At 68.7% G+C, this 56,539-nt stretch carries 49 protein-coding genes (2 of these 49 cut by a window edge); 21 read left to right on the top strand and 28 right to left on the bottom strand.

Annotation, left to right across the window (positions count from 1 at the left end; all coding sequences use genetic code 11):
* Positions 1-549 carry the 5' portion of an esterase/lipase family protein gene (locus ACXJLH_RS04055; protein ID WP_457389540.1) on the bottom strand. The gene continues 315 nt to the left of window position 1, outside the view, so 549 of the gene's 864 nt are visible here — the first part of the coding sequence; its start codon is at positions 547-549; its stop codon lies beyond the left edge, outside the window.
* A gap of 35 nt (positions 550-584) precedes the next feature.
* On the opposite strand from ACXJLH_RS04055, the gene ACXJLH_RS04050 reads away from it, so the two are divergent.
* Together ACXJLH_RS04050 and ACXJLH_RS04045 are read left to right on the top strand one after the other, a co-directional pair.
* A complete protein-coding gene (locus tag ACXJLH_RS04050) occupies positions 585-1,286 on the top strand; it encodes an FFLEELY motif protein (RefSeq protein ID WP_457352504.1) in 702 nt (233 codons plus the stop codon).
* Positions 1,287-1,348: 62 nt separating this feature from the next.
* The gene (locus ACXJLH_RS04045; protein ID WP_457442583.1) at positions 1,349-3,082 is read left to right on the top strand and encodes a long-chain-fatty-acid--CoA ligase; all 1,734 of its coding nucleotides are present in this window, start codon (positions 1,349-1,351) and stop codon (positions 3,080-3,082) included.
* Between the two features lie 126 nt (positions 3,083-3,208).
* On the opposite strand, the gene ACXJLH_RS04040 is transcribed toward ACXJLH_RS04045, so the two are convergent.
* The 4 genes from ACXJLH_RS04040 to purE are packed head-to-tail and all read right to left on the bottom strand — an operon-like array spanning position 3,209 to position 6,827.
* Positions 3,209-4,168, bottom strand: a complete 960-nt coding sequence (locus ACXJLH_RS04040; RefSeq protein WP_457442582.1) for an SGNH/GDSL hydrolase family protein — start codon at positions 4,166-4,168, stop codon at positions 3,209-3,211.
* A 24-nt stretch (positions 4,169-4,192) separates the two neighbouring features.
* A complete protein-coding gene (locus tag ACXJLH_RS04035) occupies positions 4,193-5,179 on the bottom strand; it encodes an L-threonylcarbamoyladenylate synthase (protein WP_457352508.1) in 987 nt (328 codons plus the stop codon).
* A complete protein-coding gene (locus ACXJLH_RS04030) occupies positions 5,179-6,366 on the bottom strand; it encodes a 5-(carboxyamino)imidazole ribonucleotide synthase (protein ID WP_457442581.1) in 1,188 nt (395 codons plus the stop codon). The genes ACXJLH_RS04035 and ACXJLH_RS04030 overlap by 1 nt, the downstream gene beginning before the upstream one ends.
* Complete coding sequence (purE, locus tag ACXJLH_RS04025; protein ID WP_457443152.1) at positions 6,363-6,827, bottom strand: 5-(carboxyamino)imidazole ribonucleotide mutase; 465 nt, start codon at positions 6,825-6,827, stop codon at positions 6,363-6,365. Before purE ends, ACXJLH_RS04030 begins: the two co-directional genes overlap by 4 nt.
* A gap of 115 nt (positions 6,828-6,942) precedes the next feature.
* Between purE and ACXJLH_RS04020 the strand changes: the two genes are divergently transcribed.
* Entirely contained in the window at positions 6,943-7,893 is a 951-nt protein-coding gene (locus ACXJLH_RS04020; protein ID WP_457322917.1) for a tetratricopeptide repeat protein, read from the top strand.
* 35 nt (positions 7,894-7,928) lie between these two features.
* Here ACXJLH_RS04020 and ACXJLH_RS04015 read toward each other — a convergent pair whose 3' ends face one another.
* The 7 genes from ACXJLH_RS04015 to fba form a co-directional block, all read right to left on the bottom strand.
* Positions 7,929-9,695 carry a serine/threonine protein kinase gene (locus ACXJLH_RS04015; RefSeq protein ID WP_457442580.1) on the bottom strand — a complete coding sequence of 589 codons (1,767 nt, stop codon included), beginning with the start codon at positions 9,693-9,695 and terminating at the stop codon, positions 7,929-7,931.
* Positions 9,696-9,822: 127 nt separating this feature from the next.
* Positions 9,823-10,968: a hypothetical protein gene (locus ACXJLH_RS04010; RefSeq protein ID WP_457442579.1), complete on the bottom strand. Its 1,146-nt coding sequence runs from the start codon at positions 10,966-10,968 to the stop codon at positions 9,823-9,825.
* A gap of 97 nt (positions 10,969-11,065) precedes the next feature.
* Positions 11,066-11,962 carry a phosphoribosylaminoimidazolesuccinocarboxamide synthase gene (locus ACXJLH_RS04005; protein ID WP_457442578.1) on the bottom strand — a complete coding sequence of 299 codons (897 nt, stop codon included), beginning with the start codon at positions 11,960-11,962 and terminating at the stop codon, positions 11,066-11,068.
* A 10-nt stretch (positions 11,963-11,972) separates the two neighbouring features.
* Complete coding sequence (locus ACXJLH_RS04000) at positions 11,973-12,353, bottom strand: response regulator (protein WP_457442577.1); 381 nt, start codon at positions 12,351-12,353, stop codon at positions 11,973-11,975.
* A 1-nt stretch (position 12,354) separates the two neighbouring features.
* Positions 12,355-15,477, bottom strand: a complete 3,123-nt coding sequence (locus ACXJLH_RS03995) for a PAS domain S-box protein (protein ID WP_457442576.1) — start codon at positions 15,475-15,477, stop codon at positions 12,355-12,357.
* A gap of 98 nt (positions 15,478-15,575) precedes the next feature.
* On the bottom strand, positions 15,576-16,001 hold the full coding sequence (locus ACXJLH_RS03990; RefSeq protein ID WP_457442575.1) for a gamma-glutamylcyclotransferase family protein: 426 nt from the start codon (positions 15,999-16,001) through the stop codon (positions 15,576-15,578).
* Positions 16,002-16,008: 7 nt separating this feature from the next.
* Positions 16,009-17,073: a class II fructose-bisphosphate aldolase gene (fba, locus tag ACXJLH_RS03985; protein ID WP_056205053.1), complete on the bottom strand. Its 1,065-nt coding sequence runs from the start codon at positions 17,071-17,073 to the stop codon at positions 16,009-16,011.
* Positions 17,074-17,485: 412 nt separating this feature from the next.
* Between fba and ACXJLH_RS03980 the strand changes: the two genes are divergently transcribed.
* Both ACXJLH_RS03980 and ACXJLH_RS03975 read left to right on the top strand, forming a co-directional pair.
* The gene (locus tag ACXJLH_RS03980; protein WP_056205055.1) at positions 17,486-18,505 is read left to right on the top strand and encodes an ATP-binding protein; all 1,020 of its coding nucleotides are present in this window, start codon (positions 17,486-17,488) and stop codon (positions 18,503-18,505) included.
* A gap of 326 nt (positions 18,506-18,831) precedes the next feature.
* A complete protein-coding gene (locus ACXJLH_RS03975; protein WP_457442574.1) occupies positions 18,832-19,824 on the top strand; it encodes a PEP-CTERM sorting domain-containing protein in 993 nt (330 codons plus the stop codon).
* A 66-nt stretch (positions 19,825-19,890) separates the two neighbouring features.
* On the opposite strand, the gene ACXJLH_RS03970 is transcribed toward ACXJLH_RS03975, so the two are convergent.
* Positions 19,891-20,793, bottom strand: a complete 903-nt coding sequence (locus tag ACXJLH_RS03970) for a pirin family protein (protein ID WP_457442573.1) — start codon at positions 20,791-20,793, stop codon at positions 19,891-19,893.
* Positions 20,790-21,344: an NADPH-dependent FMN reductase gene (locus ACXJLH_RS03965; RefSeq protein WP_056205065.1), complete on the bottom strand. Its 555-nt coding sequence runs from the start codon at positions 21,342-21,344 to the stop codon at positions 20,790-20,792. Before ACXJLH_RS03965 ends, ACXJLH_RS03970 begins: the two co-directional genes overlap by 4 nt.
* Positions 21,345-21,371: 27 nt before the next feature.
* On the opposite strand from ACXJLH_RS03965, the gene ACXJLH_RS03960 reads away from it, so the two are divergent.
* Complete coding sequence (locus ACXJLH_RS03960; protein ID WP_457442572.1) at positions 21,372-21,587, top strand: heavy-metal-associated domain-containing protein; 216 nt, start codon at positions 21,372-21,374, stop codon at positions 21,585-21,587.
* A 1-nt stretch (position 21,588) separates the two neighbouring features.
* On the opposite strand, the gene ACXJLH_RS03955 is transcribed toward ACXJLH_RS03960, so the two are convergent.
* The 5 genes from ACXJLH_RS03955 to ACXJLH_RS03935 all read right to left on the bottom strand — a co-directional run bounded on the left by ACXJLH_RS03955 (position 21,589) and on the right by ACXJLH_RS03935 (position 31,428).
* Entirely contained in the window at positions 21,589-23,817 is a 2,229-nt protein-coding gene (locus ACXJLH_RS03955) for a molybdopterin cofactor-binding domain-containing protein (protein WP_457442571.1), read from the bottom strand.
* Between the two features lie 10 nt (positions 23,818-23,827).
* The gene (locus ACXJLH_RS03950) at positions 23,828-24,283 is read right to left on the bottom strand and encodes a (2Fe-2S)-binding protein (RefSeq protein ID WP_056205070.1); all 456 of its coding nucleotides are present in this window, start codon (positions 24,281-24,283) and stop codon (positions 23,828-23,830) included.
* Positions 24,284-24,443: 160 nt separating this feature from the next.
* Positions 24,444-27,221, bottom strand: a complete 2,778-nt coding sequence (locus ACXJLH_RS03945; RefSeq protein ID WP_457442570.1) for a TonB-dependent receptor — start codon at positions 27,219-27,221, stop codon at positions 24,444-24,446.
* A gap of 200 nt (positions 27,222-27,421) precedes the next feature.
* Positions 27,422-29,803, bottom strand: coding sequence for a CHASE2 domain-containing protein (locus ACXJLH_RS03940; RefSeq protein WP_457442569.1), 2,382 nt, complete (start codon positions 29,801-29,803; stop codon positions 27,422-27,424).
* A complete protein-coding gene (locus ACXJLH_RS03935; protein WP_457442568.1) occupies positions 29,800-31,428 on the bottom strand; it encodes a FecR domain-containing protein in 1,629 nt (542 codons plus the stop codon). The genes ACXJLH_RS03940 and ACXJLH_RS03935 overlap by 4 nt, the downstream gene beginning before the upstream one ends.
* A gap of 339 nt (positions 31,429-31,767) precedes the next feature.
* Between ACXJLH_RS03935 and ACXJLH_RS03930 the strand changes: the two genes are divergently transcribed.
* A complete protein-coding gene (locus ACXJLH_RS03930; protein ID WP_457442567.1) occupies positions 31,768-32,049 on the top strand; it encodes a hypothetical protein in 282 nt (93 codons plus the stop codon).
* Here ACXJLH_RS03930 and ACXJLH_RS03925 read toward each other — a convergent pair.
* The gene (locus ACXJLH_RS03925; protein ID WP_457320116.1) at positions 32,046-32,738 is read right to left on the bottom strand and encodes a TetR/AcrR family transcriptional regulator; all 693 of its coding nucleotides are present in this window, start codon (positions 32,736-32,738) and stop codon (positions 32,046-32,048) included. The genes ACXJLH_RS03930 and ACXJLH_RS03925 overlap by 4 nt on opposite strands.
* 163 nt (positions 32,739-32,901) lie before the next feature.
* Between ACXJLH_RS03925 and ACXJLH_RS03920 the strand changes: the two genes are divergently transcribed.
* The 13 genes from ACXJLH_RS03920 (at position 32,902) to ACXJLH_RS03860 (ending at position 45,686) form a co-directional block, all read left to right on the top strand.
* On the top strand, positions 32,902-34,509 hold the full coding sequence (locus ACXJLH_RS03920; protein WP_457442566.1) for a carboxyl transferase domain-containing protein: 1,608 nt from the start codon (positions 32,902-32,904) through the stop codon (positions 34,507-34,509).
* The gene (locus tag ACXJLH_RS03915; protein WP_457352543.1) at positions 34,509-35,303 is read left to right on the top strand and encodes a M48 family metalloprotease; all 795 of its coding nucleotides are present in this window, start codon (positions 34,509-34,511) and stop codon (positions 35,301-35,303) included. Before ACXJLH_RS03920 ends, ACXJLH_RS03915 begins: the two co-directional genes overlap by 1 nt.
* Before the next feature lie 40 nt (positions 35,304-35,343).
* Positions 35,344-36,153, top strand: coding sequence for a GNAT family N-acetyltransferase (locus ACXJLH_RS03910; RefSeq protein WP_457442565.1), 810 nt, complete (start codon positions 35,344-35,346; stop codon positions 36,151-36,153).
* The gene (gene vapC / locus ACXJLH_RS03905; protein WP_057298180.1) at positions 36,140-36,547 is read left to right on the top strand and encodes a type II toxin-antitoxin system VapC family toxin; all 408 of its coding nucleotides are present in this window, start codon (positions 36,140-36,142) and stop codon (positions 36,545-36,547) included. The genes ACXJLH_RS03910 and vapC overlap by 14 nt, the downstream gene beginning before the upstream one ends.
* Positions 36,548-36,557: 10 nt before the next feature.
* The gene (locus ACXJLH_RS03900) at positions 36,558-37,340 is read left to right on the top strand and encodes an enoyl-CoA hydratase/isomerase family protein (RefSeq protein ID WP_457442564.1); all 783 of its coding nucleotides are present in this window, start codon (positions 36,558-36,560) and stop codon (positions 37,338-37,340) included.
* The gene (locus ACXJLH_RS03895) at positions 37,325-37,846 is read left to right on the top strand and encodes a hypothetical protein (RefSeq protein ID WP_457442563.1); all 522 of its coding nucleotides are present in this window, start codon (positions 37,325-37,327) and stop codon (positions 37,844-37,846) included. Before ACXJLH_RS03900 ends, ACXJLH_RS03895 begins: the two co-directional genes overlap by 16 nt.
* Before the next feature lie 13 nt (positions 37,847-37,859).
* The gene (locus ACXJLH_RS03890; RefSeq protein ID WP_457442562.1) at positions 37,860-38,474 is read left to right on the top strand and encodes a DUF4126 domain-containing protein; all 615 of its coding nucleotides are present in this window, start codon (positions 37,860-37,862) and stop codon (positions 38,472-38,474) included.
* Entirely contained in the window at positions 38,471-39,760 is a 1,290-nt protein-coding gene (gene bioA, locus ACXJLH_RS03885) for an adenosylmethionine--8-amino-7-oxononanoate transaminase (RefSeq protein ID WP_457442561.1), read from the top strand. The genes ACXJLH_RS03890 and bioA overlap by 4 nt, the downstream gene beginning before the upstream one ends.
* Positions 39,747-40,961: an 8-amino-7-oxononanoate synthase gene (locus tag ACXJLH_RS03880; protein WP_457442560.1), complete on the top strand. Its 1,215-nt coding sequence runs from the start codon at positions 39,747-39,749 to the stop codon at positions 40,959-40,961. The genes bioA and ACXJLH_RS03880 overlap by 14 nt, the downstream gene beginning before the upstream one ends.
* Positions 40,958-41,659, top strand: a complete 702-nt coding sequence (bioD, locus tag ACXJLH_RS03875; RefSeq protein WP_457442559.1) for a dethiobiotin synthase — start codon at positions 40,958-40,960, stop codon at positions 41,657-41,659. The genes ACXJLH_RS03880 and bioD overlap by 4 nt, the downstream gene beginning before the upstream one ends.
* Entirely contained in the window at positions 41,656-42,699 is a 1,044-nt protein-coding gene (gene bioB, locus ACXJLH_RS03870; protein ID WP_457442558.1) for a biotin synthase BioB, read from the top strand. Before bioD ends, bioB begins: the two co-directional genes overlap by 4 nt.
* A gap of 92 nt (positions 42,700-42,791) precedes the next feature.
* The gene (locus tag ACXJLH_RS03865) at positions 42,792-44,774 is read left to right on the top strand and encodes an ATP-binding protein (RefSeq protein WP_457442557.1); all 1,983 of its coding nucleotides are present in this window, start codon (positions 42,792-42,794) and stop codon (positions 44,772-44,774) included.
* Positions 44,775-44,777: 3 nt separating this feature from the next.
* Positions 44,778-45,686: a hydroxymethylglutaryl-CoA lyase gene (locus ACXJLH_RS03860; RefSeq protein ID WP_457442556.1), complete on the top strand. Its 909-nt coding sequence runs from the start codon at positions 44,778-44,780 to the stop codon at positions 45,684-45,686.
* Between the two features lie 20 nt (positions 45,687-45,706).
* Here the strand turns inward: ACXJLH_RS03860 and ACXJLH_RS03855 are convergent, their stop codons facing one another.
* The 3 genes from ACXJLH_RS03855 to ACXJLH_RS03845 all read right to left on the bottom strand — a co-directional run bounded on the left by ACXJLH_RS03855 (position 45,707) and on the right by ACXJLH_RS03845 (position 48,915).
* Entirely contained in the window at positions 45,707-47,974 is a 2,268-nt protein-coding gene (locus ACXJLH_RS03855; protein ID WP_457442555.1) for a M56 family metallopeptidase, read from the bottom strand.
* Positions 47,971-48,369: a BlaI/MecI/CopY family transcriptional regulator gene (locus ACXJLH_RS03850; RefSeq protein WP_457442554.1), complete on the bottom strand. Its 399-nt coding sequence runs from the start codon at positions 48,367-48,369 to the stop codon at positions 47,971-47,973. Before ACXJLH_RS03850 ends, ACXJLH_RS03855 begins: the two co-directional genes overlap by 4 nt.
* A 75-nt stretch (positions 48,370-48,444) precedes the next feature.
* Positions 48,445-48,915, bottom strand: coding sequence for a VOC family protein (locus tag ACXJLH_RS03845; protein WP_056205131.1), 471 nt, complete (start codon positions 48,913-48,915; stop codon positions 48,445-48,447).
* 65 nt (positions 48,916-48,980) lie between these two features.
* On the opposite strand from ACXJLH_RS03845, the gene ACXJLH_RS03840 reads away from it, so the two are divergent.
* Positions 48,981-49,442 carry a YciI family protein gene (locus ACXJLH_RS03840; RefSeq protein WP_457442553.1) on the top strand — a complete coding sequence of 154 codons (462 nt, stop codon included), beginning with the start codon at positions 48,981-48,983 and terminating at the stop codon, positions 49,440-49,442.
* Between the two features lie 6 nt (positions 49,443-49,448).
* Here the strand turns inward: ACXJLH_RS03840 and ACXJLH_RS03835 are convergent, their stop codons facing one another.
* The 5 genes from ACXJLH_RS03835 to ACXJLH_RS03815 form a co-directional block, all read right to left on the bottom strand.
* On the bottom strand, positions 49,449-50,243 hold the full coding sequence (locus ACXJLH_RS03835; RefSeq protein ID WP_457442552.1) for a substrate-binding periplasmic protein: 795 nt from the start codon (positions 50,241-50,243) through the stop codon (positions 49,449-49,451).
* Positions 50,240-51,460, bottom strand: a complete 1,221-nt coding sequence (locus ACXJLH_RS03830) for a 6-phosphofructokinase (protein WP_457442551.1) — start codon at positions 51,458-51,460, stop codon at positions 50,240-50,242. The genes ACXJLH_RS03835 and ACXJLH_RS03830 overlap by 4 nt, the downstream gene beginning before the upstream one ends.
* Positions 51,461-51,733: 273 nt before the next feature.
* Positions 51,734-53,947, bottom strand: a complete 2,214-nt coding sequence (locus ACXJLH_RS03825; protein WP_457442550.1) for a putative bifunctional diguanylate cyclase/phosphodiesterase — start codon at positions 53,945-53,947, stop codon at positions 51,734-51,736.
* Between the two features lie 129 nt (positions 53,948-54,076).
* Complete coding sequence (locus ACXJLH_RS03820; protein ID WP_457442549.1) at positions 54,077-56,368, bottom strand: YgiQ family radical SAM protein; 2,292 nt, start codon at positions 56,366-56,368, stop codon at positions 54,077-54,079.
* Positions 56,369-56,454: 86 nt separating this feature from the next.
* Positions 56,455-56,539 carry the 3' portion of a cold-shock protein gene (locus tag ACXJLH_RS03815; RefSeq protein WP_056205145.1) on the bottom strand. The gene runs 131 nt beyond the window's last position, so the window shows 85 of its 216 coding nt (coding positions 132-216); its start codon lies beyond the right edge, outside the window; it ends in the stop codon at positions 56,455-56,457.

Here is a 56,539-nt window from a genome sequence, read left to right as displayed (position 1 = left end):
CTCATGCCCCGCGCCGAAGCGGCGCCACCAGGCCCGCAGCGCCAGGCCGCCCATGCTGTGGGCGCAAAGAATGGGCATACGGCCAGTCAGTGCCTTCAACCGCTGCACGCCGGCCTCGATCTCGTCCGCATAGGCATCGATGCTGCCGAAAGCCGGCTCCAGCGAAGGCGCGACGAAAGCGACACCTTGCTCGCGCAGGCGCTCCATCCAGCCATTCCAGCGGCCACGATTGCAGGAGAAACCGTGCACCAGCAACACGCCCTGCCCGGCGCCCGCCGGCAGATGATCCGCTTCGGCCCATTCGCGCCAGGGCTGGCGCCATGAGAAGGCCAACTCGCTGGCGACGACCTCCCGGGCCCAGGCGCGAAGCAGTTGCCCCCAGGCCGGTGCGGGCCGGTTCACCCAGCGCAATTGCAGGAAGCCCCCCGCCAGAATGAGCGCATGCAGGCCCAGCGTCAGCAGCCCCCAGCCCCAGCCGAAGCGCCAGCCCACGGCCAGCGCCAGGGCCAGCCGCAGCAACACCCAGATCCTTTGCAGTCGTCCGTTCATCGCCCGAGTGTAGGAAGGCAGAATTCCGCCGACCCATGGATGAACTGAGTGCCGAATCCCTGCTGAAGGAACTGCGCGCCGTCGACGCGGAACGCGCCCGCCGTGCTGCCGACCCCGAGCTCGAGGCCCGCGTCCAGAGCGTGAAGGCCTTCCAGCAGCGCCGCTTTGCGGCCACCTATGCCGATCTGCTCGCCAACCCACGCTATGAGGCGGCCACGCGCTTCTTCCTGCACGAGCTTTACGGTCCCGACGATTACCGCCAGCGTGATGCGCAGTTCGCCCGCGTCATCCCGACGCTGACCCGCCTCTTTCCCGCCGAGGTCGTCGACACGGTCGCCAAGCTCGCGCAGCTGCACGCCCTGTCCGAACGCCTGGATACGCGCATGGCCGAGCACCTGCTGTCAGCCGATATCAAGCCCGACGAATACGCCATTGCCTGGCGCGCCTGCGGCGACCCGGTATCGCGGCAGCGGCAGATCGAGCTGACGATGGCGGTGGGCGAGTCGCTGGACAAGCTGACCCGCAAGCCGCTGCTGCGCCAGACGCTGCGGCTGATGCGCGGCCCCGCGCAGATGGCGGGCCTGGGCGCGCTGCAGAGCTTTCTCGAAAGCGGCTTTGACACTTTCCGCGCGATGCGGGGCGCGGGCGAGTTCCTGTCCACTGTGCGACACCGTGAGGACACACTCGCACGCGCATTGTTTCGCGGTGACGCGTCCGCGTTAGGGCAACTCCCCTAGCTTGATGTAACACGGCGTCCCAACATCGAAGGCTTCACGCCAAGCACGTCAGAAGGCCCTCGATGACCGCCGTCCTTGCCGAAGTCACCGAAGTGACATCCCGCGCCAAGCCCTGGCTGGCCAGCTACCCAGCCGGCGTGCCGGCGCAGATCGACACCCGCATCTACGGCTCGCTGGTCGACCTGCTCAACGAGGCCTTCCGCAAGCACGCCTCGCGCGACGCTGCGATCTGCATGGGCCAGCGCATGCGCTTCTCGGAGATCGACCAGCTCTCCATGCAGCTCGGCGCCTGGCTGCAGGCCCAGGGGCTCAAGCAGGGCGACCGCGTCGCGATCATGATGCCCAACCTGCTGCAGTACGGCGTGGCCATCGCGGCCATCCTGCGCGCGGGCTTCGTCGTCGTGAACGTGAACCCGCTGTACACGCCGCGCGAGCTGGAGCATCAGCTCAAGGACTCGGGCGCGCGCGCCATCGTCGTGCTGGAGAACTTCGCGCACACGCTGTCCGAGGTCATCGACGCGACCGACGTGAAGCATGTCGTGCTGGCGTCCATGGGGGACCTGCTGAACTGGTGGAAGGGCCCGCTGATCAACTTTGCCGTGCGCCACCTGAAGAAGATGGTGCCGGAGTTCCGCCTGCCAGCCGGCGACGGCCGCACCGTCGTGCGCTTCAACGAGGCGCTGGCCCATGGCGAGCGCCTGCACCTGAAGAAGCCTGAACTTGGCCCCGACGACGTCGCCTTCCTGCAGTACACCGGTGGCACGACCGGCGTGTCCAAGGGCGCGACGCTGCTGCATCGCAACATCGTCGCCAACATCCTGCAGGTCGAGGCCTGGTTCCAGCCCATGCTGGCCCGGCTGCCCGACCAGAACATGCAGTTCACCAACGTCTGTGCGCTGCCGCTTTATCACATCTTCGCGCTGACGGCCTGCTTCATGCTCGGTGCGCGCATGGGCCACCTCAACATCCTGGTGCCCAATCCGCGCGACATCCCCGGCTTCATCGAGACGCTGCGGGGCCACAAGATCCACATCTTCCCGGCCGTCAACACGCTGTTCAACGCGCTGGCTGCCGAGCCGGGCTTCTCGCGGCTGGACTTCTCCGAGCTCGTCATCTCCAACGGCGGCGGCATGGCCGTGCAGCAGGCCACGGCCGAGAAATGGCTCAAGGTCACCGGCTGCCCGGTCGTCGAGGGCTACGGCCTGTCCGAGACATCCCCCGCCGCGACCATCAATCCGCTGGACCAGCGCGCCTTCAACGGCAGCATCGGCCTGCCGATCTCGTCCACCGAGATCGCCATCCGCGACGACGATGGCCACGACCTGGCGATCGGCGAGCGCGGCGAGATCTGCATCCGCGGCCCGCAGGTCATGGCCGGCTACTGGAAGCGCCCGGACGAGACCGCCAACGTCATGTGCGCTGACGGCTACTTCAAGACGGGCGACATCGGCATCATGGACGAACGTGGCTATGTGCGTATCGTCGACCGCAAGAAGGACATGATCCTGGTCAGTGGCTTCAACGTCTACCCGACCGAGATCGAGCAGGTCGTCAACATGCATCCCGGCGTGCTGGAGTGCGCCGCCGTCGGCGTTCCGGACGCCAAGTCGGGCGAGGCGGTCAAGCTCTTCGTCGTCAAGAGCGACCCGGCGCTGGCCGAGGAAGATCTGGCCAGCTACTGCACGGCACAGATGACGGCCTACAAGCGGCCCCGGTTCATCGAGTTCCGCGACGAACTGCCCAAGAGCAACGTCGGCAAGATCCTGCGCCGCGAACTGCGCACCAATACCGCCTGAGCATTCCCAGTGCCTGCTGCCCTTGAGGGGGAGGCACTGAGGCCGGACACAAACAGTCCTGAGGACTGTTTGTGCCTGCCGAAGGACAAGGCCTCTGGCCTTGGCAGTGAGCGCCTCGGGGGTGGGCTAAAACGGATTGTTCTTGGCGCGAGTGAGCGCCAAAGTGCCGATGCGCTGTTGCGCGCTCGGGCCAAGCAGCGTGTCGCCGGCCCACAGCCATTGCGTGGGGTTGGCGTCGGTCACCAGCGTGTCCGTCGTGCAATCCTGAGGCGCGACCTCGGTGCGGCAGGCCGCGTTCGTCACATCGGAGTAGCCGAAGGCGGCCGGGAAGCGCGCGATCTGCTGAATCGTCTCGTCAACGAGCACGAGGCCGACAAGGCGGCCGTCGTTGAGCAGGTTCAGACGCATGGTCGTATTGAAGGCCGAGCTCAGGTCGTTCAGGAAGATCGCGCGGTCGATGTCGGTCTGCTGCTGCCTTTCCTTTTGGCCGAAGGGCGTCAGGCCGACGTCGAAGATGGTGGCCACGAGCACACGGCCGTTGGCACTGGCGATGCGGTTGGCTTGGTCGGCCAGCAGCTTGCCGCGCGCCTTGGCTTCGTTGATCAACGAGTCACGGCTCTGGGCCGGGAACTGGCGATACAGCTCGAGGATGTCGTTGACGCCGACCATGATGGACACGATGTCCTTGGGGCCGAAGCGGTCGTTCGACAGATGCTGGTCGATCTTGTCGCGCACATCGGCAACCTTGTTGCCCAGTGCCGCGTACATGATGCCCTGGGGCAGCGCGACGAAGTCGGGGTTGCACTGCGGGTAGACAAAGCCAAAGCCGCCGGCCAGGATCTGGCTCCAGACGGGGTTGAGCTTGCACTCCACCAGCTTGGTGTCGGGGTTCAGGCCGTTGATCGTGTACTTCTTGCCGCTTTGCAGGATGGTGCCCATCTCGTCGCCGAAGGCGATGACGCGGGTCGGCGCAAACGGGTCGATCTGCTGGGTGCTGCCACCGCCGCAGCCGGCGATCAGCGCGGCCGCTGCCACCGTGGCCAAAGCCAGGCCGCGCTTCAATTTCTGGGAGACAACACGTTGCATGACGATCAACTCAGGAACAAGAACTCAATCGGAAAAGGCAGCCGCGGCCCGGCTGAGCCGGTCGCGCACGCCATCCCAGGCAGGGTCGTGGGGCGGTGCCTCGACCCAGATTTCACGCGCGCCGGCTGCGTCCAGAAGGCGCAGCACCGCGAACAATTCGTGGGCCGCTGCCGCCGGGTCGGCCGGCATGGCCTGCCAGCGCCAAGCCGGCAGCTGGGCGCGTGAATATACCGCCACCCCCTCCAGGCCCCCGCTGGCGGCCGTTGTGGCCAAACGTAAAGCCAGCGCCTGGGCATCCAGCAGGCGCACGCGGGCGCTCGGCGCGTAGTGCGCAGCCAAGGTGCCCGAGGCCTTGGGCGCCGTGGCATCCGGCTCCACGAGCGGCTGGCCCAGGGCGGCCTCGATGCGGCCACGGCTGATCAGCCCCGGGCGCAGCAGGGCCGGATGCTCGCGGCTGCAGTCGACGATGCTGGACTCGATGCCCACCTCGCAGGCACCGCCGTCCAGCACCATCAGCTCGGGGCCGAATTCCTCGACGACATGGCGAGCCAGCGTCGGGCTGACGCGACCAAACCGGTTGGCACTCGGCGCGGCCAAGCCCTCGACGCCCAGCGCGCGCGCGGCGGCCAGCACGGCGCGGGCGACCGGGTGGGCTGGCGAGCGCAGCGCCACGGTGGCATGCCCGCCAGCCGCAGCCTCGGCCATGCCGGCCTTGCGCGGCACGATGACGGTCAGCGGGCCGGGCCAGAAGGCATCCATCAGCCGGCGTGCGGCGACGGGCAGATGGTCGGCAAAGGGTTCGGCGCCGGCGGCGTCCAGCACATGGACGATCAGCGGGTGGTCGCTGGGCCGGCCCTTGGCGGCAAAGATCCTGGCAACGGCCTCGTCCTGGTCGGCGCGCGCGGCCAGGCCATAGACGGTCTCGGTCGGCAGGCCGAGCAATTCGCCGTCGGCCAGGCGGCGCGCGGCGGCCTGGACGGCTTCGGGATCGTTGCCGGGCAGAAGCAACATCAGAAGTCGGTGGGCAGGCCCAGGATGGCGGCAGCCTCCACGGCGACCGCATGAGCCGCCGCAGGCGTGTCGGCCGTGATGTTCAGATGGCCCATCTTGCGGCCATGGCGGGCGTCGGCCTTGCCGTAGAGGTGCAAATGCGTGCCCGGCAGGGCCAGCACGCGGTCCCAGGCCGGGGGCGTGGGGCCGCCGTCGTCGTTGAACCAGAGGTCGCCGAGCAGGTTCAGCATGACGCTGGCCGAATGCTGGCGCGGCGCCGGCAATGGCAGGCCGGCCAGCGCCCTCACCTGCAGCTCGAACTGCGACACATCGGCGCCGTTCATCGTCCAGTGGCCGGAGTTGTGCGGCCGCGGCGCCATCTCATTGACGACCAGGCGGCCGTCCTGCAACCAGAAGAACTCGATGCACAGCACGCCGACGTAGTTCAGCGCCTCGGCGACTTGGCGCGCGGCGACGATGGCCAGCCTGTCCACCTCGACCGGCACATCCGGCGCCGGCACCTCGGTGACGGCCAGAATGCCGCCGCGGTGCAGGTTCTGCTGCACCGGGAAGTTGACGATCTGCCCGTCCGCGCCGCGTGCGACCAGCACGCTCAGCTCGGCCTTCAACGGCAGCAACTGCTCAAGCACGCAAGGGACGCGCTTGAGCCCTTCCCAGGCCTGGGCCAGCTCGGCGGTGGTGGCCACGCGAACCTGACCCTTGCCGTCATAGCCCATACGGCTGGTCTTCAGGATGCCTGGCAGCAGGGCCGGGTCGACGGCCGCGAGTTCGATCTCATTGGTGATGACGGCATGCGGCGCGCAGGGCACGCCGGCCGCTTCGAAATGCGCCTTCTCGATGGCGCGGTCCTGGCAGACGGCGACCGACGCCGCGGCGGGCGCCACGACACGCATGCCGGCGAGCGTCTCCAGCGCAAGGGCCGGCACGTTCTCGAACTCGGTCGTGATCGCGTCGCAGTCGCGCGCCAGCTGGGCCAGGCCGAAGGAATCCAGGTAGTCGGCCTTGATGTGCTTCTCGGCCACGGCGCCCGCCGGGCTGACGGCATCAGGGTCGAGCACGATGCAACGGTAGCCCAGGGCCTGGGCGGCATGCACGAACATGCGACCGAGCTGGCCGCCGCCCAAGACGCCCAGCGTCGCTTGCCGCGACTCGCCAAGCGTCGCAGCACCAGGGAGAAGGGCTGTCAACGCAGTTCCTCGCTCATCGCGCGGGCGATTTCGGTCTGTTTCGTGCGGAAGTCATTCAGCTTGTCCAGCAGGGCCGCATCACCCGTCGCCAGCATCGCCACCGCAAACAGCGCCGCATTGGCCGCGCCGGCATTGCCGATGGCAAAGGTCGCAACCGGGATGCCCTTGGGCATCTGCACGATGGAATGCAGGGAGTCGACGCCCTGCAGGTGCCGGCTGGCGACAGGCACGCCCAGCACCGGCACCGTCGTCTTGGCGGCCAGCATGCCCGGCAGATGGGCCGCACCGCCAGCACCGGCGATGATCGCCTTGAGCCCGCGGCCTGCCGCCGCTTCGGCATAGGCAAACATCTCATCGGGCATGCGATGGGCCGACACGACCCTCGCCTCGAAGCCGACACCGAACTCGGTCAGAATCTCGGCCGCTTGCTTCATCGTCTCCCAGTCGCTGCTGGAGCCCATGACGATGCCGATGACGGCATCCGGGTTCTGGGGGGCTGGGGTGGACAAGGTCGCGCTCCGGAAGGCTCAGAAAAGCCTTGAATTGTAGGTGGCGCGTCCGCAACTACCCTCAGCCATGATCGACATCAACCTCCAGAACTTCGAAGCCGAACTCATCGTCGCGTCCCAGAACCAGCCCGTGCTGCTGGACATCTGGGCGCCCTGGTGCGGCCCCTGCAAGACCCTGGGTCCCGTCCTGGAGAAGCTGGAAACCGCCTACGCTGGCCGTTTCACGCTGGCCAAGCTGAACAGCGACGAGGTGCCCGAGATCGCCACCCAGCTCAGCCAGATGTTCGGCGTGCGCTCCATCCCCTTCTGCGTGATGTTCTCTGGCGGCCAGCCGGTGGACGGCTTTGTCGGCGCCCTGCCCGAGGCGCAGATCCGCGAGTTCCTGGACAAGCACGTGCCGGCCGGCGAGGAACTCGAAGCCGAGGCCGACCTGGCCGATGCCCAGGATCTGATGGCCGACGGCGACCTGGAAGCCGCGCTGACCAAGCTGGCCCATGCCGTGCAGACCGACCCGGCCAATGACGCTGCCCGCTTCGATTACGTGAAGGCGCTGCTGGAACTCGGCCTGCTCAACGACGCGCGCGCTGCCTTCGCCCCGGTGGCGGCCAAGGCCGCCGACACCCTGGTGCCCTCGCCGCGCCTGGCGGCACTGGCCACCTGGCTCAGCGCCTTCGAAGCCGCCACGGGCGCCGACCCGGCGGCGCTGCAGGGATCAATCGCCGCCAACAAGCGCGATTTCGACGCCCGCTTCACGCTGGCCCAGTTGCACCTGGCCAACCAGCGCTTCACCGAGGCCATGGACGAGCTGCTGGAAATCATCATGCGCGACAAGGCCTGGAACGGCGAGGCCGCGCGCAAAACCTACGTGGCCATCCTCGAGCTGCTGACCAAGCCGGCTCCCAAGCACGCCGCCGAGGCCAAAAGTGGCACGCTGGAACTCTCCGGCAAGGCCGCCGTCGTGCCCAGCGACCCGCTCATCGACAGCTATCGGCGCAAGCTGTCGATGGCGCTGTTCTGATCAGGCCCGCCTGACAGCCGCACGGCCCGGAATACTCAGGGCACGCCGCTGTTGCCGCGATTGCTGCGGATGTCGCGCAGCCTCACGCATTCCGGGTCGTTGTGATAGATCGGCTTTTCGCACTGCCGGTCGATGCACCAGGCGCGCGCGAACAGCACCCGGCCGCCGCAGGCCTCGTTGGCGGTGCGCGGCTCGGTGGACGGCGCAGGGGCCGCCGATGCCGGGGCCGCCTTGCTCGACGGGGCGGCCGGGCTGGAGGCCGCCGGCTCGGGCGCCGCGAAGACGGGGCTGCGCGGCACCGGGCGGAAGTCGCCGGCCTTCTCGGTCACGATGGGCTTGGGCGCCGTGTCGCGACGCGAGGGCGCCGAGCCGGGCAGTGCCACCGGGCGGGTGTTCACGCCAGTCGCAGCCGACGCGGGCGCAGGCTTGACGGGCACAGGCACCGGCGTGAGCGCGGGCGCAGGCTGTGAAGCTGGCGCGCTGGCCACCGGGGCCTGGAGTTCGGGTTGGGCCTGTTGCACGGGCGCCGGAGCCGACGCGGCCACGGATGCGGCGGGTTCGGCCGGTGTCACCTCGGGCTTGGCCTGGTTGCCGCGCAACTGCATGACAAAAAGGCCAAGCAGCAGCAAGGCGCCCACGCCGCCTCCGATCATGGCGGGCATCTGCCAGGAGGGTGGCCGCGCAGCCGCGGCCTGCGGCGATGGTTTCGCGGCACGCGGCGGCGGCGCGGGTGGGGACGGCGGCGGCGGTGCGGACTTGCGCAGCGGCACGACAACGGTCTGCCCGTCGTCCTCGTCCAGCGGCGGGCCTTGCACGGTGTCGGCGAATTCGAGATCCAGCGGCTCGGCGGGCGCCGGCGGCGTGGGTGCAACTGGCACCCGCGGCTGAGCGAGCTGGGGTCTCGGCACGGCTGAACGTCCTTCCAGCACCTCGCGCCAGGCGGCGACCGTCTGGGGGCGCTGATGGGGGGCGACACGCAGCGCCCAGTCCATGCCGGCGAGGAAGGCCGGTGAATAGCCGGGCACCTCCAGCGGCAGGAGTTCGTCGCCCATCGCGCGGGCCGTCGCCGGCGGCGGCGGCCGGCCGGTCAGCAGCTCATGCATGGCAGCGGCCAGTGCATAGAAGTCGGTCCAGGCCCCCTGGCGCAGTGTCGTGGCCTCGGCGTACTGCTCGATGGGCGCGAAGCTGGGCTTGAGGATGGCGGTGAAGACCTGCGTGCGGTCGCTGATCGCCTGGCGGGCGGCGCCGAAATCCAGCAGGATGGGCGGGCTGCCGTCGGAGGGCAGGAAGATGTTGTCGGGCGCGACGTCACGGTGCCAGACGTTCTGGGCGTGCAGGGTTTCCAGCCCACCCAGCACGGCGTCGAAGATGCGCTTGACCCAGGCCTCGGGTGGCGGCGTCGGTCGGGCCTTGCGCGCCTCGCGAAGGTTCTGGCCGACCAGGCGCGGCATGGCCATGTAGGCGGTGCCGTTGGCCTCCCAGAAACGGTAGACCTTGAGCAGGGAGGGGTGGTCGAAGCGCGCCAGCAGCTTGGCCTCGTTGACGAAGCTGCGTCGACCGAGCTCGAAGGTCTCCTTCATGGAGACCGAACGCACCGACACCTGGGACTGCCCGTCGCGCAGTGCGAACTGGCTGGGCATGTACTCCTTGATCGCGATCTCGCGCTCGAGCGAGTGGTCGCGTGCGAGGTAGACGATGCCGAAGCCGCCCACGCCCAGGGTACCGATGATCTCCAGCTCACCAAAGCGGGTGCCAACGGGCAGGGCGTTGATGGCGTCGTCGTCGCGGGAGTCGGCGGTCACTGATGCACCCTTCGCGCTGCGCGCTGTCCCGCCGAGCGGGAATGAGCCCCTTCGGGCGGCCGTGCGTTGCTCATAGGCCGGCGAGGGTAACGCAGCCAGGCCGTGCCGACTCTCCGGAAAAAGCCGGTCAGCGTGGCGGAGTGCCCAGCCCGGCGCTACTCAAGCGCTCGGCCCAGAGGCGGCGCTGGGCGGCGTCCTGGCCCCAGGCGGCCTGGGCGGCGTCGCCGTGGCGGGCTGCCAGCCCATCCTCATGCAAGCGGGCGTAGACCTGGGCCAGGCGGGCGTGCAGGGCCGCGCATTCGTCGAGGTCGCAGTGGGCCGCATCCTCGGCCAGCACCTCGACGGCGGCTTGGTCGGCCAGGGCCCTGGCACGTTGGACCTCGCCGGTATTGGCCCAGCACCAGGCCAGGTCGGCCAGCAGGCTGCCGCCGGTACGGGCCAGGCCAGCCGCCGCCGCCTCGGGCAGGTTGGCCTCCAGCAAGGCAGCGGCAGTGGCGTAGTCACCCTGCACAGTCAGCAGTTGGGCGCGCAGCAGCGGGGTCAGGTTGGCGCGGGCCGAACCGCCCACGGCATCGTCGAAATGGCCGATGGAGTCCACCCCCAGCAGCACGGCCGGCGCCTCGCCAGGCTCGCCGGCCAGGGCAGCGTGGCGGATGCGCAGGGCGCGCATCTGCATCTGGTTGTAGAGCAAGGCCGCCAGGCCGGCGTCGTCACCGTCGGCACTGGCGGCGCGGCGGCCCCAGGCATACCAGGACGACGCGGCGGCTTCGTCCCGAGCCCCCATCGCGAGATCCCAGGCCATGCCCAGCGCTGAAGCGACGCGACACGCGGCGGCGTTGTCCGCCGGGGCGGCAAGGACTGCGGCGGCATGGGCGACGAGACGGTCGATATCGCGGTCGACAAAGGCCATTTGCGCCAGCCAGGCGTCGCACAGGGTCTGCAGCGCCGCAAGGTTGGCCGCCTTGGCCATGACGTGGGCGCGCCGCACGCGTTCACAGGCGCCGCCGCCGAAGGCGCTGAAATAAGCCGTCAGCCCTTCGGCCAGATGCAGCCAGGCGGCCAGCTCGATGCGCGGATGCACGAGGGCGCGCGCCTGCAGGCGGTTCAGCTCCTCGCGGGCCTCGACCTCGCGGCCATGGCGCAGCCACAGGATGGCACGCTGAACCTGCAGCACGGCGGCACGCGCCGGCATGGAGGCGACGGCGGCAATCTCGCCGTCAAGCCGCTGTGCCAGCCGGCTGCGAAGCTTGACCGGGCCGGCTGCAACGCTCATTGGTGCACCCTTCGGCCTGCGGCCTTGCCTGTCCGGCAGCGCGGCCAGGCGTTCGCCAGGCGGGAGCGAGCTTGCTTGGGACGGCCCGGCGCGGCGCTCATGCCGTCAGCCGCTGCAGCGCTTCTTCGTACTTCTGCACCGTCTTGGCGATCACCTCGGCCGGCAGGGCCGGCGCGGGCGCCTTCTTGCCCCAGGGCTGGCCGTCGATGCGCACGGCCTCCAGCCAATCGCGCACGAACTGCTTGTCGTAGCTGGGCGGGTTGCTGCCCGGCGCATAGCTCTCGACCGGCCAATAGCGTGAGGAGTCGGGCGTCAGCACCTCGTCCATCAGCGTCAGTGTGCCCTCGGCATCCAGGCCGAACTCGAACTTGGTGTCGGCAATGATGATGCCCTTGGTCAGCGCGAAATCGGCGGCGCGCTGGTAGAGCTGGATGGAGATGTCGCGCACGCGGGCGGCGAGGTCGGCGCCGATGATTTCAGCCGCCTGCTCGAACGAGATGTTCTCGTCGTGATCGCCCATCTCGGCCTTGGTGGCCGGCGTGAAGATGGGGGCGGGCAGCTTGTCGGCATTGCGCAGGCCCGCCGGCAGCTTGACGCCGCAGACGCTGCCGCTGGTCTGGTATTCGGCCCAGCCGCTGCCGGCCAGGTAGCCGCGCACGACGGCTTCGATGGGCAGGGGCTTGAGCCGCTTGACCAGCATGGTGCGGTCCTTGAGCTGCTCGCGCTCCTCGGCCGACACCACGGACAGCGGGTCTTGGCCGGTCAGATGGTTGGGAACGATGCCCTGCAGCTTGTCGAACCAGAACAGCGCCATGCGGGTCAAGAGCGCCCCTTTGCCCGGAATCGGCTCGCCCATGATGACGTCGAAGGCCGACAGGCGGTCGCTGGCGACCATCAGGATGCGGTCGTCGCCGACGGCGTAGTTCTCGCGCACCTTGCCGCGGCCAAGCAGCGGCAGGGAGGTCAGGCTGGATTCGTAGAGGGCTTGGGGCATGGCGGCGATTTTAGGTGCCGCCTCCGGCCAGATGGCTTCGTACTGCAGCTGCAAAGCTGTGCACGTCGATCGGCTTGGTCAGATAACCGTCGCAGCCGGCTGCGCGAAAGCGCACCTCGTCGCCCGGCATGGCAAAGGCGGTGAAGGCAATGACGGGCAGATCGGCGAGGTCGGGCGTGGCCTTGATGGCGCGCACCAGGCTCAGGCCGTCGGTGCCCGGCAACTGGATGTCAACCAGGGCCAGGGCGGGTCGGTAGGCGCGCAGCCGCGCCCAGGCCTCGTCGACGTGCAGAGCGCGGTCGACGATGAAGCCGTCGGCCTCCAGCACGTACTGTGCGAGATCGATGTTGAGCTCGTTGTCGTCGACGATCAGGACGCGTTCGCCAGCCATGTCAACCTTTCGTGAGTCGGCCACGCCGGTCCTGGCGGGCGGCGCGCAGCAGCGCATCGCGCACCTCGGCCAGGGCTTCGGCCTCGCCAGCGCTGGCGATGGCCGCGGCCGAGCGCGCCAGGCTTTCGATGTCCTGCCCACTGAGGGTCAGCGCCGTCCAGACGATGACGGGCAGCTCGGCCCAGCGCGGGTCCCCGCGAAGTTCATGCAGCACCTGGAATCCGTCGATGCCGGGCATCATCAGGTCGAGCACGATGGCCCCGGGCTGCAGAGCGGGCAGGCGCTGCAGCGCCTCGGCGCCGCTGCCGACGGCCACGGCCTCGACGCCCGTGGCCTGCAATGCCGCACACATCAGCTCGCGCGACACCGCCTCGTCGTCGACCACCAGCACCGGCCGGCCCGGACCCAACCGGTCGCGCAGCGGCACGAGGGCACGCGCCAGGGCCGGGCGGCGCAGCGGTTTGGCCAGCACGTCGGATACCGTGAAAGCCACGCCCGCCCCCGTCGGGGGCGTCAGCGCCAGCGCCTTGACGGCCGCGTGCATGGACGGCCCGCCGCTGCGCAGCGCCGCCAGCAATGACAGGCCGGGCGCATCAGGCAGGCCGAGGTCGATGGCCAGTTCGGTGTAACGGCGCGCGCGGGTCAGGCGCAGCACCTCGCCGGCTGTGGACGCGGTGTCGGCGCTCACGCCGGCCCGCGACAGATCACGGGCCAGGCCGTCGCGCAGCGGATGGTCGCGCAGGGCGATGAGCTGCTGGTGGGCCGGCCGCCCGACCGGCTCGCCGGCATCCAGCGGCTGGCGCGGCAGCACGGCGTAGAAGCGGCTGCCGCGCCCGGGCTCGCTGTAGACGCCGACACGGCCGCCCTGGGCCTCCACCAGCCGGCGCGTCAGCGCCAGCCCGAGGCCCGTGCCCTGGTGGCGCTTGGTCAGGCCGTCGTCGAGCTGCTGGAATTCGACAAACAGATGGCCGAGGCGGTCGGCCGGAATGCCGATGCCGCTGTCCTCGACCTCCAACCGCCACAGCCGCGGGCCCTCGCCCACCACGCGCAGTTCGACGTGGCCGCCGGCGAGCGTGAACTTGATGGCGTTGGACAGGTAATTGAGCAACACCTGCTTGAGCCGAGCGGGGTCCAGCACCAGGTCTCGCAGCCCCGGTTCGATGGAGGACTTGAGGCTCAGGCCACGCTGCTCGGCGAGCACCGCGACGGTGGCCATCACGTCGTCGACCAGGGCCGGCAGTTCGACCGGCTCGGGATGGAAGTCCATCTTGCCGGCCTCGATCTTGGACAGGTCGAGCACGTCGTTGATCATGGCCAGCAGATGCCGGCCGCTGCTGGCAATGTGCTGCAGCCACTCGCGCTGGCGCGGCCCATCCAGCAGATGCGGCGGATGGGCGCTCATGGTCAGCAGGTCGGCGAAGCCGATGACGGCATTCAGCGGCGTGCGCAGTTCATGCGACATATTGGCGAGGAAGAGGCTCTTGAGCCGGCTGCTTTCCTGCACGCGGCGGTTCTCGGCCGCCAGCCAGATGGACTGCTGGCGGGCCTGCTCGGCGGTGCGCATGGCGGTCACGTCGGCCACGATGCCGACCAGCCGCGGCGAACCGGCGTCGTCGTGGGTGACCCGGGCGTCCAGGCGCAGCCAGTGCACGCTGTCATCGGGCCAGACGACGCGGAACTCGGCATGCCAGGGCCGGTGGCCTTCGGGCAGCGCCGCCAGGCCGGCCTCCACCATGGCCCGGTCGTCGGGATGGACGGCAGCAAGCATGCGCTCGCGGTCCCACGGGCCTTCAGAGTCGGGTCGGCCGAAACATTGGTCGTAGCGGCGCGAACGGTGGATCAGGCCGCTGTCCAGCTCCAGCTCCCAGTCGCCGATGGCCGCGGACTCGAGGGCGAAGCGCAGCCGCGCCTCGCTCTGGCGCAGCGCGGTCTCGATCTGGCGCTGGTGGGTCAGGTCGCGGGCGGATTTGATGCCGCCGATGATGCGGCCGGCCGCATCGCGCAGCGGCGAGACCTGGGCGGAGATCTCGACTCGCCGGCCGTCCCTGGCAATGTGAACGGTGCGGAACGGCGGCACATGCTGGCCCTGGGCCAGACTGGCGAGGATGCGCGTCTCCTCGGCTTCACGTTCGGGCGGGATCAGCATCTGCACCGGCTGCCCGACGACCTCCGCGGCCGTGTAGCCGAACATCTTCTCGGCGCCCGCATTCCAGTTGGTGATGCGACCATCTGGCGTCTTGACGATGATGGCGTCGGCCGAGGACTCGACGACGGCCGCCAGGCGGCGCACCTCGGCCTCCGCCTCGGTCAGGCGGCCCACGTCGCGGAAGACGATGGCGACGCCACGCACGCGGCCGTCGGCGTGGTGGGTCAGGTCAGCGTGAACCTCAACGGGCCGCTGGCTGCCGTCTCGTGCGACGCAGACGGCCTGGCGCTGGAAAGCGCCTTCGCGGTTGCGCTCGCGCACGACGTCGATGGGGTTGCGCGCCTTCAGGTCGGCCGGCGTGCCCTCGCGCTGGAAGACTTCCCAGACCGGCAGGCCCAGGGCCTCGCGCGCCGGCCAGCCGGTGATGCGCTCGGCCACGGCATTGATGCGCGTGACCCGGCCGTCGCCGTCGGTCGTGATGAAGCCGGCGTCGATGGCCGACAGCGTGGCGGCCAGGCTCTGCTCGGCTTCCAGCTGATGGTCCTCGGCGCTGTGGCGGCGGTCCATCTCACTGCGAAGCGCCTCGTTGGCCGTGCGCATCTCGTCCAGTGACGGCAGGCCCAGCAGCGTGGGCATCAGGCGCCAGGCCACGGCCGCCGTCAGCACGGACGCGCAGGCGGTGAAGACCTTGCCAGCGGTCTGCAGTCCGTAGTCGGGGCGCCAGATCGTCCAGACGTCCAGCACGTGGGTCACGCCGCAGGCGAAGATGAAGATGGCGAACAGCGTCGCGATGCTGCCAAGGTTGACCTGGGGGCGTTGGCGGGCATAGCTGGCGATGGCCAGCGGGATGGAGAAGTAGGCCAGCGCGATGGAAAGATCGGCGCCGACCATGGTCCAGAGCAGGCCGGGCGACCACTGGAAGCAATAGCCGTGGGGCAGGAAACCCGCTCGCGCGACGATTCCGGTCAGCTCGTCCATCCCAGCTCCCGACCCCAATGACCAAGGGGTTATGCCGATGCATTGTGACCCCGCGAACAGGGGGGCATCAGGCGAAAACGTGTCTTATTCCCGGGGCTTCAGCGTGGCGTGATCAGCTCGAAGCCCACATAGCGGGCGATGAAGCGCTCGCGGCCCTCCCGGGCGAAAGCGTCGGCGTCCCATTCGCCAGGGAGCAGCCGGTCGGCGAACTCGGGGCGGAAGCGGTAGACCTGGGCCGGTAGCGCGTTGCCGTCGGCCAGCGCCACGACGACATCGGCGCGCTCGTACTCGACGCCCTCGAAGGCATCCAGCCGCTCCCAGGCGCCAGTGTCGACGTCGCGATAAACCCGCCCCGGCACAAGGCCGCCCGCCGCGGCCCGCAGGCCGGGGTAGTCCTGGCCGCGCACCGGGTGGCGCTGGTGATCGGCCAGCGAGGCCGGCTCGCTGGCGAATTCACGCCCGCAGACGCGGGCCATGATGTCGGCCCACATCAGTGAGCCGTAGGTGAAGCAGTGACGCGTCACTGAACCCTTATTGGACCTTCTGTGCCAGCTCACCGCGCGCATAGGCGCCAGCGATGTCGACCAGCGTGCGGCCCTTGATCTTGCCGGCCTGGCCTTCGCAGCCGAATTGCATATAGCGCTCCTTGGCGATGACCTTGGCGGCTTCGCGGGCGGGCTTGAGCCATTCGCGGGCGTCGAACTTGTCGGGGTTCTCGGCCAGGAACTTGCGCACCGCGCCTGTCATCGCCAGGCGGATGTCGGTGTCGATGTTGATCTTGCGCACGCCATGCTTGATGGCCTCCTGGATCTCCTCGACCGGCACGCCGAAGGTCTCCTTCATCTTGCCGCCGTACTGGTTGATGATGGCCAGCAGCTCCTGCGGCACGCTGGACGAACCGTGCATGACGAGGTGGGTATTGGGGATGCGCGCGTGGATTTCCTTCACGCGGCCGATGGCCAGGATGTCGCCGGTGGGCTTGCGGCTGAACTTGTAGGCGCCGTGGCTGGTGCCGATGGCGATCGCCAGCGCGTCGAGCTGCGTGGCCTTGACGAACACGGCGGCCTCCTCGGGGTCGGTCAGCATCTGGCTGTGATCCAGCTTGCCTTCGGCGCCGATGCCGTCTTCCTCGCCGGCATCACCGGTTTCGAGATTGCCCAGGCATCCCAACTCGCCCTCGACGGTGACGCCGACCTGGTGCGCCATCTCGACGACCTTGCGGGTCACTTCCATGTTGTATTCGAAGGAGGCCGGCGTCTTGCCGTCTTCCATCAGCGAGCCGTCCATCATCACGGAGCCGAAGCCCAGGTCGATGGCGCCGGCGCAGATCTTGGGGCTGGTGCCGTGGTCCTGGTGCATGACCAAGGGGATGTGCGGGTAGGCCTCGCAGGCGGCCTGGATCAGGTGTTTGATGAAGGGCTCGCCAGCGTATTTGCGGGCGCCGGCGCTGGCCTGCAGGATGACCGGTGCACCGACCTCGTCGGCCGCGGCCATGATGGCCTGCACCTGCTCCAGGTTGTTGACGTTGAAGGCTGGGATGCCGTAGCCGTTTTCGGCGGCGTGGTCCAGCAACTGGCGCATGGAAACGAGAGGCATGGGTTGTCCCCGGTGGAGTTGAGAAATCTGGGCCGACTGCGGTACGCACCCTAGGCCGTAACCGCTTCGTAACTGGTTGGGGATTCTATGGAGGCTGCCGGCCTTTGGGACGGGCGCGCGTTGACACGCATTCGGGGGTCAGGCAAGGCGCAAAGCGGAGCCGGGTGGGTTACCCGGCGAGCATTTGCAACGCCGCATGAGCCTCGAAGGCGGGTCAACCCGTAGGGCCGGGGCGATTTGCCACGCCATCCTGCGTTGCGCCCGCCTCGTGGGGATGACCCCACAGCGGCGGTCGCGCCTTGTCTGGCATGGCAAATCTCCCCGGCGCGCGCCCGCCCCAAAGGCCGGCAGCCTCCTGAGTCGGTAGCGACCCCACCCCCCGTGATTGAAGTAGTCAGCACAATGCGTGCTCATGACAAGACTGGTGTTCGACCACCTCACCAACTGGATCACCGCCGCGGCCAGTGAGCACTCGCTGGCGTTGGCGACCCACATCGAGGAGCGCACCGGGGCCAGCCACCGCGCCGTGCTGTCGGCACTGAAGCGCCTGGTGGACGCCGGCTGGCTGACCCGCTCCGGCACCGGCCGCCGACCGGTGTTCTCGCCCGGCAGCCTGCGCCAGGTGGCGCGCAGTTACACCCTTTACGGCCTGCAGGAAGACCTGCCCTGGCAGCGCGACTTCGCACCCCATTTCGCCTTGCCCAAGCATGTGGAACGCATGGTGCAGCATGGCTTCACCGAGCTCGTGAACAACGCAGCCGACCATTCCGGCGGCAGCAGCGTCACCGTGTCGCTGCGCCAGACGCCCACCCATGTGCAGCTGCTCGTCAGCGATGACGGCATGGGCGTCTTCGACAAGATCTGCAGCGCCTTCCAGCTCGAGGACCCCCAGCACGCGATGCTGGAGCTCAGCAAGGGGCGCCTGACCAGTGCCCCCGATGCCCACACCGGCCGCGGCCTGTTCTTCAGCTCGCAGCTGGCCGATGTGTTCGACATCCACGCCAACAACACCGCCTACCAGCGCCGAGCCTGGGAGAGCGCCGGCTGGAAGAAGGGCCGCGCCCTGCCGCGCCAGGGCAGCTCCATCTACATGGCCATCGCGCTGAACACGACGCGCACGCTTGACGGCGTCATGGAAACCTGGAGCCTGGCAGGCGACGGCATCGAGTTCGACCAGACCCGCGTGCAGCTGCGCCTGCTGACCAGCGAAGGCCAGGCCCTGGACTCCCGCGCCCAGGCCCGCCGCGTCGGCTCCCGGCTGTCGGCCTTCAAGCGCGCCGAGATCGACTTCGACGGCGTGGCCGACGTCGGCCACGGCTTCACGGACGAGCTGTTCCGCGTGTTCGCCAAGGCGAATCCGCAGATTGAGCTGGTGGCGGTGAACGCGACGCCGCGCATCGAGGCGTTGGTGAAGAGCGCCAGGGCCGGTTGAGGCGATCAACTCGTTCGTCAGCCCGGCTGCGCATGCCGGGCCGAGTGGCACAGATTCGCAGGTCGACCAGCGGCCGCGCTCCAGACGCCGACGCGGCGCAGGCATCCCTTTTGGGCGGCAACCGATTTCGAGAGCGCGGTGGACGTGCCCGCTGGCTTCCAGGACGCGTGTCGGAGAAGTTGACACCCTGCCCCCTTTCGCAAACGGCATAAAACCATAAATGCATGTCGCAGCAGCTTTTTCTGGCTCGCGGCACGACTTATGCGTGCCGCAAATATGGGCCGCCTCGCTTCGAGGCGACCTCGAAAATCAGTCGGGAGACCGCGATGACACTGAAGAAACTACTTGGCTTCGTGGCTCTGGCTGTGGCCTTCGCCCCCGCTGCCCACGCCGGCCTCACACTGACGGCAGGTGGCGTCACTGCCGGCTTCACGTTGACCACCTTCGTCAGCGGCTACAACTTCGGCAACTACGGCCCGCTGTCCCAGGCGGTTCTGCCCAACGGCAACATCGTCACTGGTAGCGTGGGCTCGGACCGCGTCTACGTCTTCAAGGATGTCGACAACCAGACATTGGGCGATGCGCTGATCGCCACGCCCTACGCCTTCGAGACCGGCAACCCACATTTCGCAATGGCGACGGTTGGCGGCCAAGCCTACGGCGGCCAATTGTTTGGCGGTCGCTACTACCACTTCGCGAACGATGGCTCCTATGTGCCCATCGGCGGTCCTACCGGCACCGATCTCGTCGACTACCTCGGCATCTGGGGCTCGCCCAACGGCAAGATGATCGCCTCGACGAACCGGGGCCTCGTCGAGATCGACCCCGTCAGCGGCAACTACCGCATCATCAACGCCGGCCTCTTCCCGGATGGCGTATCCGTCTCGCCCGACGGCCAGGTGGCCTACATCGAGAACGGCGGGATCATCCAGTCCTATGACATTGCCACCGGCGCGCTGATCCGCTCCTACTTCAGCACCGGCGGCCATGGTGCCGACGGCACAGGCGTCATCATCGGCGGCCTTTACGACGGCGACGTCATCGTCAACAACAACGATGGGACCCTGGGGCTGCTTGATGTCGACAACGACACCATGCTCATCATTGCCAACGGCGGCAGCCGCGGCGACTTCACGTCGGCCGACACCAGCAATGGCACCCTCTTCATCTCGCAGATCGAACAGGTGCTGCGCCTGAGCTGCGGTGCGGGATGCACCATAGGCGGCCCGGGGGGCAATACCGTGCCGGAGCCGAACGTGCTGGTGCTGATGGTTCTGGCGCTTGCCGCAGCTGCCTGGAGCCGGCGCCGCAAACAGTGACGCTGAACCCGGCAAGCCGGCCGGCCTGACCTTGGGGCCGGCCGGCCTGTTTTGGTTTGCGCCGCTTCAGCCCGGCCGGTGCAGCGGCGGCACCGGCGGCACCGGGATGCGCGGGCCGCCATAGCCCTCGACCGCACCGAAGCGCCCACCGTCCTCGCGCGCCCAGTCCAGGGCCCAGGCCCGCATCTCATCCGGCTCGCGGCCGACGAAGTTCCACCACAGCAGCGGCGGCTGGCTCCAGGGCTCGCCGCCGAGCAGCAGCAGGCGTGACGAGACCGAGCAGCGCAGTTCGACGGATTCGCAGCCGGGGCCGAGGTAGAGCAGCGTGCCCGGCGTGACCGTCTCGACGGCATCGTGGCCGGCCGGCGCCGCCTCGATCTCGCCCTCCAGCAGCATCAACCCATGCTCAAAGCCGGGCCGCAGCGTGAGCATCGCGTCAGCCGGCCCGCCCGCAACCAGGTCCACGCCAAGCAGCGGCGTGAAGCTGGGCACTGGCGAGCGCAGGCCGGCGAACTCGCCAACCAGCAGCGTGCCGTCAAAACCGCCCACCGAGCATCGCGGCAGTTCGGCGAAATGCTGGAAGCTGGGCGCGCGTTCGCGCTCGGCATCGGGCAGCGCGATCCACAGCTGAGCAAGGTGGATGCGGTCGGAGAGCGATTCCTCGCTGTGCGAGATGCCGTGGCCGGCCGTCATCAGGTTGACCTGGCCCGGCCGCAGCACCTGCTCGGAGCCCAGGCTGTCGCGGTGCAGGATCTCGCCTTCGATCATCCAGCTGAAGGTCGACAGCCCCGTGTGCGGATGCGGGCCGACATTCATGCGCCGCTCGGGCGGCAAGGTGGCCGGGCCGGCATGGTCGGCGAAGCACCAGGCGCCGATGATGCGCCGCGCCTTGTTGGGCAGGGCGCGCTGAATGGGAATGCCGCCCACGTCGCCGATGTGGCTGGCGAGGCGCTCGACGTGGACGCTCATGACGTTCTCTTGCGCACGAAGTCGACAAAGCCGTGGACAAAGGTCTGCAACTGCCCCCGCACCCTGTCATCAACGAGACGGCCGTCGGCGTCGAAGACCGAGCCGGCCTTGGAGACCAGCAGCTCGCCGGCCATCCAGTGGTCGCAGCCGAAAGCATGCAGCACCGGCAACAGCGCGCCCTGGGAGCGCACGGTGCCGAAGCCGCCCGGCGACGCGCCGATCACGGCCGTGGGCCTGCCGCCAAACAGCTTGGCGCCTTCGCCGCTGGGGCGCGACAGCCAATCCAACCCGTTCTTCAGCACGCCGGGGATGGAGTGGTTGTACTCGGGCGTGCTGATCAGCAGCGCATCCGCGGCACGGATCTCCTCGCGCAGCTTCGTCACGGCCTCGGGGATGCCCTGGGCCTCGACGTCCCCGTCATAGAGGGGAATGCCGTGCAGGGTGCGCAGCTCGATCGTGACGCCCTCGGGCGCCATCGCGATGGCAGCGCGCAGCAAGGCGGTGTTGTAGGACGCGCGGCGCAGCGCGCCGCTGAGGGCAATGATGTGCATGGCGATACCGCAAAGGTGGATGCGGGCATGATGCCAGCGATGCACAGCTTCATCCTGCCCGACATGAGCTGCGGCCATTGCGTCGCCGCCATCACCGAAGCGCTGAAGGCGGCCGACGCCCAGGCGCGCGTCGAGATTGATCGCAACGCCAAGGCCGCCGACGTCGACAGCGACCTGCCCCGCGAGGCACTGGTGGCCGTGCTGACCGAGGCCGGCTACCCGCCGGCGCCGGCCAGCACCTGACTCAAGCGAAGCTGAACGGCAACTCGCGCTGGCGCTTGCCAGTCAGCCGCGCCACCGCGTTGGCGAGCGCCGGTGCCAGCGGCGGCAGCCCCGGCTCGCCCATGCCCTTGGGTGGGTCGTTGCTGGGCACGATGATGACCGTCATGACCTTGGGCGCGTCGGGCATGCGCGGCATGGCCATGTCATAGAAGTTGTTCTGCTCGACGACGCCGTCCTTGAAGGTCACACGGTGGGTCGGCATCGTCGTGGCCAGGGCCATAATGGCCGCGCCCTGAACCTGGGTCTCGACCGCCTTGGGGTTGATGCAGAGGTTGCAGTGCACGCCCGCATGCACTTCCTGCAGCACCGGCTGGCGATCCTTGCCTTTGCCCTTGATGCTGGCGACGACCACATAGGCGACGACCGACTCGAAACTCTCATGCACCGCCACACCCCAGGCCTGGCCGGGTTTGAGCTTGCGCTTGCCATAGCCGCTCTTGTCGACGGCCGCCTGCAGGGCGGCGCGATGCCGGTCGGCCTTGGCATTGCCCTCCATCAGCTTGAGGCGGTAGGCCACCGGGTCCTGCTTGGTGGCGAAGGCGATCTCGTCGACCAGGGTCTCCATCACATAGGCCGTGTGGGTGGAGCCCACCGAGCGCCACCACAGCACCGGCACATTGACGTCGGGGTGGTGGACGCTGAGATTCATCGGGATCTCGTAGGGATCGCGCATGCCCTCGGTCGTCGTGCCGTCCACGCCCTTCTGGTAGCCAAAGCCTTCCAGCGGCGAGCCCTTCAGGATGCTCTGGCTGACGATGCGGTGCTGCCAGCCGGAGATCTTGCCCGCGGCATCGAAGCCGATCTCGGCGCGGTGCACCGTCATGGGCCGGTAGTAGCCGGCCTTGACGTCATCCTCGCGGCTCCAGATCACCTTGACCGGCATGGGTTTGCCGGCCTGGGCCAGGGCCACCGCCACGGCTGCCGCCTCGCGCGGCCATTCGGTGGCGGGCGTGGCACGCCGGCCAAAGCCGCCGCCCGCCATCTGCACATTGACCTGCACCTGCTCCGGCTTGAGCCCCACCGTCTTGGCCAGGTTCATCGCATCGATGCCGGGCATCTGGGCCGCGTAATAGAAGTCGCAGCGGTCGGCCTTCAGGTCCACCGTGCAGGCCAGCGGCTCCATCTGGGCGTGGTTCAGGTAGGGGAAGACGAAGTCCGCCGTGATCTTCCTGGGCGCCTTCGCCCAGGCGCTGGCATCGGCCTGGAACTCCGGCTTGGGCGCCGGCGTGCCGGGCGTCTTGGCCAGGGCCAGGTACTGCTTGGTCAGCGCCGCGGTGTCGGGCTTGGCCACGCCACCCAGGTCCCAGTCGACCTTGAGCGCATCACGGCCCTTCTTGGCCGCCCAGTAGCCGCTGGCCACCACGGCCACACCCTGGCCGCCGCGGTCCAGCGCCACCGGCAGCACGGCCTTGACGCCCTTGACCTTGAGCGCCTCGGTCGAATCGAGCTTGGCGACCTTGCCGTTGAAGACCGGCGGCCGCTGGATGACGGCCACCGCCATGCCCGGCAGTTGCACGTCCATGCCGTAGGCCTGGGTGCCGGTGCTCTTGGCCTGGCTGACGACCAGGCCGGTGGGCTTGCCGATCAGCTTGAAGGTCTTGGGATCCTTCAACGTGACGGCCTCGGGCACCGTGCCCTTCATGGCGGCGTCGAAGAATTCGCCATAGCCGGCGCTCTTGCCACCACCTGAAATGACGCCGTTCTCGGCTTTCAGCGACGCGGCCGGCACCCCCCAGCTCTCGGCCGCGGCGGCCACCAGCATGGCCTTGGTGCGCGCACCCAGTTCGCGGTACTGCTGATAGCTGTTCTTGACCGAGTTGGAGCCGCCGGTCAGGTGGATGCCGAAAAGCGGGTCCACATAGGCGGCCTTCTGGTCGCCAAAGCCGGTGCGGACCTTGCTCCAGTCGGCTTCCAGCTCCTCGGCGCAGATCATGGCCAGGCCGGTCTCGACGCCCTGGCCCATGTCCATGCGGTTGCACAGGATGGTGGTGGTGCCGTCCTTGGCGATAGTGACGAAGGCCAACGGTTGTTCAGTCGGCTTGGACCCGGGCTTGGGCGCCTGGGCGCTCGCCATGCCAGGCAACAGCGCCAGGCCGACGGCGCCGCCGACGGTGGTGGTGACGAAGCTGCGGCGGGAAACTCCAAGGGAGCCCGCGGTCAGTGCCTGGTCGATACGACGGGGATTCAGCATGTCGGCCTCCTCAGGCGAGCTTGGCCGCAGCCGTGTGGATGGCCGCGCGAATGCGGGTGTAGGTGCCACAGCGGCAGAGATTGCCGGCCATGGCCTCGTCGATCTGCGCGTCGCTGGGCTTTTTGTTGCCCTTGAGCAGCGCAACCGCACTCATGACCTGGCCGCTCTGACAGTAGCCGCACTGGGCCACGTCATGCTCGACCCAGGCCGCCTGCACGGCCTGGCCCACCTTGTCGGTGGCGATGCCCTCGATGGTGGTCACCGGGCCTTGCACCGAGGAAATCGGCGTCAGGCAGGACCGCACCGGCGCGCCGGCCACGTGCATGGTGCAGGCGCCGCACTGGGCCGCCCCGCAGCCGAATTTCGTGCCGGTCAGCTGCAATTCCTCCCGCACGGCCCACAGCAGGGGCATATCGGGCTCGGCGTCCAGCGAGACGGCGCGACCGTTGACGGTCATGTTGATCATGGGATTCCTCAGGGGGGTGGGACGCGGGCGACTCTAGCCAGAAGCAGCGTCCCAGTACATCACTCAGGCATTACGCCGGGTGGGCCGAGGGGCTGAGCCAGTAAAAGGGGCTCCGAGGAGCCCCTTGTGATGACGACGCACCGGTGGGGCGCGATCCATTTCACTTGAACTGGTAGCTCGCCGTGGCGTACCAGAAGCGGCCACGCGGGTCGACGAAGGAACCCGCATAGCCGGTCACGTGCGAGCCATAGCTGGACACGGCGGTGAACGGCGGGTCCTGGTCCAGCAGGTTGCGCGCGCCCAGGCGCAGGGCCAGGGTCGACGTGGGCTTCCAGCCGACGGCCATGTTCCAGCGGCTGCTGTCCTTGACCTTGTGCTCGACGAGCGGGCCGACGTTGGCCTCCACCAGGCCGGCCGATTCCGTCCAGCCCTTGACGAAGATGTTCTCCAGCGTCAGGTTCCAGTTGCCCATGTTCCAGTCCAGGCCCAGGGTGTGCTGCCACTTGGGCACCGGCTGCACGCCGGCGCCGTCGCCGGCCGTGCCCTCATAGGACACATAAGGCGTGCCCTTGCCGTTCTGCTGCTTCCATTGGTTGATGAAGCTGCCGGCGTAGCTGGCGCTCAGGCGACCCATGGAACCCAAGCTCCAGCCCGCCTTCACGTCGAGGTCGATGCCGTTGGTCTTCAGATCGCCGAGGTTCTCGACCGGGGTCTCGATGTAGCTGATGAAACCGCTGGGCTGCAGGCGGTGGATGCGGGCGTTGTAGCGCTGGTAAAGGATCGGGTCGGACATGATGGCGTCGCCGCCGATGGTGCCGATCTGGTCCTTCTTCTGGATATGCCAGTAGTCCAGTGCGATGGACAGGTCGCGCATCGGCTCGAACACCGCGCCAAAGGAATACTGGCGCGACTTCTCGGGCTTGAGCGAGGGGTCGCTGGACAGACGCACGTTGAACTGCGTTTCGCAGCGCGGGTCGCCGGCCTGGCCGGGCGGGCAGTTCGGGTCGACGAGGGAGTTGGCGGTGTTCGTGAAGGCCGTCGGGCTGTTCACGTCCCACAGCGTCGGGGCGCGGAAGCCCGTGCCGGCACTGGCGCGCAGCAGCACTTCGCGGCTGGGCTGGAAGCGCAGCGTCACGCCCGGGTTGAACGTGCCGCCGAAGTCGCTGTATTTGTCGTAGCGCGCCTTGACCGTGGCCTCCCAGCCCTTGGCGAAGGGCATCGACAGCTCACTGAACACGGCATAGATGGTGCGCGAGGCCACGGTCTTGGGCACCGTGCCTTCGCCGCCGATGTGCAGGCCCAACTCATAGTCGGCATTCACGGCATGGTCGTCGGCCTTTTCCTTGCGCAGATCGGTGCCGACGGCCAGCATCATCGGGCCGCCGCTCATGGCCATCAGTTCGGTGCTGGCCTTGGCGTCGAAGGCATAGGTCGTGCTCTTGGAACGGCGCATCGGGCCTTCCATGCGCGCGCGGTTCAGCGCGGCCAGTCCAGCTTCATCCTGCGGGCCGAAGGGGTTGATGACCCCGGTGGCCAGTTCGGTGATGAAGCGGCCTTCGTGCAGGTAGTTGTAGTAGTCCAGCGAGCCCTTGGCCTGCGACATCGTCAGGCCGGCGTCGTAGTCCCAGCCCTGGAAGACGCCGGCGGCGCCGGCCACGAAGCGGGTCTGTTCGTTCAACACATTGTTGGTGCGCGGCCCGACCGGCACGGAGCGCATCGCGATCTCGGTGAAGCCGCCGCCCAGCGTGTCGAACTGGGCCGGCGTGTAGCCCAGGCTGGTCAACAGCGCCGCCGGGAAGAACTTGCTGGAGATCGGGAAGGCGAAGGACGGGTAGGTGCCGTCGGCCTTCACATGACCCGCCGTCGAGTCAATGGGCACGGCGGCCGTGCGGCCGATGGAGTCGTTGCGTGCGTAGCTGGCCTCGAAGAAGACCTGCGAATCGCCGCCCGTGTCCAGCGTCAACCGACCGAAGGCGTCGGCCTTCTTGGAGTCGGGCAGGTTCTCCTGCATGGCCGGGTAGATGAAGCGGCAGCGCTTTTTCTGGGTGCCGTTTGGGGTCAGAACGGGCTGCCCTGCGGCATTCACCACGTCCTGGATGGTGTTGAAGTTGGGATCGCAGGGGCTGAAGTTGGACCCCGCGTTGGCATAGGCGCCCGGCGTGATGTTGAAGTCGACGAGGCGGCCCGGGAAGGAGCGGCCCGAAGTCGGGGGATCGGAGCCGGGGATCTCGTCGATGCCGCGCAGGTACCACTTCTGGTCGAGGGAGCTGACCTTGGTCTGCTTCTTGACGTTGCCGGTCACGAGCAGGTTGTAGCCATCGGTCTTGAGGCCGCCCATGCCGAAGGCGATGGAGGCACTCGTCTCCTTGCCGCCGATGCTCTTCTCGGGTGCGCCGTACTTCAGCGTGACGGCGCCCTTGTCGTAGTCCTTGCGAGTGATGAAGTTGATGACGCCGCCGACGGCGTCGGTGCCATACACGGCCGAGGCGCCGTCACGCAGCACCTCGATGCGGTCGATGGCCGCGAAAGGGATGCTGTTCAGGTCCACCGACGAATTGCCGCCGATGGAGCCGAAGGCGAAGTTGGCCAAGCGCCGGCCGTTGAGCAGCACCAGCGTCGAGTTGGGGCCCAGGCCGCGCAGGTTGGCGAAACTCTGGGAATAGCCGGCGCCCTGCGTGGTGTCCGACTGCACTGCGGTGTTGGCACCGATGCGGCGCAGGATGTCCTCGACGTTGGTGGCGCCGGTCTTCTCGATCTGGTCGCGCGTCATCACCGACACCGGCAGGGCCGTCTCGGATTCCACGCGCTTGATCGACGAGCCGGTGATGGTGATGCGCTCGAGCTGCTGCTGTTGGGCCGGTGCGTTCTGCGCAGCGGCCGAGCCGGCGATACCGGCGGCCAGCAAGGCCAGCGCCAGTCGGGTGTGACGGTGTTGCATGGAAGCTCACTCCTGTCAGTTGGGGCCTTGTGAAGGGTCGCCCCCGACCCCCGCCGCGGCGCGGCTTGTTGCCCTCATGCAAAGAAGTGTTGAGCCGCAGTTCATGGCTCCTCCCCTGCGGGAAGTCAGGCTGTGGCGCGTTCACAGCACTGCGAATTAGGGCCTGACTTCCTTCACGTCCGCGGCCGGCGCCGCAAGGCTCAGACTCGCGCGTACTTGGCCAGCGCCCGCAGCAGCGCCGCCAGGCTGAGAGGCTTGGTCAGATGGGCGTCGCAGCCTGCCGCCAGGGACTGCTGCACATCGGTGTCGAACGCGTTCGCCGTCAGCGCGACGATGGGCGTACGCGGCCTGCCCTCGGCAGCTTCGATGGCCCGCCATTGCCGCGTGGCCGACAGCCCGTCCAGCCCGGGCATCAGCATGTCCATCAGCACGAGGTCGAAATCACCCTCGCCCGTGCCCTCACGCAGAGCGGCCAGGGCCTGCTCGCCATCGCGTGCCCGCTTGATGCGGTGGCCCAGGGGCTGCAGCATGCCCTCGATGACGAGCACGTTGACGTCGTTGTCCTCGGCCAGCAGCAGCTCAAGCGGACGGCTCGGCGCCATGCGTTCAGCGCGCGTCTCTGCCGGGTCGGCATGCGGCGGTTGCGAGTCGGGCAGATCCAGCCGCACCTCGAAGCAGCTGCCTTCGCCCAAATGGCTGTGCACACTGACATCGCCGCCCATCAGCCGCGCCAGCCTGCGCGTGATGGCCAGGCCCAGGCCGGTGCCACCAAATTCCTGCGCGATGGTCGCATCCGCCTGGGCGAAGGGTTGGAAGATGCGCTCCAACCCGTCGGATGCAATGCCGATGCCGGTGTCCTGCACGCTGATCAACACCTGGCCCTGGGTGCTGCGCGACAGCTCGACCGTCACACCGCCCGTCTTGGTGAACTTGATGGCGTTGCCGACCAGGTTGGTGACGATCTGCGCCACCCGCTGCTGGTCGCCCAGCACCCAGCCCGCCGCTTCGGTGCGCGCGAACACGCGCAGCCACAGGCCCCGGCTCTGGGCGCGCTCGCGCAGCAGCTCCAATTGCAACTCGACGAGGTCGATCAGATTGAAGGGATGCGAGGCCAACTCCAGCCGGCCGCTCTCGATGCGGGCGTTGTCGAGCAGGTCGTTGATGAGGGCGAACACCTGGCGGCCGGCATGGCCCAGCACCTCGACGTAATGGGCCTGATCCGGCTTGAGCGGCGAGCGCGCGAGGATGTCGGAGAAGCCCAGCACGGCGTTCATCGGCGTGCGCATCTCGTGGCTGACCTGAGCCAGCAGCTCGGTCTTGGCGCGGCTGCGCGCGTCGGCCAGCTCGCGCTCGCGGGTCAGCTCGCGCTCCCGCTCACGGGCGTGGCGCTCGTGCTCGACGGCTGTCAGCAGCAGGGCCAGCGCGAGCAGGTAGAAGCCAGGCGCGAGCGTCGGCAGCGTACCGGCCCACGCGGCACTCCATGACGCGAACAGCAGCGCCGCCATCGCGATGCCTGCCGCCAGCGCCTGGCGACGCAACAGCAGGGGCAACGCACCCAGGGCGAACAACAGCGCATCCACGGCCCACACGCCCGCACCGCGCTCGCGCAGCAGCGCCAGCGGCTCGGCGCCCAGGGCTTCGAAGACGGCAGCGTTCAGCGCCGTCCCCGACAACCGGCCCTGGGGCGTCATGACCTCGTCGGCAAAGAAGGCACTGCTGCCGACGAAGACGCTGCGGCCGGCGAGCAATCGGGCCAGCTCGGCGTCCTCGCTCTCGCCCAGGGCCGCGCGCATCAGGCGCTGCCAGGACACGCGTGGTGGCTCGCCGCCGCCCAACGGCAGGCGCAGGCGCAGCTGGCCGGCCTCGTCCACAGGCCAGCGGCGCGCGCCCGCGACAAGCTCGTCGCCCTCGCGCCGCCAGCCAAGCGCACCGTCGGCGCGCAGGCGCGCAGCGAAGGCCAGGCTGGGCAGGCTGCGCCCCTGCACGCGATGCAACAACGGCAGACGGCGCAGCAGCCCGTCGTCGTCCAGGGCCACCGAAATGACTCCCAGGCTGGCGGGCTCGGCGAGCGCGTCCAGCAGTGCATCGGCCGGCGCCGTCAGCGCGTCCCAGTCCAGGCCTGGCGCATGGGCAGCGCCCAGGCGGGTCAGCGCGCGCTGCTCGGCCGCACTGGCTGGCGCGAGTTCGACGCCGGCGCGCTGGCGTGTCGCCAGGCCGGCAGCTGCGAGCACCGTCGGCGGGCCGGCGGCCAAGGTCTGCGCCAGCCGTGTATCGCCTTCGCGCGGGCCGGCGAAGACGATGTCGACGACGACGAGGCGGGCACCGGCCTGGCCGAGGTAGTCCAGCATCAGCGCATAGACCTCGCGCGAGTAGGGCCACTCGCCCAGGGGCTGGCGCAGCACAAGCAGCGAGGCGTCGTCGATGTCGACGATGACGCTGGTGGGTGGCGGTGCCGCGGGCGCGGCGGCACGCAGCAACAGGTCGCCGATGGCGCGGTCGATACGCGGCTGCGCGCCGGTCAGGCTCAGCAGCGCCCAGAGCAGCAGTGCTCCGGGCAGGGCGAGCCAGGGCCAGCGTTTCAAAGGACGGGGATCAGCAGCAAGGGCAGCAGCCACAGCCAGCGCGGATAAGGCTGCTCGATCATCTGCGTCTGGCCCCAGGGGCTTGCCGCGCCGGCGGCGTTGAAGGCCTTGGCGCGCAAGAAGTACTTGCCCGGCGATGGCTTCGGGATCGCGAGCTCGGGCTTGTCCGTTGCAAAGCGCTGCACGTCCGCGCCGTCAAAGGTCTCGGTCTTGGACCATTCCAGTTCGTAGCGCGCGACATCCGCGTCGGCCCGCCAGCGCAGCTTCAACTGGTCGCCGCTGACCTCCGGCTCGGCCGGCGGTGGCGCGGGCGGCGGCGGCCTGATCTCGAAGATCTGCGGGTCGCCGAATGGCCCGGCACGGCCGCTCGCTTCGACGGAGGCGATGCGCCAGTGATAGAGGCCTTCAGGCAATCGGGCGTCGTAGTTCGCGCCGTCAATGGGTGAGGGTTGCAGGACCAGGTCCTTGAAGCCGGCATCCCGCGCGATCTGCAGGCGCACATTTGGCGCCACCGTGTTGCGCGTCCAGGCGAAGGCCATGCCACCGGTGTAGCTGACTGCACCCGACGCAGGCGCCTGGATGAAGGGTGGCTCGGGCCGGGCCTGCAGGCGGATGCTTGCATCGGCCGCGGCGCCCTCCTGGCCGCGCGCGTCGATGGCGCGCACGCGCAGCGTGTAGTCGCCGTCGGCCAGCTCGCGCGCCTCGGGCCAGGTGACGGCCGGCTCGCCCACGACGTCATCCAGCAGCAGGCGGTCGAAGTCACCGCCAACGTAGAGCTGTACGCGCCAGGTGGCAGCGCCGGCCGGACCACCCACCCAGGCCATGTGCAGCGGCAGCCGCTCCGTCACGGGCACCAGGCCGCTCAGGTCGGCCGCCGGCAGCAGAGGCGCGACGCTGCGTGCCGCCCCGTCGGCGAGCAGGCCCTGGCCGCTCGCCACATCGGGGCCCAGGCCACCGGCATGCACGGCACCGGACAGCACCTGCATGCGGCTCTGCGAACCCGCCGTCTGCACGCGAAACTCGGTGCCGCGCACGCCCAGGTTCACATGCGGCGTGCGCACTTCGTACAGCGGCACGCGCTGCGCGTTGGGCGTCACGCGGCTGTCCGCACCGCCTTGCTGCACGCCGATGCGCACCGCGGGGATGGCGCCGCGGCCCAGCACCAGCAATTGGTCCAGCGTGATGTCGCTGTCGGGCGGGATCAGCAGCCGCGAGCCATCGGCGAAACGCAGGCTGGCGCTGGACTGAGCGCCGGTCTTGATGCGGTCCCCGCCTTGCAGCGTCGTGCCGGCGGTGAGGGCTTCGCTCGCCGCACCACGCTGGCGCGTGACCTGGCCGCGCGCGAACACGGCCTCGGCGACGCTGGCCTCGCGACGCAGCCAGGCAACGGGCATGCGCAGGGTCGAGCCGGGCATCAGCCGCAGCGGGTCAGGCACGCGGTTGAGCTTTTGCAGGTCGCGCCAGGTCTTGGGCGGCGCCAGCCAGGCGTCGGTCAGTGTGATCAGCGTGTCACCGGGCTGGATGCGGTAGCGCCAGTCGGCGTCGGCCGCCTCCGTCTGCGCAGGCGCCTCGGCGCAGGCCAGCAGCAACAGGCCCATGGTGAGCCAGATTCTCATTGCACTCATCGGCGCCTCCCTTCCCTCGCAGGAGCCTGGATCCTAGGGCCTGTTAACGCTATGGCAACGGGTCGCGTTGTGGCCAGAAAGGCCGCAGGCACGACAGCAGACCGCAAGCTGGGTTCCTACCCAGCGAGGATCTGCAACACAGCATGCGGCCTTTCTGGCCACAACCCTTCGGGCAGGCCCGCCGCAAGGGGCCACTCGTTGTTGCAGCCCTGGCCCGCACACGCGTGCGGGCGGCGCGCCGCGTCTAGATTGACCCCTTGCGGCGGGCCCGCGCGGCCCATTGCCATAGCGTTAACAGGCCCATGCCTGAGAATGCCGAACACAGGAGGAGTGTGCGCAATGCTCACGATTTCGGGCTTCATCGGCTGGCTGCGCCGCCATCGCATCGCCTGCTTCGGCGTCATGGTGTTGAGCTTCGTCGCTTTCGGGCTGCTGACGCTGGATCTCGTGCGGCTGGTGAGTGCCAACGCGACCCTGCTGTCGGACTACGGCTGGCAAGGGCTGCAGGACGGCGGGCTGCGGCAACTGGCCGAGCTGATCGCCTCGACGCTGGCGGCGATGGCGGCCTGGCTGCTGTTCAAGGTCTGCGAGACGGTGCTCGTGCAGGCCTGGACGCGTTAGGCCTGAGCCAACGCATCCTGCAGCTGCCCACGCAGCCGGCGCAGCCGCTGCAGCTCCTGGTCGGGTGCCTGCAGGGCCGGCCACAGCAGCGCGACGAGATCGCGGGCGCTGGCCTCCACGTCGATCTGGCGGCCGGTGATGACCACCTCCCACAACATGTGCTCCATCGGCCCGAACACCAGCGAGCGCAGCAGGCGCAGCGGGATGTCGCGCCGCACCTCGCCGGCCTCCTGGCCGCGCGCCAGCAGCTCCATCAGCGGCGCGGTGTAGCGCCGCTGCAGCTCGACGAAGCCTTCGCCCAGGTCCTGGCCCTTGGTTCTGCCTTCCGACAGCACCAGCGCGCACAGCCCCGTGCCCTGGATCAGGAACAGGCGCAGATGCGTCAGCACGACGAACTCCAGCTGCTCGCGCACCGAAGCCTGGCGCGGCAGGCCGGCCTCGATGGCGGCGATGATCTCGTCGTACCAGTCCTGAATGACGCGCATGCACAGCTCGCGCTTGCCGCGGAAATAGGTGAAGACGGTGGCCTCCGAGATGGCCAGGCGCTGGGCGATCTCGGTCGTCGTCGCGCGCTCGTAGCCGCGCTCGGCGAACACCTCGCGGCCCACGCGCAGGATGTCGCGCACGCGCTGCTCGGCCTTGGGGCCTGCGGGGGATCTGCGCTGGGGCGTGACGGCGACGGTGGTCATCGAGGTCGCATTCTGCGCAATTCTTGAGTAACACTCAAGTCGGCATTGCATCCGTGTTCACCCTGGATTATTCTGGCGCCCCTCACGCGGCTCACGAGGCCGTCAATCAATAAGTTGAGCCCTGCTTAGTCATTGACTCGAGCATGGGCTTCGCGGAGACACCATGCCGGTCCTCAATACCCAGCTCAACCCCCGCTCGGCCGACTTCAAGGCCAATGCGGACGCGATGCGCGGCCTCATTGACGACCTGAACGCCAAGCTCGCCAAGATCGCCCAGGGCGGCGGCGACGCCGCGCGCGCCAAGCACACGGCCCGCGGCAAGCTGCTGCCGCGCGACCGCGTCGAGATGCTGCTCGACCCGGGCACGCCCTTCCTGGAACTGGCGCCGCTGGCGGGCCTGAACCTGTATGACAACGCGGCGCCCGGCGGCGGCGTGGTGGCTGGCATCGGCCGCGTGTCGGGCGTGGAATGCGTTGTCGTCTGCAATGACGCCACGGTGAAGGGCGGCACCTACTACCCCATCACCGTCAAGAAGCATCTGCGCGCCCAGGAGATCGCCCAGCAGAACCGCCTGCCCTGCATCTACCTGGTGGACAGCGGCGGCGCCAACCTGCCGAATCAAGACGAAGTGTTCCCCGACCGCGACCATTTCGGCCGGATCTTCTTCAACCAGGCCAACCTGAGCGCCGAAGGCATTCCGCAGATCGCCGTCGTCATGGGCTCGTGCACGGCCGGTGGCGCCTATGTGCCGGCGATGAGCGACGAGACCATCATCGTCAAGAACCAGGGCACCATCTTCCTGGGCGGCCCGCCGCTGGTGAAGGCGGCCACCGGCGAAGTGGTCACAGCTGAGGACCTGGGCGGTGGCGACGTGCACACGCGCCTTTCGGGCGTGGCCGACCACCTGGCCAACAACGACACGCATGCGCTGGCCATCGCACGGCAGTCCGTCGCACGGCTGAACTGGACCAAGGCGAGCCCACTGGCGATGCAGGAACCGAAGGCGCCGGCGCACGACCCCGCCGAGCTGCACGGCGTGATTCCCACCGACACGCGCAAGCCCTTCGACATCCGCGAGATCATTGCCCGCATCGTCGACGGCTCGGAGTTCGATGAGTTCAAGGCCCGCTACGGCGCGACGCTCGTCTGCGGCTTCGCCCACATCGAGGGCATGCCGGTCGGCATCGTCGCCAACAACGGCATCCTGTTCGCCGAGAGCGCCAACAAGGGCGCTCACTTCATCGAGCTGTGCTGCCAGCGCAAGATCCCGCTGATCTTCCTGCAGAACATCACCGGCTTCATGGTGGGCCGCAAGTACGAGAACGACGGCATCGCCCGCGCCGGCGCCAAGATGGTGACGGCCGTGGCCTGCGCCCAGGTGCCCAAGTTCACCGTCATCATTGGCGGCAGCTTCGGCGCCGGCAACTACGGCATGTGCGGCCGCGCCTACAGCCCGCGCTTCCTGTGGATGTGGCCCAACGCGCGCATCTCGGTGATGGGCGGCGAGCAGGCCGCCAGCGTGCTGTCCACCATCCGCCGCGACGCCATCGAAGCCAAGGGCGGCACCTGGAGCGCCGACGAGGAAGAAGCCTTCAAGGCGCCGCTGCGCCAGCAATACGAAGACCAGGGCCACCCGTACTACGCCTCCGCGCGGCTGTGGGACGACGGCGTCATCGACCCGGCCGACACGCGCCGCGCGCTGGCGCTGGGGCTGTCGGCGTCGCTGAATGCGCCCATCCCTGAGACGAAGTTCGGCGTGTTCCGGATGTGATGACCCCACGCCTGCGCTCCACGCTGACCTCGCTGCTGGTCAGCCTTACCGTTGCTGCCAACGCCGCCACGCAGGAAGACCTGCGGCGCGTGGACGCCGCGCTGCGCCATGCCGCGTCGCCGTGGTGCGGCCGTCTGGCTGAAATCGACGCGCAGGGCCAGCGCCGCTGCACCGTGTCCTTCGAGAGCGTGGGGCCGATCGGCGCAGGCAACGCGTTCGCGGTGTTCGACATGACCCGCATCTCCGATGAGTTGCTGGCCGTGCTGTCTGAGGACGAACTCGCCGCAGCGATGGGCCATGAGCTGGCGCACGTGGTGTTGGGTCACGGCATCTTCAGGATGCGCCGGCAGATCGCCAAAGCCCCAGACGAGGGGCACGCGATGATGCTGTCGCTCAGTGAACAGTTTGGTATCGAGCCCCACGCAGACACTCCTCAAGACCTGCGCGCCCAGGAGCTGGACGCCGACACGCTCGGCCTGGTCTTTGCCGGCTTGGCGGGGTACGACGTGCATCGCGGCGCGGCACTCTGGCGCACGGCCAGTCAACGCATTCCCGGCATGAAGTCGCATGGCGGGCCCACCCACCCCGACAACGCACGCCGACATGCCAACGCGGCCCAGGTGGCACGCAGCTTCTGCCGCGCGGCCGCCGCATCGCAGCCGCCCTGGCCCGCCACTGAACGGCTGCTGCCTCGCTACGAGCTGTCGCGCGATGAAGCCGCGCGTCAGCTCGATCCGGCCCTGCTCAGCCGCGCCTGCGGCAAGCCCAACCCAGCCCGAATGCTGAAGGGATGACGAGATGGTCACCATCCGCCCGCTGAGCAGCAATGACTGCATGCAAACGCTCACCACGCTGCTGCACCTGTCCTACGCCAGCCTCGCGGCCCAAGGCTGGAACTTCACCGCCGTTGACCAGAGCGTCGACGTGACGCGTGAACGCCTGGCCGGCGCCCAGGGCTTCGTCGCCGAACGGGACGGCCGCTTCGTCGGCACGGTCGCCGTGCGCGGCCCCAAGCCTGCCGGCGAGGCCTACATCGCCGACCCACCGCCGCCGCTGTACACGACGGCTGGCACGGCCATCCTGTCCCAGCTGGCCGTCCACCCGGACTGCCGTGGCCAGGGCATCGCCGAGCGATTGATGGATGCCGCCGAGGCCTGGGCCTGCGAACAAGGTTTCGCCCGGCTCGCGCTGGACACCGCCGAGCCCGCCGTCGCGCTACGCCGCCGCTACGAGCGCCGCGGCTATGCCACCGTCGGCGGCGTGCAGTGGCAGGGCAAGACGTATGGATCCGTGTTGATGTGCAAGCCGCTCCTGCGCCGCCTAAAATACACACATCACACAAACCTTATACACATCATGCGCACCAACATCGAAATCGATGACGAGTTGATGGCCGACGCCATGGCGGCCGGGCGCTTCAAGACCAAGCGTGAGGCTGTGGAAGCTGGGCTGGCTCTTGTGAAGCGGCAGGCTGCGTACCAAGAGATCCTCAAGCACGCGGGCAAGCTACCGTGGGGCTGGCCAGGCGACGAGCGCTTGCGCGGCCGGCCGAACTGGTCCCGCGTCGATGCCGAGGGCCGTGAACTGCCCGACGCGGAGCCGGCTGCGAGCGATACGTTGGAGCCGGCCCATGGTCGTCGTTGATACCGGCGTCTGGATCGACCTGTTCAACGGCAATCCCAGTCCGGCGAACGCACAACTCAGGACCTTGCTGGAGGAAGGCCGCACGCCGGTCGTCGCGCCAGACCTGGTGGTATTCGAGGTGCTGCGCGGCTTTCGCCACGAACGCCAGCATCGGATGGCCATGAAGCTGTTCGAGCAGATCCGCGTGCCCTCCGTCGTCGACGCCGCCGGCGCCGAACGCGCCGCCAGCCGCTACCGGCGCCTGCGCGAGATGGGCATCACCGTCCACAGCCCGATCGACGTGCTGCTGGCCTCGCACTGCATCGACGAAGACCTGCTGCTCCTCCAGCGCGACCGAGACTTCCTGCCCTTCGAACAACACTTCGGCCTGCGCCTGTTGCACCCTACCCACTGACGCGAGCCACATGCCCAGCCTGCACATCACCACCCACGGCCACGTCGCCCGCGTCACGCTGAACCGGCCCGAAGTCCGCAATGCGTTCAACGAAGGCCTGATCGCCGAGTTGACCGCTGCGTTCTCCGAGCTGGGCCAGCGCGCCGACCTGCGCACCATCGTCCTGGCCGCCGAGGGCAAGGCCTTCTGCGCCGGCGCCGACCTGAACTGGATGAAGGCCATGGCGGGCTACAGCTGGGACGAGAACCACGCCGACGCGACCAAGCTGGCCGACATGCTGTGGGCGATCTACTCGTGCCCGGTGCCGGTCATCGCGCGCGTGCAGGGCGACGTCTACGCCGGCGGCGTGGGCCTGGTCGCCTGTGCCGACATCGTCGTCGCGGTAGACGCGGCTGGCTTCTGCTTGTCGGAAGCCAAGCTGGGCCTGCTGCCGGCCACCATCGGCCCCTACGTCGTCAAGGCACTCGGTGAGCAGGCCTCGCGGCGCTACTTTGTGACGGCGGAGCGCTTCACCGCCGCCGAGGCAAAAGCGCTGGGCCTCGTGCACGAGGTCGTCGCAGCCGATGCGCTGGACGCCAAAGTGGACGAACTGGTCGCCGCCGTCACCGCCAACGGCCCCGCCGCCGCGCGCGCCTGCAAGCAGCTTGTCAAGGACGTGGCCAGCCGGGAGATCACGCCGGAACTGCGCGACAACACCGCGCGGCGCATCGCGGACATCCGCGCCAGCGATGAGGGGCGCGAGGGCGTGCAGAGCTTTCTGACCAAGAGCAAGCCGTCGTGGCTGACAAGCTGACCGTGACCATCCTCAACTACACCTTCAAGTTGGCGCCGCCTCCGGTGCCGACCCCTCCAGTCAAGCACCAGTATTCCTACTCGGAATTCCTGCTCGACCTGTCCGCTCAATGGCGCCAGATCCCGACCAAGGAAGACAACACGCTCAACTTCCATTCGGACGACGACGGCGCCGCGATCATCATTTCCGCGGACTTCTACGAGATCCCCGACGACAAGGTCCAGGCCCTGGCCGAGAAGTGCATCAGCAGCCGCATCGAAGCCCTGCAAATAGCCAGCCAAGGGTCGGTGCAGGTGTTGCAGCAGTCCATCAAGTCGCACTCCGGTGGCGTCGGACTGGAGATGTCCTTTGCTGCACACGCCGAGGGCGAATACGTGCACCTCTACCTGGGCTACGTGACCTCGCGCAAGATCCTGAACTTCTCCATGGTCTGCCAGCCTGGCAAACACGAGGCCGTGGCCTTGTTCAACGCGACGGTGCCGGGCTTCCGGCCGCGCCTGCCCTGACGCGACACCCCTCATGCCCCAGCTCGACGCCATCCAGTTGCTCGCCCTCGCCGCCGCCCTCGGCTGGGCCAGCGGCTTGCGCCTGTACCTGACCGTGCTGCTCGTCGGCATTGCCGGGCACTGGGGCTGGATCGCGCTGCCGCCCGGGCTGCAGGTGCTGGCGTCGCCGCTGGTGATGAGCTGCGCCGCGGCGCTGGCGCTCGTCGAGTTCCTGGCCGACAAGATTCCCCTCGTCGACAGCGCCTGGGACGCACTGCACACATTGATCCGCATACCCGCCGGCGCGGCGCTCGTCGCGGGCCTCGTCAGCGGGTGGGCTGGCGACCACGGCCAGGCCTGGGGTGTCGTTGCCGCGCTGTTCGGCGGTGGCCTCGCGGCTGTGGCGCACACGGCCAAGGCCAGCACGCGCGCGGCGGCCAACACATCGCCCGAGCCGTTCTCCAACATTGGCCTGTCGCTGATGGGCGATGTGGCCGTGCCGACCATGCTGTGGCTGGCCTGGGCGCACCCTTTCATCTTCTTCCCGCTGCTCGTCCTGGCCCTTGCCGTCATGGGCGCGCTGATCTGGCTGTGCTTCAAGTTCCTGCGCGCGCTGCTCAAGCGCGTGCGCCGCCCCTCTCCCGCATGACCTCTCCCTCCGATCTCGCCGCACGCAGCCGCGCCGCCGTCTGGCACCCCTGCACGCAGATGGCGCGCCTGGCCGACGTGCCGCCCCTGCCCATCGCCCGCGGCGATGGCCCCTGGCTGTTCGACACCGACGGCCGGCGCTATTTCGACGCCAACTCGTCCTGGTGGGTCAACCTGTTCGGCCATAGCGACAAGCCGCTTCACGACGCCATCAAGGCCCAGCTCGACACGCTGCCCCATGTGATGCTGGCCGGCTGCACGCACGAGCCCGCGGTGCGTCTGGCCGAGCGGCTGTCGGCGCGCACCGGTGGCGCGCTGGGCCATGCTTTCTTCGGCAGCGATGGCGCCAGTGCCGTCGAGATCGCGCTGAAGCAGAGCTTCCACTCATTCAAGAACCGCGGCCGGCCCGAGAAGCGCGAGTTTGTCTGCCTGAAGAACAGCTATCACGGCGAGACGCTGGGTGCGCTCAGCGTGACCGACGTGCAGGTCTTCCGCGACGCCTACGACCCGCTGCTGATGCGCGCCCACATCATCGCGTCGCCGGATGGGCGCCTGGGCAACGAGGCCGAGGCTTTGGAAGCCATGCGCGCGTTGCTGGCCGAGCGCCATGACCAGATCGCTGCCGTCATCGTCGAGCCGCTGATCCAGGGGGCGGCGGGCATGGTCATGTACGCGCCGGCCTATCTGAAGGGCCTGCGCGAGCTGACGCACGAGTTCGGCGTCCACCTGATCGCCGACGAGATCGCCGTCGGCTGCGGCCGCACCGGCACCTTCTTCGCGTGGGAGCAGACGGGCGCGGATTGGCCGGATTTCATCCTGCTCAGCAAAGGCATCACGGGCGGCACGCTGCCGCTGTCGCTGGTGCTGACCACCGACGACGTGTTCGCCGCGTTCTGGAGCGAGGACGTCACGCGCGGCTTCCTGCATTCGCATTCCTACACCGGCAACCCGTTGGCCTGCGCGGCGGCCAATGCGGTGCTGGACCGCTTCGACGCCGGCCAGCTCGACGACAACCGCGCCCAGGCCGAACGGCTGACCCGCGCTTTCGCGCCACTGGCCCCGCGCGTGACCCATTTGCGCCAACGCGGCATGATCCTGGCCTTCGATGTGCCGCAAGCGCCACCACGCTTCGCGGAAGCCTTCCACCTGAAGGCGCGCGAGCACGAACTGCTGATCCGCCCGATCGGCAACACCGTCTACCTGATGCCCCCCTACCTGATCGACGACGCGACCGCGGCCTTTTTGGCCCAGGCCGTGACGGCGACCTTGAACGATGTCCTTGCTTGATCACCTCCAGGCCAAGCTCCACGCGATTGCCGCGCAGAGCCTGACCCGCACGCTGCGCCGCGCCGACAACGGCACCGCGCCCCGCCAGACCATCAACGGCCGCGAGCTGCTGATGTTCTGCTCCAACGACTACCTCGGCCTGGCCGCCGAGCCAGCGATTGCCGAGGCGATTGCCGAAGGCGCTCGCCTGTGGGGCGGCGGCTCGGGCGCTTCGCCGCTGGTCAGCGGCCACAGCGCCGCGCACGAGGCCGTGACCGACACGCTGGCACGCTGGTATGCACCGCACATCCCGCAGGCGCGAGCCATCGGCTTCTGCACGGGCTATATGGCCAACCTGGCCGTTGTGACAGCCCTGGGCGACGAGCACACCGAGATCTTCTCGGAGCAGCTGAATCACGCCTCGCTGATCGACGCCGCGCGGCTGGCCAAGGCCCACGTCACACGCTATGGCCACGCCGACGTGGCCGGCCTGCGCGCGCTGCTGGCGGCCAGCACCGCCAAGGTCAAGCTCATCGTCACCGACGCCGTGTTCAGCATGGACGGCGACCTCGCGCCGCTGCCGGCGCTGCTGGCCCTCGCCAACGAGTTCGACGCCTGGCTCATCGTCGACGATGCCCACGGCTTTGGCGTGCTGGGCGAAAAGGGCCGCGGCTCGCTGGAGCACTTCGGGTTGCACAGCGAACGCCTGATCCTCGTCGGCACACTGGGCAAGGCCGCCGGCCTCGCCGGCGCCTTCGTCGCGGCCCACGCCACCATCGTCGACTACCTGCTGCAGGCCGCGCGCAACTTCATCTTCTCGACCGCCTCCCCGCCGGCCGTAGAACATGCGCTGCTGACCAGCTTCGAGTTGATTGAAGGGCCGCTCGGTGCCGCCCGCCGTGCCAACCTCGTCGCGCTGCAAGCCCAGTTGCGCGACGGCCTGCTGGCGCTGATCGACCAGCACCCGCGCCTGGGCTGGTCGCTGACCGATTCGGCCACGCCCATCCAGCCGCTGATCGTCGGCGGCAATGCCGAGGTCATGGCCCTGGCCGCTGCACTGGAGAGCGCCGGCCTGCGCGTGCCCGGCATCCGCCCGCCCACCGTCGCCGCGGGCATCGCGCGGCTGCGCATCACGCTGTGCGGCACGCACACCGCTGCCGACGTGGACGCGCTGCTGACTGCGCTGCAGCGCGCCGCGACGGCTCAGGAGCAGGCCGCATGACCGCCTTGAGAAGAGGTTTCTTCATCACCGGCACCGACACCGAGATCGGCAAGACCGCCGTCACGGCCGGCCTGGCCCACGCCTTCGCGCAGACCGGCCGGCGCGTCGCCGCGCTCAAGCCCATCTCGGCCGGGCAGGACTTCATCGGCGGCCACTGGCTCAACGACGACGTCGAGCGCCTGCGCGCCGCCGGCAACCTGGACCTCACATCGGCCGAAGTCGGCGCGCTGCAGCTGCGCACCGCCTGCGCACCCCATATCGCCGCCCGCATCGAGAACGAGGCCATCGCCCGCGAACCCGTGCTGCACGCGCTGCGCACGGTCGCCTTCCGCGCGGACGTCGCCCTCGTCGAAGGCGTGGGCGGTTTTCGCGTGCCGCTCAACGACGAGTGGGACACCGCCGACCTGGCCGCTGACCTGGGCCTGCCCGTCATCCTGGTCGTCGGCCTGCGCCTGGGCTGCATCAACCACGCGCTGCTGACAGCCGAGGCCGTGCGCGCCCGCGGCCTGACGCTGGCCGCCTGGGTGGCCAACACCGTGGATGAGCGTCAGCCTCACGTCACCGACAATCTGCAAGCTCTGCAGCGCGGCCTTGCCGCCCCCTGCCTCGGCCATGTGCCGCGCCTGGCCCACGCCGACCACGCCACGATGGCACGCCATCTGTCGCTCGAACCTCTGCTCGAACACCTCCCAGCATGAACCAGATCCAGACCCTCACCCCCACCACCGACGCCGACCGCCGCCAGGCCAAGCCCTGGACCGTGAGCGAGATCGCCGCGCTGTTCGAGCTGCCCTTCAACGACCTGCTGTTCCGCGCCCAGCAAGTGCACCGCGAGCATTTCGATGCCAACGCGGTGCAGCTGTCCACGCTGCTGTCCATCAAGACGGGCGGCTGCGAGGAGGACTGCGCCTACTGCCCGCAGTCGGCCCACTTCGACACCGGCCTGAAGGCCGAGAAGCTGATCCCCCTCGAAGAAGTGATGGAAGCCGCCCGCGCCGCCAAGCAGAACGGCGCGACGCGCTTCTGCATGGGCGCCGCCTGGCGCAGCCCCAAGCCGCGCCACCTGGACGCCATCGGCGAGATGATTGCTGAGGTCAAGGCCCTGGGCCTGGAGACCTGCCTGACGGCCGGCATGCTGGAAGACGGCCAGGCCGAGCAGCTGAAAAGCGCCGGCCTCGACTACTACAACCACAACCTCGACACCGCGCCAGAGTTCTACGGCCAGATCATCACGACGCGCACCTACCAGGACCGTCTGGACACACTGGAGCGTGTGCGCCAGCAGGGGCTCAAGGTCTGCTCCGGCGGCATCGTCGGCATGGGCGAGACGCGCCGCCAGCGCGCCGGCCTCATCGCGCAGTTGGCCAACCTCGACCCCTACCCCGAGAGCGTGCCCATCAACAACCTCGTGCAGGTCGAAGGCACACCGCTGGCCGGCACCGCGCCGCTGGACCCGCTGGAGTTCATCCGCACCATCGCCGTCGCCCGCATCACGATGCCGCGCGCCATGGTGCGCCTGTCGGCTGGCCGCGAAGACATGCCGGAGACCATGCAGGCGCTGTGCTTCCTCGCCGGTGCCAACTCGATGTTCTACGGCGACAAGCTGCTGACCACCAGCAACCCGCAGGCCGAGAAGGACCGCGCGCTGCTGGAGCGGCTGGGCATGCGTTGCTCGACCGAGGCCGAGCTGACGCCGTCCGAGGCGGCGGCCAAGGTCGAGGTGTGCCGGGCGCACTGAGCCTGACACCTCGCTAACGCGCCGAAGCGACCACACGTCCAAGGCGCACCCGATCCCGAATCCACAAGAAGACGGCTGAGGAGACGAAAGAGATGTTCAAGAAGATTCTGATTGCGAACCGCGGCGAGATCGCTTGCCGGGTTGCAGCGACTGCACGCCGACTCGGCATCCAGACCGTCGCCGTCTACTCCGACGCCGACGCCCAGGCCCAGCATGTGCAGGCCTGCGACGAGGCCATCCGCATCGGCGGCCCCGCACCGCGCGACTCCTATCTGCAGTGGCAACGCATCCTCGAAGCCGCCAAGGCCACGGGCGCCCAAGCGGTGCACCCCGGCTATGGCTTCCTCAGCGAGAACGAAGCCTTTGCCCAGGCCTGCGCCGATGCGGGCCTCGTCTTCATCGGCCCGCCGCCCAGCGCCATCCTCGCGATGGGGCTGAAGGCCGAGTCCAAGCGCTTGATGGAAGCCGCCAGCGTGCCGCTGGTGCCGGGCTACCACGGCGCCGACCAGGACCCCGTGCTGCTCAAGCGCGAAGCCAGCCGCATCGGTTACCCGGTGCTCATCAAGGCCAGCGCCGGCGGCGGCGGCAAGGGCATGCGCGCGGTCTACAACGCCGACGAATTCGACGCGGCGCTCGCCTCCTGCAAGCGCGAGGCCATCAACAGCTTCGGCGACGACGCGGTGCTGATCGAGCGCTATGTGCAAAAGCCCCGCCACATCGAGATCCAGGTCTTCGGCGACTCGCACGGCGACTGCGTCTATCTGTTCGAGCGCGACTGCTCCGTGCAGCGCCGCCACCAGAAGGTGCTGGAGGAAGCGCCTGCACCTGGCATGACGGAGGAACGGCGGGCGCAGATGGGTGAGGCCGCCGTGGCCGCCGCCAAGGCGGTGGGCTATGTCGGCGCCGGCACGGTGGAGTTCATCGCCGAGCAGGACGGCCGCTTCTATTTCATGGAGATGAACACGCGGCTGCAGGTCGAGCACCCGGTGACGGAAGCGATCACGGGCCAGGACTTGGTCGAGTGGCAACTGCGCGTGGCTTCGGGCGAGCCGCTGCCGCTCAAGCAATCGGAACTGCGCATGCATGGTCACGCCATCGAGGCGCGCATCTGTGCCGAGAACCCGGACGCCGGTTTCCTGCCCGCCACGGGCAGGCTGGACGTGGCGCGCTGGCCCGGGCACGTGGCGTTCCAGCGAGGCAATGTCCGCATCGACGCTGGCGTGCGCGAAGGCGATGCGATCAGCCCGTTCTACGACTCGATGATCGCCAAGCTCATCGTCTGGGGCGAGGACCGCGCGCAAGCGCTGGCCCGCCTGGACCTGGCGCTGCGCGACACGCACATCGTCGGCCTGCAGACCAACGTCGCCTTCCTGCGCCGCTGCGCGGCCACGGCGTCGTTCGCGGGCGCCGATCTCGACACCGGCCTCATCGAGCGTGAACGCGCCGTGCTGTTCGACCAGCCCGGGCTGCCGCTGATGGTGGCAGCAGCCGGCGTTGTCGCGCACACGCTGGCCGTCGAAGCCACTCGGCAGACCACCGACCCGTGGAGCGCCCGCGATGGCTGGCGCATGTTCGGCTCCGCCACGCGTCGCTTCGACCTGGAAGCGGGCGGCACGCACCACGAAGTGCTGCTGTCCCGCCACCACCGCGGCGACATGACGCTGACGGTCGAGAGCGAAGCCATCGAGTTCGCGGTTCAGTCCGCCGACACCGAGACACATGAACTCTTCCTCGGCGCCGATCGCCTCCGCGTGAAGACCTATGCCCAGGGCGAACGCGTCGCCGTCTTCGCCGCGAACGGTTCCGCCGTGCTGACCGAGGTCGACCTCATCGCCCACGCGGGGGACTCGCCCAGCGAAGGCGGCCGCCTCACGGCACCCATGCCCGGCAAACTGATCGCCTTCCTCGCCCAAGCCGGCGACACCGTCACCAAGGGCCAACCGCTGGCCGTCATGGAGGCGATGAAGATGGAGCACACCATCTCGTCACCCCGCGACGGCAGAGTGGCGGAGCTGCTTTTCGCCGTCGGTGATCAGGTCGGCGATGGCGCCGAACTCCTCAAGCTGGACACTTGAACCATGGCCCTCCCCACCCACGTCAAGATCCTCGACGTCGGCCCGCGCGACGGGTTGCAGAACGAGAAGGAAAACGTCTCGACCGAGCACAAGGCGCGGCTCGTCGCGATGCTGCAGGACGCCGGTTTGAAGGAGATCGAAGTCACCAGCTTCGTCAGCCCGAAGTGGGTGCCGCAGATGGGCGACAACGCCGCCGTCATGGCGGCCATCGAGCGCCGCACCGGTGTGCGCTACTCGGTGCTCGTGCCCAATACCAAGGGTCTGGAGCCCGCGCTGGCGACGAAGCCCGACGAGATCCTCGTCTTCACGGCCGCGAGCGAAGCCTTCACGCAGAAGAACATCAACTGCTCCATCGCCGAGAGCCTGGAGCGCTTTGCGCCGGTCATAGCAGGCGCACACGCCGCCGGCATCAAGGTGCGCGCAGCGCTGTCCTGTTCGCTGGGTTGCCCGTATGAAGGCGAGATCACCGCCGACCAGGTCGAGGCTGTCGTGAAGCCGCTGCGCGAGCTGGGCGTGGACGCGATCGACATCGCCGACACCATCGGCGTCGGCACGCCGCGCAAAGTGCAGGCGGCCATGGAGCGGGCGCTGAAGCACTTCCCGCTCGCCGAAGTGTCGGGGCACTTCCACGACACCTATGGCCAGGCGCTGAGCAATGTCTACGCGAGCATGGAACTGGGGCTCCACAGCTTCCACGCCAGCGTGGCCGGCCTGGGCGGCTGCCCCTATGCCAAGGGCGCGACCGGCAATGTCGCCACCGAGGACGTGGTGTTCCTGCTCAATGGTCTCGGCATTGAAACCGGCATCGACCTCGACAAGCTCGTGGACGCCGGCGCCTATATCTCCAACGTGCTGGGCCGCCCGCCGGTGTCGCGCGTGGCGCGCGCCGTGCTCGCGAAACGAGCGAGTTAAGCCCGCCGCGCCTTGCGGCGTCAGCCCAGCCGGTCCAGCGCGTTCTCGATCTGACCGCGCTCGTGGTCACCCAGGCCGCGCCCGGCGCGGCGCACGCGCTCAACGAGACCGGCATCGACCGGCTTGGCCTGGCCCAGCTTCTCGGCCACGCGCAGCAACACCTGCAGGCGCTCGAAGCCGCCTTCCATGCTCTCGGCGCTGGCCAGCACGCGCTCCAGGCCTGCGGCCGCCAGCTTGGGCCGGTCCAGCAGGCGGTTCAAGGCCTCGCGCCGTTCGAAGCCGCCCGAGATGCCGCCGGCTGCACGGGCATAGGCGTCGACCAGCTCGGCCTCGTCGCCCTGCATGCGTTGCGCCACGGCGCCGAGGGCCTCGCGCTTCTCGAAATCACTCTGGATGCGCGCCGCCGCCTGCACGGCGGCCGCGAGCACGGCGGGTTGGGGCGTCGCCGACACCTGGTTGTCGATGGCCGTGCGCAGTTCGAAGTCGCCGCCGATACGGCCCAGCGCCTCGGTCCAGGCCGCGAGCACGGCAGGCCTGTCGAGCAGCTTGGGCGCCAGCGCCCCCAGGGCCTCACGGCGCTCGAAGTCGCTGTCGATGCCGGCCACGGCGGCCAGCCAGGCCAGCTGCTGGGGTTCGGTCAGCGGCTGGCGGGCAATGGCGCTCAAGGCCTCGCGACGCTCGAAGGCGCCTTGCAGGGTCGTGGAGGCGGTGATCAGGCGGTCCAACGCCACCGCGGGCAGCGGCGCGTCGAGTTGCAGCGCGGCCTCGATGCGGCGGCGGCGCTGGAAATCCTCCCGGGCATGCTCGATGTCGGTGAGCACCGCATCGACACCGCCCTTGGCGAACAGCTTGCGGGCACGCACCTGAGGGTCGGTCAGGTCCTCGGCCAGGCGCTGCACGGCCTTGGCCCACCACTGGCGACCGGCCTGGTCCAAAGGCAGGCTCTCGTTGCCGACCCGGTACTCACGCTCGATGCGGCCCTCGCCCATGGACTTCAGCACCATTTCGCGCGTCAGCCCGCCCTCGCGCTCCTTCACGGTCAGGGTGCCCGTCAGCGTCTGCACTTCATCCTCGGCGTCGTTGAACACCGCCTTGCCGTCCAGCGTCACGGAGAAGCTGCCGCCGGGATAGCGGCTGTAGATGCGCGTGCCGCGCACCGAGAAGGACATGCCGTCGCTCAGGCCACCAAGGTCGAAGCGATCCAGAAGACTGCGTCCATCGGTGTGGCTGACGACGACCGCCGGCAGCGCGACCAGGGCGACCACCATGGCGCCCACCAGTCCCAGGCGCAGGCCGCGGCGCTCGCGCGGAGCGTCCTCACCCTCGACCTCGGCCTTGAGCAGGCGGCGCACACGGGCGAACAAGGGCGAGCCCGCGCTGGCGGCACCGCAGGCCAGGGCCGGGCCGTGGCCGCCTCCCTGGGCCTTCAGCGCCTCGGCGCAGCGCAGCAGGCTTTGCGCCAGGGCCAGGCGCTGGCCAGTCGGTGCGGCGGCCGCGGCATCGCAGGCCAGCTCGGCCAGCAGGTCCAGGCGCTGCAGCGCGACGCGGTTCAGCACCTGCGGCCACAGCAGCGTCTTCATGACGGCGGCGAGCAGGCGCCAGGCGGGGTCGCGGCGGCGCAGATGAGCCAGTTCATGGCCGAGCACGGCACGTGCCTCGTCGTCCGGCAGGTCCAGGCACCAGGCCGGCAGGCAGAGCACTCGGCCCGGCGCCAGCAGCGGGCTGGCCCAGTTGGCGCGTGCATGGCGCAATGAGGGCAGGGGCAGGCGCATGTCGGCAGCGAGGCGCACGGCCAGGGTTCGCCAACGCGCGTCAGCCAACTCGGGCAGGCAGCGCACGGTGCGGCGCAGCCAGGCCCACTGCAGGGCCAGGCCCAGCAGCATCAACACGGCACCCGCCAGCCACAGCGCCATGAAGCCGATGGCGACGTCATGGGCCTGCGGCGCCAGCGGCGTCGTGATGGGCGAGGCGCCGAGCTGGGCGCTGGGGCGCGCGGCGGCGGGCGCCTCGACGACGATGAGCCGAACATCGGCGGGCACCGGCGCGGCCTCCTGCACGACGACGGCGGGCCGCACGACATCGGCCGGCGCCGCCTGCGGCAACGTGGGCAGCAGCGGCAGGCTGGCGCTGACGAGGCCGCCCAGCAAGGCCAGGCGCCACAGCGTCTCCTGCGTCGACAGGGCCAGGCGGGCCAGCACGCCGGCGCGCTCGGCCGCCCACAGCGCGCCGATCAACAGGCTGCTGTGCAGCAGGTAGCTGCACAGCCAGGTCAGCAGCACATCGGTCATCGCGTCTCTCCCTTGCGTTGTTTCAGCAGCGCCTGCAGCTCGGCCAGCTCTTTGGCATCAACGCCGCGTGCGTCCAGCAGATGGCTGACGAGGGCGCTGGCACGACCGGCGAACAGGCTGTCGACCAGGCTGCCCACCATGGAGCGCTGCACGTCGGCCTGCGTTACGAGGGGCTGATAGAGCAGCGCACGGCCTTCGCGGCGGCTGCTGAGCAGGCCGCGCTTTTCCAGGCGCGTCAGCAGCGTCGCCACCGTCGTGTGCGCGAGATCGCGCTCGCCGCGCAGCGCTTCCGCCACATCGGCCGTACTGGCCTCGCCGCGCGCCCAAAGCACGCGCATCAGGCTGAGCTGCAGCTCGCTCAGCGACACGTCCCCACTGCCGGTGTCCTCATCCATCACGATCTTCTACAGTTGTCGTACTACAAATGTAGAAGACCGCCGTGAAGCCAGCAAGTGTCTTTCGGCAGGGGGTCAGACAGGCGGGTTGCGCAGCCGCTGGCTGAACCACCACAGATGGCCGTCGGGGTCGAGGCAGCCATAGCTGCGGTCGGTCCAGTACTCCGCACCGTAGTCGTTGTCGGTCAGCTCGTAGGTCACGTTGGCGCCGGCCGCGCGGGCCTGGGCGCAATGTGCATCGACGTCGTCGACATAGAGGAACAGCGTCTGTGTGTTGACGCCGTCGACGGCCTTGGGGGAGCGCCCCGCCACGCCAAAGCGCGCCTCGCGCTCGGCGCTGCCCTCGGCCACCATGACGATGGCTTCGCCATAGCGGATCTCGCTGTGCATGACGCTGCCGTCCGGCGCGTCGACGACGATCTCGACCTCGAAACCGAAGGCTTGGCAATACCAGGCGACGGCTTCGCGGGCGTTCTCGCAGTACAGGGCCGACGACAGGCGCGGCCAGCCGGGTGGGGTGGGTTTGGCGAAACCAAGGGTTTTCATCGCGGTCTTACTGAAGCCGGGGTGCGGTTCAATCCTCGCACCCCGACTGACGCGCCACCACCACCATGAACCGACTTGCCGCCTTCGTGCTCAGCTTCCTCGCCCTGCTCAGCGCCCTGCCCGTCCGCGCCCAGGAAGCACCCGCCTACGACGCCGCCAAGGCGCAGGCCTGGGGTGCCAACGACCAGGGTCTGCGCAGCTACACCTTCGTGCTGCTGAAGACCGGACCGAAGCGCATGCCCGACGGCCCGGCGCGCGACGAAATGTTCAAGGGCCACTTTGCCAACATGACCCGCCTGGCCAAGGAAGGCCTGCTCGTCTACGCAGGCCCCTTCGACGGCGTAGACGGCTGGCGCGGCCTCTTCATCTTCGCGACGTCCGACATGGACGTCGCCCGCAAGGCCGTGGAGACCGACCCCGTCATCGCCAGCGGCGAGATGGTGGCCGAGCTGCACAAGCACTTTGGCTCGGCAGCGCTGCTGGCCGTGAACGAGTGGCATCCGAAGCTGATCAAGCCCAAGCCGTGAGGGCATTCAGCGCGCCGCTTTGGCCGGCACGGCGCCGCAGGCCGCACTCGGCACCAGTTCGGGCGCGAGCAGCAGGGCCGCCGCGGGCGAAGTGCACATGTCGGCCAGCGTGGCCATGAAGGCATTCGCCTGCGCGGCACTGACCCGCTTGCGCACGAGGCCGATGCGGTAGGTGTCCGTGTGGGCGACACCCGCCTCCCGCAGCCCCGTCAGGTGCGAGCGGTCTGCCAGATGCCAGGCCACGTCGCGGTTGATCAGGGCGACGCCGTCTTCGCCGTAACGACCGGCCAGCAGCTTGCGCAGCACCGTCGTGTTGTCGGGCTCGACGACCATGGTGTTGGGGTTGGCGGCGACGATGTCCTGGAGCACGGTCGCCGTCCCGGACGGCCCGAACACACCGATGATCCTCTGGGTGCCCAGGCTGGCCGGATCACGGTAGAAGAAGTCCTGCTCGACGCGTGTGAAGAAGACCATCTGGACCCCGACGACGGGCTGGCTCAGGTGGTAGATCTGGCGGCGCTGCGGGGTGTCCAGCAGGGGGAAGATGCCCTCGGCCTCGCCGCGCTCGACAGCGGCCTGGGCGCGACGCCAAGGCAGGACTTCGACCGAGCATTTCCAGCCCAGGCGTGCACAACCCTCCATCACCAGCCGAACGAACGGGCCGCGGGCCTGCTGCCCCTCTCGCTCGACGTAGGGCGGAAAGTCCTGGCTCAAAAAGCGCAGCGTGACCTCCGCGGCGGCCGCCGGCCCGGCCATCGCCACCGCGATCGCCAGCAGCAGCCGCGGGGAGATCGGTCTCACGGCTCGCGCCGCAGCACCTTCTCCACCGGGTTCGGCCTCAACCTGAACGCGTCCGGCATGCCAGAGCCCAGCAGCGGGCGCAGGTAGAGGCGGAAGGCGTCGGTCACGTCGGTGCCGCTCTCGGTGATGAACTCGTCTTCCATCGTGCGCGTCTTGCCGGCGACGGCGGTGAGGGGCAACAGTTCGTAGTCCACCGCGTAGTAGCCGACGCGCTTGATGGCGACCGAACCGTCGCGGTCGCCGTGGAAGGCGTACTGCACGGCCTTCTCGCCGACCTCGCGGGCCTCGCGTTGGTCCACGTCGGACACGCAGCCCAGGAAGCTGCGCTGCAGATAGCCGAAGGTGTCGCCGCGCACGCGCTTGATGCCGAGCTTGGTCTTGATCTCCTCGCAGAGCAGGTCGGCCAGCGCGCCGGTGCCGCTGAGCTGCACATTGCCGTGGGCGTCGCGCTCCAGGTCACCGGCCAGCTTGGACAGCATCGGCGTGCCGCTGGCGTCGTGGATGCCCTCGCTGACGGCGATGACGCAGCGGCCGAAGCGCTCGTAGGTGGCCTTCACGTCGCGCAGGAACTGCTCGGTGTCGAAGTGGCGCTCGGGCAGGTAGATGAGGTGGGGGCCGTCGTCCTCGAACTTCTTGCCCAGCGCTGCGGCGGCCGTCAGGAAGCCGGCGTGGCGGCCCATGACGACGCCGACATAGACGCCCGGCAGGGCCGCGTTGTCGAGGTTGGCGCCGGCAAAGGCCTGGGCCACGAAGCGTGCCGCGGAGGCATAGCCCGGCGTGTGGTCGTTGCCCACCAGGTCGTTGTCGATGGTCTTGGGGATGTGGATGCAGCGCAGCGGGTAGCCGGCCGCCTGCGCCTCTTCCGAGACGATGCGCACGGTGTCCGATGAGTCGTTGCCGCCGATGTAGAAGAAGTGCGTGATGCCATGCGCCTGCAGCACCGTGAAGATCTCGCGGCAGTAGGCGGCATCGGGCTTGTCGCGCGTGGAGCCCAGCGCCGAGGCCGGCGTGTTGGCCACCAGCTCGAGGTTGTGGCTGGTCTCCTGGGTCAGGTCGACGAAGTCCTCGTTGACGATGCCCCGCACGCCATGGCGGGCGCCGTAAACCTTGCCCACACCGGCCTGACGCCGCGCTTCGAGCACGACACCGACGAGGCTCTGGTTGATGACGGCGGTGGGACCGCCGCCCTGGGCGACGAGGATCTTGGCGAGACTCATGAACGCTCCTGGCTGTCGTCAATCGACGGCGCGGAGTTTAGGGGTCTCTGAGGTATTCCGGGCCGAGCGCTGGGCCGCTCCCGAGCCGGCCCGCCTGGCGATGTGCTTGCGGCTCAATGCCGCAAGCGTCGCCGTCCCCTCGGGGGCTGAGACCGGACACATGGCGCCCAGTGGGCGGCATGTGCCTGTCGAAGAGCTGCGGCGCAAGACGCGGCGCGGTCTGCAAGACCGACTCGGCCTGCCGCGTTCAGCAGGCAAGACCCGGCGAGGGGCCTACCGGCCCATCCAGGTTTCAAGTTGGTCCGCGGGCATGGGTCTGGCGAACAGCCAGCCTTGACCCTCATGGCAGCCCAGGCCGATCAGGTACTGGCGCTGCTCCTCGGTCTCGATGCCCTCGGCGATGACAGTCAGGCCCAGGCCACGACCGAGGTTGATGACCATCTGGGCGATCGTCGAGCCGGCGGACGAGGCCTGCGCCTCCTGCACGAAGGCGCGGTCGATCTTGAGGCGGTCCACCTGCAGCTGGCGCAGCTGGCTCAGCGACGAGAAGCCGGTGCCGAAGTCGTCGATGGCGACGCTGAAGCCGAGCTGCTTGATGTCGGCCAGCACACGCAGCACGAGGTCGGCGTCTTCCATGGCCATGGACTCGGTGATTTCGAGCTCGATGTTCTGGCCGGCGACGCCGCAGTCCTGCAGCGCGCGGCCCAGCATGTCGATGAAGCCGGGGTGGCGGAACTGCGCCATGGACACGTTGACGGCCATGCGGAAGTCGCCATGGCCCAGGGCCTGCATCTTCTTCAGCTGGGCGCAGGAGGTGCGCATGACGAACTCGCCGATGGGAATGATGAGGCCGCTCTGCTCGGCCAGCGGAATGAACTGGTCGGGCGGGATGAAACGACCATCCAGCGTCTTCCAGCGCAGCAGGGCCTCGGCACCGACGATGCGGCTGCTGCTCAGCTCGACCTGGGGCTGGTAGACGACGAAGAGCTGGCTTTCCTCGAAGCCGGTCCGCAGGCCCTTGAGCAGCTTGAAGCGCTCGCGCGCGTCGCTGCCCATGGCGGCAGAGAAGTACTGAGATGAGCCGCGCTGCTGCTGCTTGGCGCGCTTGAGCGCGATCTGGGCATCGAGCAGCAGTTCGGAGCCGACGGCCTTGGATTCACCCAGGCGCACGAGGCCCGTGGTGGCGGACAGCTGCAGGCGCTCGCCGGCAACGATGAAGGGGTCGGCGAAGACGCTGTTCACGGTCTCGGGGCAGACCTTGGCATGCTCGCCGAGCACGCCAAAGGTGTCGGCGCCGACGCGGGCCATCGCAGTGTTCAGGCCCAGCGTCTCGCTCATGCGGTGCACGACGGCCTGCAGCACCTGGTCGCCGAAGTGGTGGCCAAAGGCGTCGTTGATGTCGGAGAAATCGTCGATGTCGATCAGCGCGAGCGTGACACCGGACGGATCCTTCAGGTTCTTGTCGAGCAGCTCGACGAAACGGTTGCGGTTGGGCAGGCGCAGCAGCGGGTCGTTGTAGGCCTGGTCCAGCAGCTGGCTGTACAGCACCACGTTCTCGAAACCGACCGAGATGTTGGAGCAGAAGGCGCGCAGCAGCTGCTGGTCGAGCTCGTCGAGCTCGCGGCCGACATCCACGAGCGCCGCCATCGCACGGCCCTTGCCCATGCCGAAATAGAGGACCGTGCCGTCGTCGTAGAGGTTGCGCTCCTGCTGCAGGCAGCGCTCCAGGCGGTCCCGCACGGTAGCGATCTTGACCTGGGCCAGCGGCCGGTCGATGAGGCCGCTGTACTGGCCGGCGGCCGCGACGATGCGGACTTCGTCGCCGGTTTCGCCGCTGACCTGAGCACAGACCAAGCCCTCGGGCAGGATACCGAGCAGGGCGCAGAGCTGGGTGACGACGCCTTCGGCAAAGCGCGAGAGGCCCCGCATGCGCGAGAGGGACGTGCTGCTCTCGACGATCATCTCCAGGCCGCGGCGGTTGGCTTCCAGCGCGCAGATCTGGCGGTAGGAGCGCACCGCGGCGGTCAGCACCGTGTACAGCCGCGTGCGGGTCAGCTCCGACTTGGTCTTGTAGTCATTGATGTCATAGGCCTGCACCGTCTCGATTTCGGGCGCGTAGCCAGGCTGGCCGGTGCGCAGCACGATGCGCACGGCGTTCAGACACAGCTCGTCGCGGATGTGGCGCACCAGTTGCAGGCCGGCATCTTCGCTCTCCATGACGACGTCGAGCAGCACGACGGCGAGGTCGTCCTCGCTGGCCAGCAACTGGCGGGCCTGGGCGGCGGAGGAGGCGTGCAGGAAGACGAGGGGCTGGCCTTCGACGGTCAGGCCCTGCATGGCCAGTTCGGTGGCCTTGTGGACGTCACCGTCGTCGTCAACGATGAGAATGCGCCAGGGCCGGTCTTTCGGGCGATGCTCGCCTTCAGCGTGCTCGGGGTCGTCGAGCAGCTCGAGCAGGTCGTCGTCAACGGCGGGCGTTTCTTGCATGGGGGCGAGGGCTCCGGGGCTGGGGCATCACGGCGCGGCCGCGGCTCCTACTCGTCAAGTAGCCGCAAGCGTACGGCATCCTCGGCCTTGTAGTCACGAAAAGCAGGGGCAAAAGTCCTGCGAATCGCCTCAACGTTTTGCGGGTTTGCCCGGACGCGGCGCGCTGTTACGACTTGCGCCGGTCACGCGCGGCGGCAGGCCAGTGTGCTGGGTCAAGAGCTGGCCCTTGCGCGGCGTGGCCGGCTTCATCGGCGCCGCACTTGCTGGTTTGGCCGCCGGCGTGACGCCGGTCGAGTTCTTGCGCCGCGCGCTTTCGTAGCTGCCGTCGGTGATGGGCTGGTAGGTCGGAATCAGGTGATGCTTGCCATTGCCGATCAGGTCCGCACGGCCCATGGCCTTGAGCGCCTCGCGCAGCAGCGGCCAGTTGTTGGCGTCGTGATAGCGCAGGAAGGCCTTGTGCAGGCGGCGGCGGCGCTCGCCGCGCACGATGTCCACGCTCTCGCCGCGCGTCTCGTCACGGCTGATGCCCTTGAGCGGGTTCTTGCCCGAGTGGTACATCGCCGTCGCCGTGGCCATCGGGCTGGGATAGAAGGTCTGCACCTGGTCGGCGCGGAAGCCGTTCTTCTTCAGCCAGACGGCGAGGTTCATCATGTCCTCGTCACTGGTGCCGGGGTGGGCGGCGATGAAGTAAGGGATCAGGTACTGCTTCTTGCCGGCCGCCGCACTCGCCGCCTCGAACATCTGCTTGAAGCGGTCGTAGCTGCCGATGCCCGGCTTCATCATCTTGGACAGCGGGCCGTTCTCGGTGTGCTCGGGCGCGATCTTCAGGTAGCCACCGACGTGATGCGTGACCAGCTCCTTCACGTACTCAGGCGATTGCACGGCCAGGTCGTAGCGCAGGCCTGAGCCGATCAGGATCTTCTTGACGCCCGGCAGCGCACGCGCGCGGCGGTACATCTTGATCAGCGGGTCGTGGCTGGTGTTCAGGTTCGGGCAGATGCCCGGGTAGACGCAGCTGGGCTTGCGGCAGGCGGCCTCGATCTCGGGGCTCTTGCAGCCGATGCGGTACATGTTGGCCGTCGGGCCGCCCAGGTCGGACACGATGCCGGTGAAGCCCTTGACCTTGTCGCGCATCTCCTCGATCTCACGGATCACGGAGTCTTCCGAGCGGCTCTGGATGATGCGGCCCTCGTGCTCGGTGATGGAGCAGAAGGTGCAGCCGCCGAAGCAGCCGCGCATGATGTTCACGCTGAAGCGGATCATTTCCCAGGCCGGGATCTTGGTCGCGCCGTCGTGGCCGCCCTTCTCGTCCGCATAGCTCGGGTGCGGGCTGCGCGCGTATGGCAGGTCGAAGACGTGGTCCATCTCCGGCGTCGTCAGCGGGATGGGCGGCGGGTTGATCCACAGGTCGCGCTCGCCGTGGCGCTGCACGAGGGCACGGGCGTTGCCAGGGTTGGTCTCCAGGTGCAGCACGCGGTTGGCGTGGGCGTAGAGCACCGGGTCGCTCTTGACCTTCTCGTAGGCCGGCAGGCGCACCACCGTGTGGTCGCGCGGCGGCATGGTGATGCGGCCGGTCTTGTGGATGGTGATGGGCTTCGCCCCATCGGGCGCGTCGTTGGACGCGCAGGCCTTGTTCTCTTCGACGATCTGGTAGGGGCTGATCAGCTCGTCAATGCGGCCGGGACGGTCCACCTCGGTCGAGTCCAGCTCGAACCAGCCTTCGGCCGTCGGGTCGTCATCGCGGCGCATGAAGGCGGTGCCGCGCACATCGGTCAGGCTCTCGATGGGCTCGCGGCGCGCCAGGCGGTGGGCGATCTCGATGATGGCGCGCTCGGCGTTGCCATAGACCAGCAGGTCGGCCTTGCTGTCCACGAGGACGGAGCGGCGCACCTTGTCCTGCCAGTAGTCGTAGTGCGCGATGCGGCGCAGCGAGGCCTCGATGCCGCCGATGACGATGGGCACGTCCTTGAAGGCTTCCTGGCAGCGTTGGGTGTAGACCAGGGTCGCGCGATCGGGGCGCTTGCCGCCCTCGCCTCCGGGCGTGTAGGCGTCGTCGCTGCGGATTTTTCGATCAGCCGTGTAACGGTTGATCATGGAATCCATGTTGCCGGCGGCCACGCCAAAGAACAGGTTGGGCTTGCCCAGGGCCTTGAAGGCGTCGGCGCTGCTCCAGTCCGGCTGGGCAATGATGCCGACGCGAAAGCCCTGCGCCTCCAGCGTGCGGCCGATCACGGCCATGCCGAAGCTGGCGTGGTCGACGTAGGCGTCGCCGGTGACGATGATGATGTCGCAGGAATCCCAGCCGAGCTGCTCCATCTCCGCCCGGCTCATGGGCAGGAAGGGTGCGGGGCCGAAACGCTTGGCCCAGAACGGGCGGTAAGCGGTCAGGGCCTTCGGGGCAGTGACGGGCAAGGCGGACATAAGAGGTGGATTGTCGACGGCGGACCCAGAAAGCACAAAGCCCGCGCAGGGCGCGGGCTTGACTCAACGGCCAAAGCCGTGAGGGATTACAGCGAACGGATGTTTGCTGCTTGCAGGCCCTTGGGGCCCTGCTTCACTTCGAATTCGACCTGGGCGCCTTCAGCCAACGTG

Source organism: Roseateles sp. P5_E4 (assembly GCF_054049255.1).
Note: the sequence above shows the minus strand (reverse complement) of the source record. Positions and strands in the feature narration are given on the sequence as shown.

Bases quoted from the DNA above. Each gene is read 5' to 3' on its own strand.
- ACXJLH_RS04050 (WP_457352504.1), top strand. From the start codon at position 585: ATGGATGAACTGAGTGCCGAATCCCTGCTGAAGGAACTGCGCGCCGTC.
- ACXJLH_RS04045 (WP_457442583.1), top strand. From the start codon at position 1,349: ATGACCGCCGTCCTTGCCGAAGTCACCGAAGTGACATCCCGCGCCAAG.
- ACXJLH_RS04040 (WP_457442582.1), bottom strand. From the start codon at position 4,168: ATGCAACGTGTTGTCTCCCAGAAATTGAAGCGCGGCCTGGCTTTGGCC.
- ACXJLH_RS04035 (WP_457352508.1), bottom strand. From the start codon at position 5,179: ATGTTGCTTCTGCCCGGCAACGATCCCGAAGCCGTCCAGGCCGCCGCG.
- purE (WP_457443152.1), bottom strand. From the start codon at position 6,827: ATGGGCTCCAGCAGCGACTGGGAGACGATGAAGCAAGCGGCCGAGATT.
- ACXJLH_RS04020 (WP_457322917.1), top strand. From the start codon at position 6,943: ATGATCGACATCAACCTCCAGAACTTCGAAGCCGAACTCATCGTCGCG.
- ACXJLH_RS04010 (WP_457442579.1), bottom strand. From the start codon at position 10,968: ATGAGCGTTGCAGCCGGCCCGGTCAAGCTTCGCAGCCGGCTGGCACAG.
- ACXJLH_RS04005 (WP_457442578.1), bottom strand. From the start codon at position 11,962: ATGCCCCAAGCCCTCTACGAATCCAGCCTGACCTCCCTGCCGCTGCTT.
- ACXJLH_RS04000 (WP_457442577.1), bottom strand. From the start codon at position 12,353: ATGGCTGGCGAACGCGTCCTGATCGTCGACGACAACGAGCTCAACATC.
- ACXJLH_RS03995 (WP_457442576.1), bottom strand. From the start codon at position 15,477: ATGGACGAGCTGACCGGAATCGTCGCGCGAGCGGGTTTCCTGCCCCAC.
- fba (WP_056205053.1), bottom strand. From the start codon at position 17,073: ATGCCTCTCGTTTCCATGCGCCAGTTGCTGGACCACGCCGCCGAAAAC.
- ACXJLH_RS03980 (WP_056205055.1), top strand. From the start codon at position 17,486: ATGACAAGACTGGTGTTCGACCACCTCACCAACTGGATCACCGCCGCG.
- ACXJLH_RS03975 (WP_457442574.1), top strand. From the start codon at position 18,832: ATGACACTGAAGAAACTACTTGGCTTCGTGGCTCTGGCTGTGGCCTTC.
- ACXJLH_RS03970 (WP_457442573.1), bottom strand. From the start codon at position 20,793: ATGAGCGTCCACGTCGAGCGCCTCGCCAGCCACATCGGCGACGTGGGC.
- ACXJLH_RS03965 (WP_056205065.1), bottom strand. From the start codon at position 21,344: ATGCACATCATTGCCCTCAGCGGCGCGCTGCGCCGCGCGTCCTACAAC.
- ACXJLH_RS03960 (WP_457442572.1), top strand. From the start codon at position 21,372: ATGATGCCAGCGATGCACAGCTTCATCCTGCCCGACATGAGCTGCGGC.
- ACXJLH_RS03955 (WP_457442571.1), bottom strand. From the start codon at position 23,817: ATGCTGAATCCCCGTCGTATCGACCAGGCACTGACCGCGGGCTCCCTT.
- ACXJLH_RS03950 (WP_056205070.1), bottom strand. From the start codon at position 24,283: ATGATCAACATGACCGTCAACGGTCGCGCCGTCTCGCTGGACGCCGAG.
- ACXJLH_RS03945 (WP_457442570.1), bottom strand. From the start codon at position 27,221: ATGCAACACCGTCACACCCGACTGGCGCTGGCCTTGCTGGCCGCCGGT.
- ACXJLH_RS03935 (WP_457442568.1), bottom strand. From the start codon at position 31,428: ATGAGTGCAATGAGAATCTGGCTCACCATGGGCCTGTTGCTGCTGGCC.
- ACXJLH_RS03930 (WP_457442567.1), top strand. From the start codon at position 31,768: ATGCTCACGATTTCGGGCTTCATCGGCTGGCTGCGCCGCCATCGCATC.
- ACXJLH_RS03925 (WP_457320116.1), bottom strand. From the start codon at position 32,738: ATGACCACCGTCGCCGTCACGCCCCAGCGCAGATCCCCCGCAGGCCCC.
- ACXJLH_RS03920 (WP_457442566.1), top strand. From the start codon at position 32,902: ATGCCGGTCCTCAATACCCAGCTCAACCCCCGCTCGGCCGACTTCAAG.
- ACXJLH_RS03915 (WP_457352543.1), top strand. From the start codon at position 34,509: ATGACCCCACGCCTGCGCTCCACGCTGACCTCGCTGCTGGTCAGCCTT.
- ACXJLH_RS03910 (WP_457442565.1), top strand. From the start codon at position 35,344: ATGCAAACGCTCACCACGCTGCTGCACCTGTCCTACGCCAGCCTCGCG.
- vapC (WP_057298180.1), top strand. From the start codon at position 36,140: ATGGTCGTCGTTGATACCGGCGTCTGGATCGACCTGTTCAACGGCAAT.
- ACXJLH_RS03900 (WP_457442564.1), top strand. From the start codon at position 36,558: ATGCCCAGCCTGCACATCACCACCCACGGCCACGTCGCCCGCGTCACG.
- ACXJLH_RS03890 (WP_457442562.1), top strand. From the start codon at position 37,860: ATGCCCCAGCTCGACGCCATCCAGTTGCTCGCCCTCGCCGCCGCCCTC.
- bioA (WP_457442561.1), top strand. From the start codon at position 38,471: ATGACCTCTCCCTCCGATCTCGCCGCACGCAGCCGCGCCGCCGTCTGG.
- ACXJLH_RS03880 (WP_457442560.1), top strand. From the start codon at position 39,747: ATGTCCTTGCTTGATCACCTCCAGGCCAAGCTCCACGCGATTGCCGCG.
- bioD (WP_457442559.1), top strand. From the start codon at position 40,958: ATGACCGCCTTGAGAAGAGGTTTCTTCATCACCGGCACCGACACCGAG.
- bioB (WP_457442558.1), top strand. From the start codon at position 41,656: ATGAACCAGATCCAGACCCTCACCCCCACCACCGACGCCGACCGCCGC.
- ACXJLH_RS03865 (WP_457442557.1), top strand. From the start codon at position 42,792: ATGTTCAAGAAGATTCTGATTGCGAACCGCGGCGAGATCGCTTGCCGG.
- ACXJLH_RS03860 (WP_457442556.1), top strand. From the start codon at position 44,778: ATGGCCCTCCCCACCCACGTCAAGATCCTCGACGTCGGCCCGCGCGAC.
- ACXJLH_RS03855 (WP_457442555.1), bottom strand. From the start codon at position 47,974: ATGACCGATGTGCTGCTGACCTGGCTGTGCAGCTACCTGCTGCACAGC.
- ACXJLH_RS03850 (WP_457442554.1), bottom strand. From the start codon at position 48,369: ATGGATGAGGACACCGGCAGTGGGGACGTGTCGCTGAGCGAGCTGCAG.
- ACXJLH_RS03845 (WP_056205131.1), bottom strand. From the start codon at position 48,915: ATGAAAACCCTTGGTTTCGCCAAACCCACCCCACCCGGCTGGCCGCGC.
- ACXJLH_RS03840 (WP_457442553.1), top strand. From the start codon at position 48,981: ATGAACCGACTTGCCGCCTTCGTGCTCAGCTTCCTCGCCCTGCTCAGC.
- ACXJLH_RS03830 (WP_457442551.1), bottom strand. From the start codon at position 51,460: ATGAGTCTCGCCAAGATCCTCGTCGCCCAGGGCGGCGGTCCCACCGCC.
- ACXJLH_RS03825 (WP_457442550.1), bottom strand. From the start codon at position 53,947: ATGCAAGAAACGCCCGCCGTTGACGACGACCTGCTCGAGCTGCTCGAC.
- ACXJLH_RS03820 (WP_457442549.1), bottom strand. From the start codon at position 56,368: ATGTCCGCCTTGCCCGTCACTGCCCCGAAGGCCCTGACCGCTTACCGC.